Annotated in this window: 35 protein-coding genes and 2 pseudogenes (1 of these 37 running past the window's edge); 29 read left to right on the plus strand and 8 right to left on the minus strand. The window is 62.1% G+C overall.

Annotated features, from left to right (window positions below):
• Positions 1-943 carry the 5' portion of a LysR family transcriptional regulator gene (locus APY03_RS20965; protein ID WP_232324357.1) on the minus strand. 80 nt of this gene lie to the left of the window's left edge, so the window shows 943 of its 1,023 coding nt (coding positions 1-943); it begins with the start codon at positions 941-943; its stop codon lies off the left edge, out of view.
• On the opposite strand from APY03_RS20965, the gene APY03_RS44240 reads away from it, so the two are divergent.
• Genes APY03_RS44240 through APY03_RS20980 form a run of 4 tightly spaced genes read left to right on the plus strand, consistent with a single transcriptional unit; the run spans position 942 to position 3,624 of the window.
• Positions 942-1,235 (plus strand): hypothetical protein, encoded by a 294-nt coding sequence (locus tag APY03_RS44240; protein WP_146039373.1) that lies wholly within the window; start codon positions 942-944, stop codon positions 1,233-1,235. The genes APY03_RS20965 and APY03_RS44240 overlap by 2 nt on opposite strands.
• Complete coding sequence (locus tag APY03_RS40455; RefSeq protein ID WP_232324358.1) at positions 1,232-1,957, plus strand: LLM class flavin-dependent oxidoreductase; 726 nt, start codon at positions 1,232-1,234, stop codon at positions 1,955-1,957. Before APY03_RS44240 ends, APY03_RS40455 begins: the two co-directional genes overlap by 4 nt.
• Before the next feature lie 25 nt (positions 1,958-1,982).
• A complete protein-coding gene (locus APY03_RS20975) occupies positions 1,983-3,086 on the plus strand; it encodes an alkene reductase (protein ID WP_058160783.1) in 1,104 nt (367 codons plus the stop codon).
• Between the two features lie 37 nt (positions 3,087-3,123).
• Positions 3,124-3,624 carry a nuclear transport factor 2 family protein gene (locus APY03_RS20980; RefSeq protein ID WP_003119989.1) on the plus strand — a complete coding sequence of 167 codons (501 nt, stop codon included), beginning with the start codon at positions 3,124-3,126 and terminating at the stop codon, positions 3,622-3,624.
• A gap of 542 nt (positions 3,625-4,166) precedes the next feature.
• Here the strand turns inward: APY03_RS20980 and APY03_RS40460 are convergent.
• Both APY03_RS40460 and APY03_RS20985 read right to left on the minus strand, forming a co-directional pair.
• The gene (locus tag APY03_RS40460) at positions 4,167-4,499 is read right to left on the minus strand and encodes a DUF2790 domain-containing protein (RefSeq protein ID WP_071535186.1); all 333 of its coding nucleotides are present in this window, start codon (positions 4,497-4,499) and stop codon (positions 4,167-4,169) included.
• Between the two features lie 293 nt (positions 4,500-4,792).
• A pseudogene (locus APY03_RS20985) lies at positions 4,793-6,728 on the minus strand (tyrosine-type recombinase/integrase).
• Between the two features lie 80 nt (positions 6,729-6,808).
• Between APY03_RS20985 and APY03_RS20990 the strand changes: the two are divergent.
• Positions 6,809-7,768 carry an IS5 family transposase gene (locus APY03_RS20990; RefSeq protein WP_068679666.1) on the plus strand — a complete coding sequence of 320 codons (960 nt, stop codon included), beginning with the start codon at positions 6,809-6,811 and terminating at the stop codon, positions 7,766-7,768.
• Between the two features lie 473 nt (positions 7,769-8,241).
• On the opposite strand, the gene APY03_RS20995 is transcribed toward APY03_RS20990, so the two are convergent.
• The 3 genes from APY03_RS20995 to APY03_RS21005 are packed head-to-tail and all read right to left on the minus strand — an operon-like array spanning position 8,242 to position 11,863.
• Positions 8,242-10,185, minus strand: coding sequence for an esterase/lipase family protein (locus APY03_RS20995; RefSeq protein ID WP_068679668.1), 1,944 nt, complete (start codon positions 10,183-10,185; stop codon positions 8,242-8,244).
• Positions 10,182-11,216 carry an Lnb N-terminal periplasmic domain-containing protein gene (locus tag APY03_RS21000; RefSeq protein ID WP_068679670.1) on the minus strand — a complete coding sequence of 345 codons (1,035 nt, stop codon included), beginning with the start codon at positions 11,214-11,216 and terminating at the stop codon, positions 10,182-10,184. The genes APY03_RS20995 and APY03_RS21000 overlap by 4 nt, the downstream gene beginning before the upstream one ends.
• 8 nt (positions 11,217-11,224) lie before the next feature.
• A complete protein-coding gene (locus APY03_RS21005; protein WP_068679673.1) occupies positions 11,225-11,863 on the minus strand; it encodes a TetR/AcrR family transcriptional regulator in 639 nt (212 codons plus the stop codon).
• Between the two features lie 451 nt (positions 11,864-12,314).
• Between APY03_RS21005 and APY03_RS21010 the strand changes: the two genes are divergently transcribed.
• The 19 genes from APY03_RS21010 to APY03_RS21100 all read left to right on the plus strand — a co-directional run bounded on the left by APY03_RS21010 (position 12,315) and on the right by APY03_RS21100 (position 38,373).
• Positions 12,315-13,802, plus strand: coding sequence for an efflux transporter outer membrane subunit (locus APY03_RS21010; RefSeq protein ID WP_068679675.1), 1,488 nt, complete (start codon positions 12,315-12,317; stop codon positions 13,800-13,802).
• Positions 13,803-13,816: 14 nt separating this feature from the next.
• Positions 13,817-14,896, plus strand: a complete 1,080-nt coding sequence (locus APY03_RS21015; protein WP_003296523.1) for an HlyD family secretion protein — start codon at positions 13,817-13,819, stop codon at positions 14,894-14,896.
• A gap of 3 nt (positions 14,897-14,899) precedes the next feature.
• Positions 14,900-17,662 (plus strand): ribosome-associated ATPase/putative transporter RbbA, encoded by a 2,763-nt coding sequence (gene rbbA, locus APY03_RS21020; RefSeq protein WP_003296524.1) that lies wholly within the window; start codon positions 14,900-14,902, stop codon positions 17,660-17,662.
• Between the two features lies 1 nt (position 17,663).
• Positions 17,664-18,794: an ABC transporter permease gene (locus APY03_RS21025; RefSeq protein ID WP_003296525.1), complete on the plus strand. Its 1,131-nt coding sequence runs from the start codon at positions 17,664-17,666 to the stop codon at positions 18,792-18,794.
• Positions 18,795-18,841: 47 nt separating this feature from the next.
• Positions 18,842-19,303: a phasin family protein gene (locus APY03_RS21030; RefSeq protein ID WP_068679677.1), complete on the plus strand. Its 462-nt coding sequence runs from the start codon at positions 18,842-18,844 to the stop codon at positions 19,301-19,303.
• Positions 19,293-20,039 (plus strand): acetoacetyl-CoA reductase, encoded by a 747-nt coding sequence (phbB, locus tag APY03_RS21035; RefSeq protein WP_068679679.1) that lies wholly within the window; start codon positions 19,293-19,295, stop codon positions 20,037-20,039. Before APY03_RS21030 ends, phbB begins: the two co-directional genes overlap by 11 nt.
• An 85-nt stretch (positions 20,040-20,124) precedes the next feature.
• Positions 20,125-22,629 (plus strand): DUF3141 domain-containing protein, encoded by a 2,505-nt coding sequence (locus APY03_RS21040; protein ID WP_068679883.1) that lies wholly within the window; start codon positions 20,125-20,127, stop codon positions 22,627-22,629.
• On the plus strand, positions 22,626-24,047 hold the full coding sequence (locus tag APY03_RS21045) for a bifunctional enoyl-CoA hydratase/phosphate acetyltransferase (RefSeq protein WP_068679681.1): 1,422 nt from the start codon (positions 22,626-22,628) through the stop codon (positions 24,045-24,047). The genes APY03_RS21040 and APY03_RS21045 overlap by 4 nt, the downstream gene beginning before the upstream one ends.
• Before the next feature lie 61 nt (positions 24,048-24,108).
• Positions 24,109-24,861, plus strand: a complete 753-nt coding sequence (locus tag APY03_RS21050) for an SDR family NAD(P)-dependent oxidoreductase (protein WP_054667835.1) — start codon at positions 24,109-24,111, stop codon at positions 24,859-24,861.
• Positions 24,862-24,940: 79 nt separating this feature from the next.
• Positions 24,941-26,179 carry an acetate/propionate family kinase gene (locus APY03_RS21055; RefSeq protein WP_054668798.1) on the plus strand — a complete coding sequence of 413 codons (1,239 nt, stop codon included), beginning with the start codon at positions 24,941-24,943 and terminating at the stop codon, positions 26,177-26,179.
• On the plus strand, positions 26,176-27,378 hold the full coding sequence (gene gltS, locus APY03_RS21060; RefSeq protein ID WP_068679683.1) for a sodium/glutamate symporter: 1,203 nt from the start codon (positions 26,176-26,178) through the stop codon (positions 27,376-27,378). The genes APY03_RS21055 and gltS overlap by 4 nt, the downstream gene beginning before the upstream one ends.
• Positions 27,379-27,521: 143 nt before the next feature.
• A complete protein-coding gene (locus APY03_RS21065; protein WP_083944494.1) occupies positions 27,522-29,273 on the plus strand; it encodes a PHA/PHB synthase family protein in 1,752 nt (583 codons plus the stop codon).
• Between the two features lie 87 nt (positions 29,274-29,360).
• Entirely contained in the window at positions 29,361-29,855 is a 495-nt protein-coding gene (locus tag APY03_RS21070; protein WP_003050031.1) for a universal stress protein, read from the plus strand.
• Entirely contained in the window at positions 29,852-30,925 is a 1,074-nt protein-coding gene (locus APY03_RS21075; RefSeq protein WP_068679685.1) for a lipid A deacylase LpxR family protein, read from the plus strand. The genes APY03_RS21070 and APY03_RS21075 overlap by 4 nt, the downstream gene beginning before the upstream one ends.
• A 150-nt stretch (positions 30,926-31,075) precedes the next feature.
• Complete coding sequence (locus APY03_RS21080; protein WP_232081081.1) at positions 31,076-31,852, plus strand: ribose-phosphate pyrophosphokinase; 777 nt, start codon at positions 31,076-31,078, stop codon at positions 31,850-31,852.
• 157 nt (positions 31,853-32,009) lie between these two features.
• The gene (locus APY03_RS21085; protein WP_068679687.1) at positions 32,010-34,388 is read left to right on the plus strand and encodes a xylulose 5-phosphate 3-epimerase; all 2,379 of its coding nucleotides are present in this window, start codon (positions 32,010-32,012) and stop codon (positions 34,386-34,388) included.
• 35 nt (positions 34,389-34,423) lie between these two features.
• Positions 34,424-35,782 (plus strand): MBL fold metallo-hydrolase, encoded by a 1,359-nt coding sequence (locus APY03_RS21090; protein WP_046482875.1) that lies wholly within the window; start codon positions 34,424-34,426, stop codon positions 35,780-35,782.
• Positions 35,779-37,296 carry a thymidine phosphorylase family protein gene (locus tag APY03_RS21095; protein WP_068679689.1) on the plus strand — a complete coding sequence of 506 codons (1,518 nt, stop codon included), beginning with the start codon at positions 35,779-35,781 and terminating at the stop codon, positions 37,294-37,296. Before APY03_RS21090 ends, APY03_RS21095 begins: the two co-directional genes overlap by 4 nt.
• A 186-nt stretch (positions 37,297-37,482) precedes the next feature.
• Positions 37,483-38,373, plus strand: a complete 891-nt coding sequence (locus APY03_RS21100; RefSeq protein WP_012112374.1) for a LysR family transcriptional regulator — start codon at positions 37,483-37,485, stop codon at positions 38,371-38,373.
• A gap of 23 nt (positions 38,374-38,396) precedes the next feature.
• On the opposite strand, the gene APY03_RS21105 is transcribed toward APY03_RS21100, so the two are convergent.
• Positions 38,397-38,690, minus strand: coding sequence for a helix-turn-helix domain-containing protein (locus APY03_RS21105; protein ID WP_012112375.1), 294 nt, complete (start codon positions 38,688-38,690; stop codon positions 38,397-38,399).
• Between APY03_RS21105 and APY03_RS21110 the strand changes: the two genes are divergently transcribed.
• The 5 genes and pseudogenes from APY03_RS21110 to APY03_RS21125 all read left to right on the plus strand — a co-directional run bounded on the left by APY03_RS21110 (position 38,675) and on the right by APY03_RS21125 (position 41,803).
• On the plus strand, positions 38,675-39,463 hold the full coding sequence (locus tag APY03_RS21110; protein ID WP_443082837.1) for a substrate-binding domain-containing protein: 789 nt from the start codon (positions 38,675-38,677) through the stop codon (positions 39,461-39,463). The genes APY03_RS21105 and APY03_RS21110 overlap by 16 nt on opposite strands.
• Before the next feature lie 169 nt (positions 39,464-39,632).
• Positions 39,633-39,800 carry a hypothetical protein gene (locus APY03_RS41675; protein ID WP_232081082.1) on the plus strand — a complete coding sequence of 56 codons (168 nt, stop codon included), beginning with the start codon at positions 39,633-39,635 and terminating at the stop codon, positions 39,798-39,800.
• 65 nt (positions 39,801-39,865) lie between these two features.
• Positions 39,866-40,986: pseudogene (locus APY03_RS21120) on the plus strand (IS3 family transposase).
• Between the two features lie 18 nt (positions 40,987-41,004).
• On the plus strand, positions 41,005-41,196 hold the full coding sequence (locus tag APY03_RS45380; RefSeq protein ID WP_269475622.1) for a Dyp-type peroxidase domain-containing protein: 192 nt from the start codon (positions 41,005-41,007) through the stop codon (positions 41,194-41,196).
• Positions 41,197-41,212: 16 nt separating this feature from the next.
• Positions 41,213-41,803, plus strand: a complete 591-nt coding sequence (locus APY03_RS21125; protein ID WP_269475623.1) for a Dyp-type peroxidase — start codon at positions 41,213-41,215, stop codon at positions 41,801-41,803.
• A gap of 37 nt (positions 41,804-41,840) precedes the next feature.
• Here the strand turns inward: APY03_RS21125 and APY03_RS21130 are convergent.
• Positions 41,841-43,456: tyrosine-type recombinase/integrase (locus APY03_RS21130; RefSeq protein ID WP_232324359.1), on the minus strand; the 1,616-nt coding region annotated here is incomplete at its 5' end.

Raw genomic sequence — 43,456 nt, forward strand, 5'->3', positions numbered from 1 at the left:
AACGCGATTGCGGCCACACTGCATGGATAGGCATCTCACCACCTGCCCAGTCCGGCAGCACGGGGATCAAGCGCCCCTGCCGTATATCTTCGGCCACCAGCCATGTCGGCATCTGCATGATGCCGCAGCCGGCCAGACCCGCCGCCAGCATTGCTTCACCATCACTGAACTCATGGCGCGGATAGATTTCCTGCCGACGTACGCGCTGGTCCGAGACGCGGAGCAACCAAGTGGGTCTCTGCCGTCCCCGAGGACCAGTGATGCAGTCCCGATGCATTAACTCTTCGGGCGTAAGAACTGCTCCATAGCGTTGCAGATAGCTCGGCGCCGCGCAGATAACGAGCCTCTGCGTGCCAAGCCGTTTGGCCACTAAATTTGCTTCGTCGGCCAAGTCACCGATGCGTACGGCCAGGTCGTAACCCGCTTCGACCAGATCAACGGTGCGCTCGGTGAAGGCCACCGATAGGTCGAGGCCATCAAACTTGTTTGCCAAGGCGAGTAGTTCAGGAAGCACATGCCGGCGCCCAAAAGCACCGGGCAATTGCAGGTGCACGCGGCCACGTGGTGCCCGGTCGATCGGCGAGAGCGCTCCCTCGGTTGACTGGAGTGCCTCGATCACCTGATGACAGGTCTCCAAATAGGCCTCACCTTCAGGCGTCAGACTCACTCGCCGGGTCGTGCGATGCAATAACTTCACTCCCAATCGCGCCTCCAGGCGCGCGACGCTCTTGGCGATGCCCGAAGGCGTCATGCCCAGAGCTTGCGCTGCAGCAGTGAAATTGCCGGCTTGAGCTGTCGAGACGAATGCATCAATCCCCGCGAAGCGATCTACCCCAGCAGTCATTAAAGACTCCAATTCCTTAGTAATCGGAATAAGCAGGTGATTATCACATTGCACGGCAAAGATTACAGTTATCTGCATGTGGACGCTAGGAGAACCCATGCGCAGCCTTTTGCGAAAGAATTCGCCCGCAGGATCGTTTAGCTACGCCAGACACCCGATCTTCGAGCAGGTGATGGAGGCGCAGCATTTGACCGTGGGTCTGATCCTTCCCTTGGAGACCCATGCGGGCCCGGCACCGACCATGGCCGATCATTTGGCGATGGCGCAAAGAGCGGACGCGCTGGGCTTCGCGGCGCTGTGGCTGCGCGATGTCCCTTCTACGACCCGCGCTATGGCGACGTCGGGCAGGTCTTCGAGCCAATGGTGTACATGGCCAGCCTGGCCATGGTGACCGAGCGCATCGCCATCGGCACTGCCGGCATCGTGCTGCCACTGCGCGAACCCAAGATTCTCGCAAAGCAAGCGACCTCCATCGACCAGTTGTCGGGAGGGCGATTGCTGATGGGGCTCTCATCTGGCGACCGGGCGGCCGAGTACCCACTGTATGGTGTCGACTACGACAGCCGAGGTGACCGATTTCGCGACGCTTTCGACGTGTTCCAGCAGGTGGCCGAGGCGGACTTCCCGACCTTCGAGTCGCCACGTTTCGGCCGCTCAGGGGGCACGCACGATCTCGTGCCGAAACCGCGCCATGGGGTGCTGCCGACGATTGCGATCGGCCGCGCGCAGCAGACCGAAACCTGGCTGGCCCGGCACATGGATGGGCTGATCGTGCCGGCGCCGCCCGAGGACGGGCTTGAAGCGCTGACGGCCGAATGGCGCGTACAGGTCGCAGGTACATGCGGCGAGGGCGTGAGCAAGCCGCTTGGGATTGCGGGCTTTCTGGACTTGGCGGACAACCCCGCCGCGCCCCTGGAGCGCATCCGCGGTGGCATTCGCAGCGGCATCGATGGGCTGGCGGCCTTTCTGCGGCGCGCGGCCGATGCCGGTGTGGCTCATGTCGCACTCAATCCAAAGATCAGCCGACGGCCCTATGCGGACGTCATGGAAGAACTGGCCGAGGCGCTTGTGCGGCCGGCCAGCAAGGCGTCCCTCGAGTCTGCAGTGCAGTGATCCATTCTTGATGTTGAGGACTTTCATGGAAATGCTTTTTTCAACCTATGACCTGGCCGGCCTGCCGCTTTCCAACCGCATGGTCATGGCACCGATGACGCGCGCGCGCGCGGTCAACGACGTACCGGATGCGGCGACGGTGACCTATTACCGCCAGCGCGCATCGGCCGGCCTGATCGTCAGCGAAGGGGTTCCGGTCTCGCGCGAGGGCATGGGCTACTTGTTCACGCCTGGCTTGTATACGGAGCAGCAGGTCGCGGGCTGGCGGCTGGTGACCAACGCGGTGCACGAGGCCGGCGGCCGCATCTTCGCCCAGCTCTGGCATGTTGGACGCATCTCGCACGTCTCGCTGCAGGAGGCAGGCGCGTCTCCCGTGTCTTCCGTCGCCCGGCGAGCAGAGAATTCGCAGGCTTACGCCTGGATCGTGCAAGGCCTGGCCGGCCAGGTGCCGGCAAGCGCCCCGCGCGCCTTGGCCGAGGATGAGGTGCCGCGGGTCACGCGCGACATCGTGGCTGCCGCCAGGGGCGCGATCACGGCGGGCTTCGACGGCATTGAGCTGCACGCAGCCAACGGCTACCTGTTCGAGCAGTTCATCAATGGCGAGCTGAACACGCGCCTGGATCGCTACGGTGGCTCGATCGCCAACCGGTTGCGCTTTTTGCTCGATACGGTGGACGCCTTGGCCGAGGCGATTGGCGCGCAACGGGTCGGCGTCCGGATTTCGCCGTTCGGCCGCCTGAACGACATGCGGGCCTTCGACGATGAAGCGCAGACATGGTTGACTGCGGCAAACGAGCTAAGCAAACGGAACCTGGCGTATGTCCATCTGAGCGACCAGTGCACCATTGGCGGCAGCCCTGTCGGCGATTTCTTGCAGGCTTTCCGCGACGCTTACCGCGGCACCTTGATCGCCGCCGGCGGATTTGACAAGCCGCGCGCAGAACAGGCACTGCAACGCGGCGTGCTCGATCTCATTGGCTTCGGGGCCCCGTTCATCGCCAATCCCGATCTCGTCGAGCGGCTTGCCAACGACTGGCCGCTGGCCGCGGTCGATCGTTCGACCCTGTACGGCCTGCACGGTGAGCATGGCTACACCGACTATCCCCCGTACGCAGGCGATGCCGCCTGAGCGGGCATCCCGACCTCTTCGCTGGAGGAAACCATCGATGATCGACCTTGACATTCAACGGATGGCAGATCTTGAAGCTATACGCTCGCTGCGCATACGCTACAGCCACTACCTGGACGGCAACCACATGGACGAACTGGCTGCCCTGTTCGCGCCGGACGCCTTGTGCGATGCGGGGCGTGGCCTGTGGCAGGGCCGGGAGCAGATTCGCGCTGGCCTGTCGGCTGCCTTTGAAGCCTACGACCATGACGTCGAAGGCTCGTACCCGTTCCTGCATGCGGTCACTAACCACTGGATCGAGTTCCTCGATGCCGATACCGCGCAGGGACGCTGCTATCTGATCGACCTGGAGACCATGAGCAAGCGCGAGCGCGATCCGTGGCTCTTGCTGGGCTCCTACGCCGATGAATACCGCCGCGTTGATGGCCGCTGGTTCATCACCCGTACGCGGCTGGACATCTTTTGGCCGGAGCGCCAGGCCGGCGGCGGACTGCCGGGCCGGGATCTGATCCTGCCTGAGGCGTACCCAGCAAGTTGACTCATTCACAGTGAGTTCCACGGCTCTGCACTCCGTGTGGGCCGACCGGAGCTTTCCATGAATACCATTTCGTCCTTGGCCGCATCAGGCGTGTAACCGACGCTGTTCTCAGCTGTAGAGCCAGTATTTACGCCAAGGGGGACTGAGTACCGATAGGGCGATTTGAGAGTCAGTCACTCCCGTGGATACACCGCCTCGCCGACGTGGTGCGGCATGAGATTGGAGCCATCTGCACGCAAGCGGAGGTGGTCCTAGCGCGCATCATGCCCGAGCGCCCCTTAGATGACGTCGATCACCCGATATACGGCTCAATGCCAAATCCGCCTTCGCCGCGAACACCACGGCGCTTGGCGGGTTTGCTGGAGCGATTACCGGCCAGGGTGGTCCAATCGTAAGGCAATAGAAGCTCTGGATGCTGGCAGTACAAGCGCCTAAGCACGTCGTCGTTGGTTGAGGCGATGCGCAAACCGTCCACTCCGTGCGATGTCGAGCAATTACGCTGCCTAGGGCAATTTGAATACTGTAAATCGCACCTCGTACAGTCAGTTCTCGTTTCGACAGCTGCTCCCCGAAGTGCGATATTCGAGTATGTTGATTTCTCCTTTCGAGTCCACATAAGACATCTGCGCCGGCATTATTCCGCACTTTCCATATGTGGGTGTAAGGCCGATGACCTTAGCGATATCAAGCGTCATTCCGTAGCGATAATGGACGACGGGAGGCGGATTCTTTCCTGCATTCAAGGCATATGCACGCGTGGAAGCTTCATTTGCTTGCAGCGTTTCACCATAAAGTCGATCCGTCGAGCCGTCAGCAAAGGCGGGAGCAGGAGCGATAATTGCTAGTGCGATGATGTAATGTCTGAATAACTTCATTTTTTAAATCTCCCTCAGTAGGAGATTTAATCCTAGGAATTCAGACATTTCAGTGAGATGACGACCCCATTACATCTCGCTAATTACTGCGGCGCGCTCACTAATACGACCACTACATTCTGGGACGACGTAGGGGCTGACTCAGTCCGGTTGTAGCCGCTCAGAAGCCTGTGGCCTTCAGGATGGCCGCACGCCTCATCGCGCCGCGCCGTATGCGCTGTGGACTGCAAAGGCCCGCATCCTGTAGCTCAATTCCGACGGCCAAAGCATCCATCTTTGGCCTTCGGCCAGCGTCAGGCACTTTCGAGCATTGCCGCATCATTTAGCAACCGTTGAATGCGCTGGCGAGTCTCCTCTGGAATACCTTGCACAGACGAGTCAGGTCCGGGCCTGTTTGGCTGCTGCTGGGTGCCCGCGATGACCCGCACGACCATGCCCAAATTTCCTGGTGTCACGATGTCGATGGCTGCGCGATCACCCAGGTCCGGATGTGGGCGGGTCAGCATCCGGTACAGGTCCCACGGATCCGCATGCGGGCACTGGTTCATGAGCACCTGTGCCAGCTTGTGCTTGAGGGGTACCAGCTGCCAGTCGGGCACGCGTTGCCCGCGGTTGCCCAAGCTGATAGACAGCAGCTTGCCCGCCTTCAGCTCGCGGTTGATCTGGTCCTTGGACTTCCCGGCCAACTTGCCGAACAGCGGGACCGGCAGACTGCTCGGCGATTCGTAGATGGCCAGCATTTCCTCGCGCTCGCGCTGGATGACTGACACCTCCGGCTCTGGCGCATGCGTCGGGGGCGGTGGTACCTGCGACAGTCGCTGGAATGTGATTCCCCCGTCGTTTGGCGTCACGACGATGGGTTCGGCCACCACAGGCGGAACGGATGCCGCAGAAGCAGCAGCGACGATGGTGTTGGGCTTGTCCTCCTCTGCCATGGCCGGCACGCCCTCGATATGGATCGTGAGGTGCGCGCTGGCCGCTTCCACTTGGCCCTGTTCGAGCAGATCGAGACGATCCGCCCAGTCCTGCATCATCCGGCGGCGCGGCTCAACATACTTGGCGTGGTTGTAGGCCGAACTCACCTTGTTCGGGTCCGAGTGCGAAAGCTGCGCGTCCACCCAAATCTTGGGATAGCCGATCTCGTTGAGCGCCGTCGAGATGGTTCCGCGGATGCCGTGACCGGTCAGTTGATCCTCGTAGCCCATTCGTTTCAAGGCCGCGTTGAGGGTGTTCTCGCTGATGCGCTTCTTGAGTTCGCTGCGGTGCGTGAGCAGATGGACCTGAGCCGGCCTCATCACACCCAACAGGTAGCGCACGATCTCGATGGCCTGCACGGACAACGGCACGATGTAGGGCGGAACGTCCTGCGGGCGCTTGCCGGCCTTGCGCATCTCGTCCTGGAGTTGCTTGACGATCTGCGGCGGGATGATCCACAGGCCACGGTCGAGATCGAACTGGTCCGGGGTCGCCAGCCGCAGCTCGCCGGTACGCACGCCGGTCAGGAACAGCAGCCGGATGCCGAGTTGGGTCTGCCAACCACGAGGGTTGTAGAGCCTGAGCTTGTGCAGGAAATCGGGAAGCTCCGGAAGATGCAGGTAGGGGTTGTGGTTCACCGGGGGCTTGGGCTCGGCCACCACGTCCAGGTCGGAGGCCGGATTGGCTTCCAGCCCCTCCACGGATGACGAGGGCATAGCGGAACAACTGCCCCAGCCAGGTGCGGACCTTCTCGGCAGTGGTGAACGCCTTGCGCTCCTCGATCCTCGCCAGGACGCCCAGGAGTTGGGGCCGGCGAATGTCGTAGATCGACATCTGCTTGAGGCTAGGCAGCACGTCCTTGTTGAAGATCCGCAGGATCTGCGACAGCGTGCTGTTCCTGCCCTCCTTGATTTCCTTGCGGCGATGCTCGACCCACGCATCGAAGACGGCCTTGAAGGTGTAGTCGGCCGCAAGCTTGACCGCGTGTCGCTTCTGTTTCCGATCGGTATGGGGGTTGACGCCCTTTGCCAGAAGCGCCCGGGCTTCGTCGCGCAAGGTGCGCGCTTCGCGCAAACCGATCTCGGGGTAGTTCCCCAGGGAGATGCGCTTTTGCTTGCCGAGCCAGTAATAGCGCAAATGCCACGACTTGCCGCCGGTGCGGGCGACCACCAGGCCGAGGCCATCGGTGTCGGGGATGCTGTAGGTTTTCTCGGCGGCCTTGGCTTGCCGCACGGTCAGATCAGAGAGTGTCATCATCAAGCTCCTAAGGAAGGTCTGCACAAATCCGCTGCCGGCGTGTTTGGTGAGCCCCGTGCGCTAAGAAAATCTGAGCCATGAAACAAGCCGACCTGGGCCTGAACCTGACGACCAAGCGCACGCGCAAGCGTGAGTTCCTGGCGGAGATGGAGCGTGTGGTGCCGTGGGCAGCGCTCGTTGCCTTGATCACCCCGTACGCGCCGGAAGGCAGACGCGGTCGCCCGCCCTTTGCCGTGGAGACGATGCTGCGCATCCACTTCATGCAACAGTGGTTCACGCTGAGCGATCCGGCGATGGAAGAGGCATTGCACGACGTGCCGCTGTTCCGCGAATTCGCTGGCTTGAACTGGAACACGCCGCTGCCCGACGAGACGACGATCCTGCGCTTTCGTCGGCTGCTGGAAGAACACAAGCTGGCCCCGCAGATCCTGAAGCTGGTCAATGAACTGCTGGGTGCCAAAGGTCTGCTGCTGCGAGCCGGCACTGTGGTGGACGCCACACTGATCGCCGCGCCCAGTTCGACCAAGAACGCCACGGGCGAGCGCGACCCTGAGATGAAGCAGAGCCAAAAGGGTCAGCAATGGTTCTTTGGCATGAAGGCCCACATTGGCGTGGACGCCGACTCGGGCCTGGTGCACACGGTGCGGGGAACCGCCGGCAGCGTCAACGACGTGGTCGAGGCCAACACGCTGCTGCATGGCGAGGAAACCCAAGCCTGGGGCGACGCCGGCTACCAGGGAGCTGGCAAGCGACCGGATGCCAAGGAAGGCGTGCGCTGGAACATCGCCATGCGCCCGGGCAAGCGCAAGCTGCTGGACAAGACCGACTTGGTCGACGAGTTGACCGACCAGCTCGAACGCATCAAGGCCAGCATCCGGGCCAAGGTCGAGCACCCGTTCCGGGTGATCAAGCGCCAGTTCGGCCACGTCAAGGTGCGCTACCGCGGGCTGGCGAAGAACACCGCGCAGCTGCACACGCTGTTCGCGCTGTCCAACCTGTGGATGGTTCGGCGCACTTTGATGGGTGCGCAGGCATGAGTGCGCCTGCAAAGGGCCAAACTGCCGCAAAGCAGGCCCGAAGGAGCCGAAAAGCCGCCGTGCAAGGGGCCGAAGCGGCGAATTGGCTGGGTGGGGCTGCATCAGCACATCTCAAAGCGCATTGCGCAGAGCTTCCCTAAGTCTTGGACTTAGGCCCGATGCTGCTTGTCATCCCGATCCAACCCCAGCAACAACCCGGAACCGGCACGACCCGCATTCTTTGGCCTTGTTTTTGGCCTCAAAAATGGTGGCTGTCAGTGGACTTCCGTGGCTTTCGCTGGAATGAAAAAAGGAGCCGAAGCTCCTCTTTTCAGCGACTTACAGACCCCAGTGGAAGTCTGTAGATCATAATTTGGAGCGGGGAATAGGAATCGAACCTACGACCTACGCATTACAGAGGAGTGCACTACGCCCATCTGAAAGATAGAAGCTTGCCCAAATCAGCTCGGCTGCGTACAGCAGATGGCAGTTGTCTATGGCTGCATGAAATGCGCTTCCCGCAGAGCAATGTCCTCTCTCAGAATGCGCTGGATTTCCAGCACTGCCGCCGCGCTCTGTTGCACGCTGTGTCCTGAAATGATGATTTTCTCGGATTGCGCCCCGGGAAGATGAGCGCTGCGGTAAGGCACGAGACCATCATCGGAATCAGCGAGGGCCACTTCGGCATTGGCCTGGGCCACGATCGAGTGATAGCGCACCTGGGTAGAGATGGGAAAGTCCGCAGCCGTGCGCACGAATGGATCGTTTTCGTCGAGATTGTCGACGCTATTGGGGATATGCCCCAGGCTTTCATGGCTGCTGGCAGCCGCATCGGGCACCAGCGTGTGGGCGAGTTCTTCGAGCACCGTAATGGGAAAGCGGATAAATCCCGCCATCCAGCGCCCCAGGCGTCCACCCGCGACCGATGTGCCCCGATGAGGCGCCGCGATGAAGATGGCACTGCTGACATTCGGGAAGGGCTCGAAGCGCAACATGGGATCAATGCGCCTGATCTGCTGCGGCGTCAACCGACTGTGATCCGCAGCCAATTGCACCAGCGATTGATCGGTTGACGACACCATCAACCGCGCGATGACCCCGCCCATGCTATGCCCCACCAGCACGAGGTCGGACGACGCCGGCGCTTGGCCGGATGGGTCGAAATGCGTCAGCGTCTCCCCGAGCGCCCTGCGAATCATGGCGTGGTTCAACGCGACTGGCATGTTGGTCGGGTAGTAGACCTGCCAGATCTGGTAATGCTGGCGCAGGGCCTCATCGCCCAGGATTTCGTTGGCGAGTTCCACCCAGGCTTCAGGGCTGCTGGCCAGTCCGTGCAGCATGACGATGATCCGCCTGTTCGGATCGTAGGGCTGCATCAAGTAGACGTGCGGGCGGTCGATGCCACCCTCGCGCCCGAGCAGGCTGCGCAGCGACTGGCGGTTGAAATTGGCACGGGCCAGCCATACGCCATAGCCGGCCGTGAAATTGGCCGCCAGCGGCACACGTTGGCCGCGCAGCATAATGGCCGATTCCACATAGGGGTCATGCACCGTCAGACGGGCTGTACGAGCATGCAGCACACTGTCCAAGTTGTCTCCGTCGGGATGCAGCAGAACCGTCATGGACGGCGCGGGCATCTCGCTCCAGGGCAGCGGTTGCTGATCATGTTTTGCCGCTGGGCGACCACCCCGAGTTGGGACGGCGCTCAGGGACTCGTCCGGAATGACCGCCACAAGCTCGGCGCCAAAGCCGTCGCGCCGGTAGAGGCTACGCAATCCGCGGAAAGACAGGGACGAGGCTGGCAGGAGTTCGGCTGGCACCGCCGTAGTGCCCGGTAAGCGCGCGCCGCGCATATCCAGCTTCAGTTCCCAGCCTGCAATGTTCCAACTGGTCTGGTCGGGCAACTGCGTCGGCATTTGTTGCCGAACTTCGAACATGCCGGTGGCCGCATGCTCGACGGCATAGTTATACCAATCCCGCACTTGGGTCTGGCGATCCTCGAAGGCCCGCTCTCCCGGAGTATGGTCACCAAGGAACAGATAAGCATAGGCATAGCGAATCGTCTCAAGCCAGGCGGCTTGCTGCGCTGAACCGGGCTTCATGGCCTGAGCCTGCGCCAGCCATAGTTCGGACAGTGCAGCCAGGCGTCTATCCGTGGCAACCCCCGTCACGGTAGCCAAGGCCTCCGCGCACTCCGAGGAGATCGGCTTTGCGCATGCCTGCTCATCCAATGCCGCCACCCTGATGGTCTGGACAGTCGCATCGCTGAGCTTGCCACGTGTCAGGATGTCGCCGCGCTTGAGTTCGATGGCCTCCCTGGCAGGTAGCGTATGAACTTCAACCACTGGGCCGAACTCGCGCAGGATCGAGCAGCCCCCCAGCAGCAGCGGAGCAAGAGCGGCGCATGTAATGAGAAGGCAGGCCTGCGGGAACCTCATGGATTCACCTCGTTGGCAGGGATGCCTGGCACGCCTTGTCGAATCGACATCGAGAAGTCATCCTCTGACACATCGGAAGCAAGGGCACGTTCGTTGATATGCCCCAGTGCCTGCAATTCATCGTAACGATAGCCAGGCGTCAATCCATGCATGTCGTAGACGTACCGCGCAAAATATCCAGACAGCAGCAGGCGATAGTCCATTGGCAATGCGGGCGCAATGACCCGGGCCAGCTCGAATACGATGGTCGTGCAGTTACTGGTTAACGTGTTGTAAAAGCGCGGTTTCTGCCGCAGTTCATTGGCCGCGTTCAGAAACTCCAGAAACAACGCGCGGGCACTCGCCTGATTCATCTGCAAGCGATAGAGATAAACATCTTCGCCTCGCGCGTTGCTGCGCGTACGCACAATGTCTCGCTCATCGGCGGCTACCAGGATCTGCTCGAACTGACGGAAGAATCCTCCTACCGCCGAGAAGGACTCATGGCGTTCCTTGCGAATTTCCAGCGAGAACACCACGCGTTCACCGCCATCGAAGCCGAACGACACCAGGGTGTGGGCGATGTGCGGCCCCATCCAGTAGGAAAGCACCAAGTCGGCGCTGCGCAGACGATCCAGGTCGTATGTGCGGCTCTCCCACTGCGGGGTGTAGTCGGTTTCGCTGCGCCACTGGAAGTTGCGCACATTATTCAGGTGAACATGGTTGCCGTCGATCCTGGCCTCCAGCAACTGGGCGACATCGTCAGCCCATACACGCTGGTGTGACGGCTGCAGCGTCCCCCACCACATGAGCAGGGAGGCGGCTGCGATCACAAATGCGAATCCGGCGATGTTGCGATTGCGCCGCCCAAGCAAGCCCGCCCGCGACAAGACAACGGTCACACCCAACGTAGACCACATGGCAATGACGAACCATCGCACCACCGAAGGTCCCGGCATCTGATGCCACAGAGCCAGCGCACCCCACACAGTCAGCAGCAGTACGACAAAGCCGATCGCCAAGCCTGCAAGGGCGCGCAGGACTATGTGCATCACTCCGCTCATTGAGGCTGCAAAAGCTCAAGCAACAGTTGCCGGTGCGCATCCCGTAACTGCACCAGCGAGATGGAAGGACTGCCCTTGGACAGCATCGAGGAACTCAGCCACAGCACTGCGGGCGCGAGCGCCAACGGGAAGAAGTGTTCGGTCAAGACGCCTGGGCGAATGACGCCTCGGCGTATGTTGCGGTGGATGATGGTCTGCGCCCGCTCTTTCAGCCCGAGCGCAACTTCGTTGTGCCAACGCTGCACCAGCTCTGGAGTTCGGGCGCTTTCGGCCAGAAGCAGCCGGTAGATCGACATCGTGGCAGGGGAGCTGAAGGTCGCGTACAGGCGATCCAGGTAGACATCTACCAGCTCTGGCAACGTCAGATCCTCATCCGGGAGCCAGCCCTGGAAATCACAAATCTGCTTCGTCGTACGTTCGAGCAAGGCGTGAAAAATTTCTTCCTTGCTTTTGAAGTGGGCATAGATGCCAGCCTTGGACAAGCCCGCGCATTCCGCCAGGCGCTCCATCGACACTGCGTTGTATGTCCGATCCGCGAATTCGACCAGGGCCGCGTCGAGTATTTCCTCTTTCCTGGCGGCAGAGGACAGGTAGCGGCGCTTGTTGTCTGGCGCGTCATCTTTCTTGGGTGGCATTCAAAGGCTCTGTTCAAAGATCTGAGGGGTGTTCCCATGGGCCTGTCACCGGCTCTACCAAGAATCAGGGCCTTCCTTGAACCCAAGCCGGCAGCTCGAATTGACCTGCGTCAATGACCGACGAGCCCGCTGATTGCGTTTCTTGGATTGTAACGTATAATTGAAAGCAACCGTCCAGTCGTTTGTTTTCAGATTTCACAATGCAGATCAACACAGGGCGCGAGTGAACCCGGCACATCGGGTTACGACACAGGAAGAGCGCCCTATCAACCAGCCGGGGAACACGGGGATGCACATATCAACAAGGAGATGAAGTGGGCTTGACAGCACTTGCAAGCAAGAAAGTAGGGCCTGCGGACACCAGCCACGAACCCCGCATTGCGGGGGTGGCAGCCATTCCCTCCTCTGCGACCAGACCCTCTTCAGCCCGATACCTGTACGGAACGTGACCATGCTCCCAACTTCCCCGTTGTTTCCCGCGTTCAGATTGCGCGCTGCCTCGTTGGCCCTGAGCGCCGTCGTCTTGACCGGCTGCATGTCGCTCGCTCCGGCGCCAGACACCCCGCCATTGCCCGTGCCCGAAGCCTGGCCCGCGCATCTTGGATCAGGCACCGACGGCGCCCACGCGGGAGAGCTTGCCTGGCAGGCGTACTTCACCGACCCCCTGCTGCAACGCCTCATCGAGACTGCGCTGGAAAACAACCGCGACCTGCGCGTGGCCGCGCTGCGCGTCGAGGAAGCCAGCGCCACATTCCGCATTCAGCGCTCGGATCGTTTTCCTGCCATGGGCGTGGGCGCCCAAGGTGGACGCGCGCGGGTCCCTGGCGACCTGAACATGTCGGGCCGATCGCTGGTGGGCGGCGAGTACCGGGCCGAGGTGGGTTTGACCACCTGGGAACTGGATCTGTGGGGTCGGATCCGCAACCTGGAAGACGCCGCCCTGCAAGCTTGGCTGGCTTCCGACGCGGCTCGCCAGGCCGTCCATTTGGCGCTGATCGCCCAGGTGGCAGACGGCTATCTTGGCCTGCGCGAGATCGACGAACGCGTGGCGATCGCACGGCAAACCGTGACCACCCGCGAGGAGTCCTATCGCATTTTCCGGCGCCGCGTCGAAGTCGGCTCGACCTCGAAGCTGGATCTCACACAGGTCCAGACCCTGCTGAACCAAGCTCAGGCGCTGCTGACGCAGCTTGAGCAGGCTCGCACCACGCAACTGCACGCCCTGGCACTGCTGGTAGGCGCTGATCCCGGCCCGCTGCCCGCCAAGGCACCCTTCGATGAAACGACGGTTCTGGCTGAGCTGCGGGCCGGTCTGCCTTCGGAGCTGCTGGTCAGTCGCCCGGACATCATTTCCGCCGAACACCAATTGCGTGCCAGCAATGCCCACATCGGCGCGGCCCGCGCGGCGTTTTTGCCGCGCATTGCGCTGACCGGCAGCTTCGGCACGGCCAGCTCCGACTTGAATGGCTTGTTCGATTCCGGCAGTCGTGCCTGGACCTTCATGCCCACCCTGTCGCTGCCCATCTTCGATGGCGGGCGCCGCCGCGCCAATCTGGAGCTGAGCGAAGTGCGCCGCGACATCGCCGTCGCCGGATACGAAAAAACCATTCAAACAGCCTTCCGCGAGGTGGCCGATGCGCTGAGCGCAAAGCACTGGCTGGCTGAGCAGTTGACGATCCAGAGAGCCAACCTGGAAGCGCAAAGCGAACGCGCACGGCTGGCCCAGTTGCGCTACGACAACGGCTCGGCCGCCTTCCTGGAGGTGCTGGATGCCCAACGCGATCTGCTGGGTGCCCAGCAACAACTGGTACAGGCGCGCCGCGCGCTGCTGTCCAGCCAGGTGGCGCTGTATGCCGCGCTCGGCGGCGGCACCCTCGCCGCAACCGGCGAGGCACAGGGTGCGGCCTCGACCCCCGCTTCCACCCCATCAACCCGTTAAGGCACGCCGAACCCATGACTGTCTCCCCCTCTCTCAAGAAAAAACTCCTGGTCGCTGCCGCTGCAGCGGTTGTTATCGCGCTGGCCTGGTGGGGCTGGACGGAGCTTGCCGACAGCGGACCCGGCGAAGGGTTCGCCAACGGCAATGGCCGCATCGAAGCCACCGAAATCGACATCGCCACCAAGCTGCCCGGACGTATCGAAGACATACTGGTGCGTGAAGGCGATTTCGTCGCGGCGGGCCAGCCACTGGCCAGGATGCAACTGGAGACACTTGAAGCGCAGCGCGACGAGGCTCAGGCCATGCGCCAGCAGGCCGAGCACGGGGTGACCGCAGCGCAGGCGCAAGTGGCACTGCGCGAGGCCGACGTAACTGCCGCCCTGGCCCTGGTCGGCCAGCGCGAGTCGGAGCTCGATGCCGCGCAGCGGCGTCTGGCACGTTCGCAGACCCTGTCCCAGGAGGGCGCCGCCTCGATCCAGGAACTGGACGATGACCGGGCGCGTGTACGGGGCGCACAGGCGACGCTCGAGGCCAGCAAAGCGCAGGCCGCCGCCGCCCGCGCCGCAGTCGAGGCAGCCAAGGCGCAGCTTGTCGGCGCGCAGTCCAGCGTGCACGCCGCCACGGCCAGCATCAATCGCATCGAGGCCGACATCCGCGACAGCGAACTGCGCGCCCCGCGCGACGGACGGGTGCAGGTGCGCGTGGCGCAACCCGGCGAGGTGCTGGGAGCGGGCGGACGCGTCCTGAACCTGATCGACCTGTCGGACGTCTACATCACCTTCTTCCTGCCCGAGACCGTGGCCGGCCGCGTCGGGCTGGGCTCCGAGGTACGCATCATTCTGGATGCCGCGCCGGAGTTTGTGATTCCAGCCACCATTTCCTTCGTCGCCAGCGCGGCGCAGTTCACTCCCAAGACGGTGGAAACCGCCAGCGAGCGGCAGAAACTGATGTTTCGCGTGCGCGCGCAGATTTCGCAGGAGCTGCTGCGTGAACACCTGGACCAGGTCAAGACCGGGCTGCCCGGCGTGGCCTGGGTCAAGCTCGACGCCAATGCCGAATGGCCCCAGACCCTGACCGCTCGCGTGCCGGAGTAAGGTATGAGCCACAGCGCGCAGCTCGCGACCGTTGCCAGTGTCCATCAGGTAAGCCTGCGCTACGGCGACGTCATTGCCCTGGATGGCATCGACCTGGACATTCCCGCCGGGCGGATGGTCGGCCTGATTGGCCCCGACGGCGTCGGCAAATCCAGTCTGCTCTCATTGCTGGCCGGTGTGCGCATCATCCAGGAGGGCACGGTCGAGGTGCTGGATGGCGACATGGCCAGCAAGGCCCATCGCACGCAGGTGTGCCCGCGCATCGCCTACATGCCGCAGGGGCTGGGCAGGAACCTGTACCCGACGCTCTCGGTCGAGGAGAATCTGCAGTTCTTCGCGCGGCTGTTCGGTCATGGCGCCGCGGAACGCCGCCAGCGTATCGACGAACTGACCCAGGCCACCGGCCTGTTCAAATTTCTGGCGCGACCGGCAGGCAAGCTCTCCGGGGGCATGAAACAGAAACTCGGCCTGTGCTGCGCGCTGATTCACGACCCGGATTTCCTGATTCTCGATGAGCCTACGACCGGCGTGGATCCGCTGGCACGCGCGCAGTTCTGGGATCTGATCGAACGTATCCGCGCCGATCGCCCCGGCATGAGCGTGATCGTGGCCACCGCCTACATGGATGAGGCGCAGCGCTTCGACTGGCTGGCCGCCATCGACGACGGCAAGGTCCTCGCCACCGGCACACCGCGGCAATTGCTGGAAAGCACAGGCAGCCCGAACCTGGAAGAGGCATTCATCCGCCTGCTCCCGGAAGAGAAAAAGCGCGGGCACGAAGCAGTGGTCATTCCCCCCTTGCCGGATGGCGGCGCGGACGATATCGCCATCGAGGCCGAGGGGCTGACCATGCGCTTTGGCGACTTCGTCGCCGTCGACAGCGTCTCCTTCCGCATCCGGCGCGGTGAAATCTTCGGCTTCCTCGGCTCCAATGGCTGCGGCAAGTCCACGACCATGAAGATGCTCACCGGCCTGTTGCCGGCGAGCGAGGGGCGGGCCTGGCTGTTCGGCCACGAAGTGGACCCGCATGATCTGGACACCCGCCGCCGCGTCGGCTACATGTCGCAAGCGTTTTCGCTCTACAGCGAAATCACGGTACGCCAGAATCTGGAGTTGCACGCCAAGCTGTTCAGTGTGCCCCCGGAGGACATTCCCGGTCGCGTCGATGAGATGGTGGAGCGCTTCGGGCTGGTGGACGTCATCGACAGCCTGCCGGCCAGTCTGCCTCTGGGCATACGCCAGCGCCTGTCGCTGGCCGTTGCCATGGTGCACAAGCCCGAGCTGCTGATTCTGGACGAACCGACCTCCGGCGTCGATCCGATAGCGCGCGACGCGTTCTGGCGGCTGCTCATCGAGCTGTCGCGGCGCGACCGGGTGACGGTCTTCATTTCCACCCACTTCATGAACGAGGCCGAGCGTTGCGACCGCATGTCGATGATGCATGCAGGCAAGGTGCTCGACAGCGATGTGCCTGCCAGACTGGTCGAGAAGCGCGGCGCCAAAACCCTTGAAGAGGCGTTCATCGGCTACCTCATCGAAGCCGAGGGCGGCACGGCCACCCCACCCAGCCAGCCCGAGGCCGCCCATCACGAGGAGCAGCCATCGGCGGCGCCCGCTGAACACGGTGGGCACCGCTCTGGCGGATTCAGCTTGCAGCGCATGTTCAGCTATCTGTGGCGCGAGACACTGGAACTGCAGCGGGACCCGGTCCGCGCCACCCTGGCGCTGGGCGGTTCGCTGCTGCTGATGTTCGTGATCGGCTTTGGCATCACCATGGACGTCGAGGATTTGAGCTATGCGGTGCTCGATCGCGACCAGACCACGCTTAGCCAGAGCTACACGCTGAACCTGGCCGGATCGCGCTACTTCACCGAGCACGCGCCGATCGTCGACTACGAGGACCTCGACCGGCGCATGCGCAACGGCGAACTGTCGCTGGCCATCGAAATCCCCCCTGGCTTCAGCCGCGATGTATTGCGAGGCCAGAACGTGCAGATCGGCGCCTGGCTCGATGGCGCCATGCCGCAACGCGCGGAAACCGTCCAGGGCTACGTTCAGGGCATGCACCAGCACTGGCTGCTGGTACAGGCCAGCGAGCGTGGCGGCGCCAGCGCAGCCGGCAATGCCAGCGTCGAGACGCGCTTTCGCTACAACCCCGATGTCAAGAGCCTGCCGGCCATGGTGCCGGCGGTGATTCCGCTGTTGCTGCTCATGCTGCCTGCGATGCTGACCGCGCTCGCGGTGGTGCGCGAGAAGGAGACGGGCTCGATCACCAATCTCTACGTGACGCCGGTCACGCGCATCGAGTTCCTGCTTGGCAAGCAACTGCCCTATGTCGGTCTGGCCATGGTGAACTTCCTGCTGATGAGCCTGCTCGCGGTCACCGTCTTCGGTGTGCCGGTCACGGGCAGCTTCTTCACCCTGTCGCTGGCCGCGCTGATCTTCTCCTTCGCCGCGACAGGCATGGGGCTGCTGGCCTCGGCCGTCACGCGCAGCCAGATCGCCGCCATGTTCTTTGCCATGATCGGCACCATCATTCCGGCCACCCAGTTCGCCGGCCTGATCGATCCCGTGTCCTCGCTTGAAGGCTCCAGCAAGTTCATCGGCGAGATCTACCCCGCCACGCACATGATCTCCATCAGCCGTGGCGTGTTCAGCAAAGCGCTCGGCCTGGCCGATCTGGCGGGGCCGTTGTGGTCGATGCTGCTGTCGGTTCCGGTGATTCTCGGTGCGGCCGTTTTGCTACTCAAGAAGCAGGAGCGCTGAGATGAGCGGAAGAAACGTTGCCAACATCTACGACCTCGGTGTCAAGGAGCTGTGGAGCCTTTGGCGTGATCCGATGATGCTCGTACTCATCGTCTATGTGTTCACCGCGTCGGTCTACACCTCGGCCACGTCCATGCCGGAGACGCTGCACAACGCGCCCATCGCCATCGTCGACGAGGATAATTCGGCGCTGTCCCAGCGGATTGCCTCGGCCTTCTACCCGCCGCAGTTCACGCCACCGGCCATGATCGACTATGGGGACGTGGACCCGGGCATGGATGCGGGGCTGTACACCTTCGCCCTGGTCATTCCGCCCAACTTCCAGCGTGACGTGCTGGCGGGGCGATCGCCCGCCGCGCAGCTCAATGTCGACGCCACCCGCATGAGCCAGGCCTTCACCGGCAGTGGCTATATCCAGCAGATCTTCACCGGTGAAGTCAATGAGTTCGTCAAGCGTTACCGCGGCACCGACGCGCCACCCGTGGATCTGGCATTGCGCGCCCGCTTCAACCCCGCGCTCGACAAGGCCTGGTTCGGCTCGGTGGTGCAGATCATCAACCACATCACGCTGTTGTCCATCATCCTGACCGGCGCGGCGCTGATCCGGGAGCGCGAGCACGGCACCATCGAGCACCTGCTGGTGATGCCGGTCACGCCCGCGCAGATCATGCTCTCCAAGGTCTGGTCGATGGCCCTGGTCGTGCTGATCGCCTCCTTCCTGTCCCTCAATCTCATGGTGCGCGGCGTCCTGGGCGTTCCCGTCGAGGGTTCCATTGCGCTGTTCTTCGCTGGCGCGGCGCTCAGTCTGTTCGCCACCACCTCGATGGGCATCTTCATCGCCACCCTGGCGCGCAACATGCCCCAATTCGGCATGTTGATGATGCTCACCATCATGCCGCTGCAGATGCTTTCGGGTGGGTCTACCCCGCGCGAGAGCATGCCCGAGATCGTGCAGAACATCATGCTGATCGCACCCACCACCCATTTCGTGGAGCTGAGCCAGGCCATCCTCTACCGGGGCGCTGGCCTGGAGACGGTATGGCAGCCCTTCCTGGCGCTGGCCCTGATCGGCACGGTGCTGTTTTTCCTGTCGTTAGCACGCTTTCGCAAAACGATCGGCCAGATGGCCTGATCGTTTGACCGCCCGAGTGGGCACTCAACCCAGTAAGGAGTTTGACCATGAGCAATGAAACCATCCCTCCCAACCTGTTCAAGGCGAACCTGGAACTGCAGCTGCGCCTCCAACGCCTGATGCAGGAAAACGGCCAGCAATGGCTGGAGAACGCCGCGCGCGCGGGCAAAGACGGCATTGCCGAGTCCGGCGCGGAAATCGAAAGCCTGCTTAAGGCGGAGAACTGGCAGGAACTGGCCACGCTGCCCGCACAAACCTTCTGGCGTCAGTTTCAGCACCAGATGGGTGGCGCGCAGGCACTAACGCAAGTCGCAATCAAGAATCAGACCACCTTCACCCAAGGCCTGCAGCAAGCCATTCAGGACTGGCAGAAATCGGTCACGCAGGCCGTAGGCCAGGCAGATGCGATATTGCCGTTCCAGGATATTTTCAAGCAATGGGGAGCGGTGTGGGCCAAGGCACAGGACAAGGACGCACCAGCCAAGACAGGTGGTCGCAATGCCGGCTGAGCAACGCACTGCACTGGTCACCGGCGGCAGCGGCGGCCTGGGCGAAGCCATCGCCCGGGCCTTGCACGATGCGGGCCATACCGTGCTCATCGTCCATTCGCCGGGCAATGCCAGCATTGGCGCGTGGCTGAAAACCCAAGCCGGCGAAGGTTACGACTTCGCCGCCTACGGCGCGGATGTGGCCGACCATGCCTCCTGCCAGGAGCTGGCCGGCCTCATTCAAGCAGACGGTCACCACATCGACATTCTGGTCAACAACGCGGGCATCACGCGTGATGCTACGTTCCGCAAGCTGAGCTACGCCGATTGGGATGCGGTCCTGCGGGTCAATCTCGACTCCGTTTTCAACGTCACCCGGCCATTCATCGACGGCATGCTCGAACGCGGCTGGGGCAGGATCGTCAACATCTCCTCGATCAACGGCTCCAAGGGGCAGTTCGGCCAGACCAACTACTCCGCCGCAAAAGCCGGCATGCATGGCTTCACTAAAGCCCTTGCGCAAGAGGTGGCGCGCAAGGGTGTGACAGTCAACACCGTCTCGCCGGGGTATCTGGATACGAAGATGGTGACGAGCATGTCGGAGGAAGTGGTCAAGCAAGTGACTGCCGGTATTCCCGTGGGTCGTCTGGGACGGCCTGAGGAAATCGCCGCACTGGTTGCATTCATCGCCAGTGAGTCTGCGGGGTTCATGACCGGCAGCAACGTGTCGATGAATGGTGGCCAGCACATGTACTGAGTGAGGAAGGGCCGGCAAGACGATGTGCCTGCGGCCCCTTTTCATTCAATTTTTCAGTTTCATCATAGACGGAGTGCCCATCGCCATGAATCAAGACACCACGACATCACCAACGGCCGCTTGGGGGCAGTTGCTGTGGGACCCGTTGCGACTATCGGCGATGGCAAACGAGTATGCAGTGGATGCCTGGCAGCGGTCCATTCTGTATGCCGACGTTCGCCGCCAACGCGGCAACCAGTACCAGGAGCATTTGCAGGAGCAGACGCCGAACGTACTCGACTTCGCCTCTGAGGTCATCATGTCCGGGCTGGACCTTCCGCAGCCGGTCAACTATGGCCTCGTACGTATCCTGCCGCCAGCCGACACGCCGAGCGATCCCCACAAGCGACCGTTCGTGGTGGTCGATCCACGAGCGGGCCACGGCCCAGGCATCGGCGGCTTCAAACCCGATAGCGAGGTCGGCGCGGCCCTCAAGGCTGGCCATCCCTGCTACTTCGTAGGCTTTCTGCCCGATCCCGTTCCCGGCCAGACCGTCGAAGACGTCATGCGCGCCGAAGCGGCCTTCGTGCGCAAGGTCGGCGAGCTGCACCCCGACAGCCGCGGCAAGCCTGCGGTCATCGGCAATTGCCAGGCAGGCTGGCAGATCCTGATGGCAGCCGCCGTCTGGCCCGAACTGTTCGGACCGATCATCGTGGCCGGTGCGCCGCTGTCGTACTGGGCGGGCGACATGCCGATGCGCTACGCGGGCGGTCTGACCGGCGGTAGCTGGTTGACGGCATTGACCAGCGACCTAGGAGCTGGTCGGTTCGATGGTGCCTGGCTGGTTCAGAACTTCGAAAACCTGGACCCGGCCAATACGCTTTGGACCAAACAGTACAACCTGTACGCCAAGGTCGACACGGAGGGCCCCCGCCACCTGCAGTTCGAGAAGTATTGGGGCGGCCACGTCTTCCTGAATGACGTGGAAATGCAGTACATCGTCGATAACCTGTTCATCGGCAACAAACTGAGTACGGCGCAGCTGGTGACGTCTGATGGCGTGCGCATCGACCTGCGCAGTATTCGCTCGCCGATCGTGGTGTTCTGCTCCTATGGGGACAACATCACGCCACCGCCCCAGGCCCTGGGCTGGATCACCGATCTGTACCGCAACGATCTGGACGTGATGGGGCATGACCAGACCATCGTCTACGCCACCCATGACAGCATCGGGCATCTGGGTATCTTCGTCTCCGGCAGCGTCGGGCGTAAAGAGCACCAGGAGTTCGCCGCCAACATCGACGTCATCGACGTGCTGCCGGCCGGTATCCACCGCATGCTGGTCGATGAAAATCCAGACGGGTCGCAGGAAGGCGAGCCGACCGGGAACGCCTACCTGACTCGGATCCAGCGCAGCAACATCGATGAAGTCCGTGAGATCGTCCGTCCCGACCCTGAGAACGATCGCCGGTTCGCCGCCGTTGCGCGGATCTCCGAGGTCAACCTGGCTTGCTACCGCAGCTTCGTGCAGCCATGGATGCGTGCCCTGGTCACGGACCAGGGTGCGAAGTGGCTGGAGCCGCTGCATCCGCTGCGCATGGGCTATGAATTGTGGTCTGACAGGCATCCGCTCGCCGCCGCAGTACATGAGGCTGCGCAACACGTGCGCGACCATCGTCAGCCCGTCTCCGAGGCCAACCCTTTCCTGCAACTGCAGGCGCAGTTTTCCACCGCCGTCGAACAGATGCTGGATCAATTCCGTGATTGCCGCGACCAGATCTACGCACAGGCGTTTGACACGCTGTACAGCCTGCCGCTGGTGCAGGCCATGACTGGACAGAGCCTGCACGACGATGCACCGCCGCGACCCCATCCCAGCGAGACGCCCGAGCATCGCCAGTATCTGGCGCAAGAGTTGACACGGCTCGAAGCGGATATTCACAGCGGCGGGATCACCGAAGCCTCCATACGGGCGCTGTTCTTTGTGCTGGCCGCGCGTGGCGAGGCCGACGGGCGGCACTTCCGGCACGCAGAGGAACTCGCGCGCCCCCATTTGGCAAACGACTTCGACATGCAGGTCTTTCGCCACCTCGTTCGTCGGCAGGCTTTGCTCATGAGGCTCGACGAGGACGCCACGGTGTCCGCCATCCCCGGATTGCTCAACGGCATAGCGCCTGATGACATCCGCCAGGTGGCGGGAATGATCGTGCAAGTGATTGGCAGCGGCGGTGTGCTGTCCGCACAAGAACAAACCAGGCTGGAACAGGTTTCTACCTTGTTCGAGCAGGCCGAGCGCCAAGCGCAGGCGGCTTCGGCGCCCGCCGTGATAAGTCCCGCCACTGATACCTCCGCTACGGTCGTGGACGCGAAGTCGACAACCGCCATGCCACGCTCTGCCAGTGGCACATCCGCTGCGGTCGAGGATGCGAATGCGGCGCCAGCCATGCCGAGCTCCGCCAGTGACACCTCCGCTCCGGCCATAAACACGACCTCCAAGACATCCTCTCCAAAGCCTAAGGCGCCTCAGAAGAAAACTGCTACGCAGAAAACTGTGTCCAAGACGCCAGCCGCCCCGCGGACAAGTCAAACACGGCGAGGGAAAGGCAAATGACGACGTCCTCCGCACCGGTCGATGGCGCCGCCGACGCATTGCAGGTTCTGCGCAACCGCACCTTCGACGAGATCGCCATCGGCGACAGCGCCAGCCTCGAACGCGCGTTTTCGCCGCAAGACATCCACATGTTCGCGCTGCAATCGGGCGATGTGGATCCGGAATCTTCGGTGTCTTCGCCCTCGCGGGACACCACGGAGGCCATTTGTGCAAACGTCCTGATCTCGGCTGTGCTGGGAACACGCCTGCCGGGGCCTGGAACCCAATATGTCAGCCAGAACCTGCGCTTGCTCGGAGCCGTTCGGCCCGGCGACAGGCTGACCGTGCAGATGCAGGTGAGCAGCAAAGACACGGCCACCCATCACGTCACGCTGGACTGCACCTGCACCAGCCAGGAGGGGGTGGCGATTTTCCAAGGCCAGGTAGAGGTCGTAGCGCCCACTGAGCGCATTGAAAGAACGCGCACGGCGTTGCCGGAAATCCATCCGGATGCGCAGGGCCGCACAGGCCTGCAGCACCTGCTGGCGCATGTCGCGCACTTGCAACCGATTCGGGTAGCCGTCGCCCATCCGTGCGATGTCCCCAGCCTGTCCGCTGCGCTCGAAGCGCGCCACGCGGGGTTGATCGAGCCGGTGCTGGTCGGGCCACGAGGGCGGCTCGAAGCAGTCGCCACCGAGGCCGGGCTGGATCTGGCCGACGTCGCCATTGTGGACGTCCCGCACAGCCACGCCGCTGCGCAGCAAGCCGTCGCCTTGGCAGCCGCAGGTGAAGTCGAAGCCCTGATGAAAGGGAGCCTGCACACCGACGAACTGATGTCCGCGCTGGTTTCGGCAGCAGCGGGGTTGCGCACCAAGCGCCGGGTCAGCCATTGCTTCCTGTTGCAGACACCGGCCTATCCGCGCCCGTTCATCGTCACCGATGCGGCGATCAATATCGCCCCGAATCTGGAACAGAAGGCAGACATCATCCGCAACGCCATCGAGCTGGCACAGGTGATCGGCGTGCGCGAACCCAAGGTCGCGATCCTGGCCGCGGTCGAGACGGTCAGCCCGACGATGGCGGCCACGCTGGACGCTGCGGCGCTGTGCAAGATGGCCGATCGCGGCCAGATCACTGGCGGCCTGCTCGACGGGCCGCTGGCCTTCGACAACGCCGTCTCCATCGCCGCTGCGCGTATCAAGGGGATCGTTTCCGAGGTCGCCGGGCAAGCTGACATCCTCGTCGTGCCTGACCTGGAGAGCGGCAACATGCTTGCCAAGCAGTTGATCTTCATGGGCGGCGCAGCCAGCGCCGGGATCGTTCTTGGAGCCAAGGTGCCAGTCATTCTGACCAGCCGCGCCGACTCGCGTGATACACGCATCGCCTCATGCGCGATCGCACTGATGCTGGCCCACCACTATCGGCTGTCACCCCCTTGAGCCGACTTATCGGCAACTTATTAACCCCCTCTTTTTAATCCACCCCTTTGGAGGAAACACCATGCAGTACTCATTCTCTGGCCGCGTAGCCCTGGTCACCGGTGCAGGGTCTGGCATTGGCGAGGCCATTGCCCGGCTGCTTGCAAGCAACGGCCTGAATGTCGTCGTCTCCGATGTCAGCGCCGACAATGCGCAGCGCGTCACCAGCCTCATCAACGCCGAGGGCGGCCACGCCGTGGCCAACGTGGCCGACGTGGCATGCATCGATGAGGTCCAGGCTGCCGTGGCCTGCGCGGTCGATACGTTCGGCGACCTTCATTTTGCCGTCAACAACGCCGGTATCGGTGGCGACCAGAGCCCGGCGGGAGAACTGGACCCTGCCGCCTGGCGCCGGGTGATCGATGTCAACCTGAACGGCGTGTTCTATGGCCTGCGCCATCAGATTCCCGCCATCCTGCGCTCGGGAGGCGGCGCCATCGTCAACGTCTCCTCCATCCTGGGGGTGGTGGGCGACGCAGCGAACCCTGCGTACGTCGCAGCCAAACATGGCGTGACCGGGCTGACCCGCTCGGCAGGACTGGCCTATGCGTCCAAGGGAATCCGGATCAATTCGATTCATCCCGGTTACGTGCGTACGCCCATCCTGGATTTCCTGGATGAATCGGCCCTCCAGAAGGCCGTTGACCTGCATCCGATCGGTCGTCTGGGTACATCGGACGAAATCGCCCATGCCGTGGCGTTTTTGCTGTCGGAAGGAAGCAGCTTCCTTGTGGGCACCCAGCTCATCGCCGATGGCGGCTACACGGCGCGCTGAGTCTGAAGACGATGAGACAGCAGACACCCCCGCACACCTCGGCGAAGTCGCGCGGACGGCGCGCAGAGAGGACGACCTGATGGACGTCACCATGGCCCGCTCCGGGCGCCGCGAACACGGACTGATCCTTGTGCTGAACTGCGGTTCATCCAGCATCAAGTTTGCGGTGTTCGATTCCTCGGCCGCGCCACTGCCGCGTCAGGCATTGTGGAATGGCAAGGTGCAGGGAATCGGCGGCGCCAACCCGGATTTCGGAGAGACCGGAGTTGCGCCGTTCTCGATCGAACTGGACACGGCACATCCGTATCGCGCCGCACTGCGCCTCATCCGCGATCGTGTCAGCCGGCGGCTCGACGGCCGCCACGTAGGTACGGTCGCCCACCGTATCGTCCACGGCGGCAGCAAATACTCCATGCCCGTGCGCCTGGACGCAAATGTCCTGGCCGACCTCAAGGGCTACATTCCTCTGGCCCCGCTGCACCAGCCATTCGCGCTCGAAGCCGTGGAGATCCTGCTGCGGGAGCAGCCAGATCTGCCACAGATGGCTTGCTTCGACACGGCCTTCCACCACACTTTGCCCCAGGTCGAGAAGATCCTGCCGTTGCCCTATGCCGCATGGGAGCGCGGTCTGCGTCGGTACGGGTTTCACGGCCTGTCGTATGAGTACATGGCAGTGGCCTTGCCCGAACGCCATGGCGACGCCGCGTGCGGGCGCACCGTCGTTGCCCACTTGGGCAGTGGCGCCAGTCTGTGCGCCATGCAAGGACTCAAAAGCGTGGCCACCACCATGGGCTTCTCCGCGCTTGACGGCCTGATGATGGGCACCCGCACCGGCGCGCTCGATCCGGGTGCGGTGCTCTACCTGATGGAAGTCGAGAAGCTCTCACTGGAGCAAGTGGGGCGCGTCCTCTATCACGAGTCCGGCCTGCTCGGCGTTTCGGGAATCTCGGCCGAGCCGCGCGTCATTGTCGGGCACGAGAACGATGCAGGCGAAACGGGGGAGCGAGCGCGCTTGGCACTGGCCCTTTACGTGCGACGCATCGTGCGCGAGATCGGGGCCCTGGTCGCCGTGCTGGGCGGTCTGGACATGTTGGTGTTCACGGCGGGTGTCGGTGAACACAATGCGTTCATTCGCGAGCGCATCTGTGCGGCGCTGGGCTTTCTGGGCATTGCCCTGGATACCGACGCCAACGCCCGCCACGCGGCGAAGATTTCCAGCGACCACAGCCAGGTCATCGTGGCGGTCGAGCCCACCAACGAAGAGTGGATAGCCGCCAGCCACGCACTGTCCTGCCTGGACAGGGAGAAGGCGCGATGACGATCGATGCCTTCCATGGATTCACGCTCGCCATCGTGCTGTTGTTCGTGGGCAAGGGCCTGGTTGCGCGTTGGGGCATCTTGCGTCGATACAGCATCCCGGAATCCCTGGTGGGCGGCCTGGCCTGCGCCCTGGTTGTCTTCGCCCTGTACTACGGTGCGGGGATCGTCGTCAGTTTCGATCTCGAAGCGCGTGACGCGCTGCTGCTGTACTTCTTTGCGGCCATTGGCCTGGGTACCGACGCCCGCACGCTGCGCCATGGTGGGCGGCCCTTGCTGATCCTGTCGGGGTTGGCCATCGGGTTCATGGTGCTGCAGAACCTGGCCGGGATGGAGATGGCACGCGCCTTCGGCCTGGATCCGCGCGCCGGGCTGATGGTGGGATCGATTTCCCTGACCGGAGGCGTGGGCACCACCTTGGCCTGGTCCGATCACTTCGTTCAAAACCTCGGCATTGCGCAAGCGCAGGAACTGGGATTGGCAGCGAACATGATCGGCCTGATCGCGGCCTGCACCATCGGCGGCCCGATCGCAAGCCTGCTCATGCGCAGGCATCGGCTTCAAGCCGGAGACAGCGCCCTGGAAATTGGCACGCTGCACAGCAATGAGCAGCATGCCCGCCTGGACTACTACGGCGTGCTGCTGGCATTGCTCTGGCTCAACTTGGCCTTGATGCTGGGATACGGAATCAATGCCTTGGTAGCGCGTACCCCCGTCACGCTGCCCGCCTTTGTGGGCTGCCTGCTGGCCGGGATTCTCCTGCGCATGGTGGCCGACTGGATGAGGCCGAGTGGGGGCGGACGTCTATGGAACTGGCCGAGCATGCAGCCAGGCATTGCCCTGGTCTCCGATATCTCACTGGGCCTGTTTCTGACCATGGCGCTGATGGGACTCAGGCTCTGGGAGCTGCAGCCCGTGCTTGCCTTCATCACGGCGGCGATGCTGGTGCAGATTGCCCTGGTCATCGCATTCGTTTTGCTGATTGTTTTTCGGGCAATGGGCAAGGATTACCAAGCCGCCGTGGTGTGCGCGGGTTTCGGCGGTATTGCGCTGGGATCTACCGCCACTGCCATCGCCAACATGACGGCGGTGACTCGGGAGCATGGTGCGGCACGCGAGGCGTTCATTGTGGTGCCCCTGGTATGTGGGTTCGTCATCGATATTGCGAACGCACTGGTAATCAGCCTGATGGCCGGTTAGGCGAAGCGAAACAGCGGAGCGAGCTGGCAGATGGATACATCGCTGACGCGCTGGCGAGGCGTCGTCGCCCAGGAAATCGCAATCGACTCCCGTTTTCAAGCAAGGGGCTCTTTCTACTTGTGCAGAAATAGAGGTAATACGCTTTGACGAATAAAAAGAACGGCAATATCGACTCAGCCATCAATCCGAAGTTGGATGGGGATGCCCATGTCGCTTGGGCACAGGCTTGGTCGTCTATTTCGCCGGAGACATCGTTGCTCGCGTGGGTGGACTGGGCGAGCCATTTAGCAAACAGTCCTGGCAAGCAAGCCGAGCTTTTGGCGTTTGCAGCCTCCCTGTCCGAGCAATGGATGGCCGTATTGAAGAAGAATCGGGCCAACCCGAACCGGGGAGCCACCGCTCCTGACCGGTCACCTGTCAATGACCGCCGCTTCAACGATCCTGCATGGGATCAATGGCCCTACGACCTTTTCCGCAGTTCATTCGTCAATCAGACCAAATGGTGGGAGCAGGCCACGCAGGGGGTGTGGGGAGTGGATCCGAAACACCAACGCCTGCTGGCGTTTGGCGCCAAACAGTGGCTGGAAATGCTTTCGCCCGCCAACGCTGCGGTTTTCAACCCCGTTGTCCTGAAAAGAACCATCGCAGAGCAAGGCGCCAATCTAGCGCGGGGGACGTCCAACTTTCTCGACGACTTGCGTCGGCAACTATCCGGCCAGCCTCCCGCGGGAACGGAGAACTTCGTCGTTGGGCGCGACGTAGCGGTCACGGAAGGAAAAGTCGTTCTGAGAAATCGACTGATCGAACTGATTCAGTACACGCCCACTACCGAGAAAGTCCATCCCGAACCGATCATGATCATTCCTGCCTGGATCATGAAGTACTACGTACTGGATCTGTCACCGCATAACTCGCTGATACGGTATCTGGTTGCGCAAGGGCATACGGTTTTTTGCATCTCCTGGAGAAATCCGGATGCTGAGGATCGAGATTTGGGCATGGATGAGTACCTGGAGTTCGGCCTGCATGCAGCGCTGGACGCTGTGACTTCCGTTGTCCCCGGGCATGGAGTCCACGCGGCTGGTTATTGCCTGGGCGGAACGCTACTGGCCATTGGTGCTTCAGCCATGGCGCGTGATGGCGATACGCGGCTGGTGTCGGTAAGCCTGCTTGCCGCACAGACGGACTTCAGCGAACCGGGCGAGCTGAGTCTTTTCATCAACGAGAGTCAAGTGGCGCTGTTGGAAGCCAGCATGGCTCAAACCGGTTATTTGACCTCCGACCAGATGAGCGGAGCTTTTCAGCTACTGCGCTCCTACGATCTCATATGGTCTCGCATGATTGACGAATACCTATTGGGCGATCGCCGGCCAATGACCGACCTGATGGCTTGGAATGCCGATGGGACTCGCCTGCCCGCGAAGATGCATTCGCAGTATCTCCGACGCCTTTACCTGAATAACGATCTCAGCGCGGGGCGTTATCCCGTCACGGGTCGCCCCGTTTCAGTGGGAGACATCGCTGTGCCGGTGTTTTGCGTCGGCACTGCCTCGGATCATATTGCGCCTTGGCGCTCGGTTTACAAGCTGCATCTCCTGTCTTCGGCCGAGCTGACTTTCGTGCTGACCACTGGAGGACACAACGGCGGCATCGTGAGCGAGCCCGGCCGAGGTAAGCGCCAATATCAAATCCATACCCGCGCGGCCGGTGATGGATACATGGCGCCGGATGAGTGGCAAGCGACGATGCAGACGCATCCGGATTCCTGGTGGCCCGCATGGTCGGCGTGGCTGCGAGAGCGTTCCGGTGATGTTGTTGCGCCTCCGCTCATAGGTGCTGAATCCAGTGGATACCCCACTGTTTGCGACGCCCCAGGGGAATATGTACGCAACTGAATAAGCGCATACCGCGTCCGCTATTGCGACACGGTATACGCAATATCTGTTCGTCACCCCGTTTTACTCTGATAACTGGAGACATTCATGTACTCAAGAATCCTGGTTCCGCTCGACGGAAGTCCTACTGCCGATTTGGCGCTCCACCACGCTGCGGTGCTGGCACGCCTGAATGGCGCAACCATCGTCTTGCTGCACGTCATCGAGGAGATGAAGCACAGCAACGGCTTCGAGAGGCCGAGGATCTATATTGAAGAAGTGAGGCCGGGCTTCCTGGCGGCCGGGCAGAAGCTGCTGGACGAGGCGGCGCTGCGGCTGAGACAGGGAGGCCTGGTGGTTGAGACCGTCCTTCTGGAAAGTAACGGCGAGCGCGTCTCGGTGCTCATCGCTCAGCAGGCACTGACTACTCAATGCGAGTTGGTGGTGTTGGGTACCCACGGACGCCGGGGCGTGGACAGGCTGCTGATGGGAAGCGATGCAGAGCAGCTCGCTCGCATCGCACCAGTTCCGGTGATGCTGGTGCGCCAGTCCCAATCGGTCATTGTGACTGCAACCCCTGGGCAGGGTGGCACGCCAGCGTGACGAAAGTTCAGTCCGCCGACCCCGCTGAATGGAGGCTGGAAGTCGCAGCCTCCTTGCTGCTGCTATTGCTGAGCGCCCCCGCACAGGCCCAGTCCTGCCACCAGGACAACCCGCTGCGCTCAACGGGAACGCTCAATCTGCGGATCGACAACGACATGTTCGGCGGCATTGGACAAGATCAAGGCTACTCCAATGGATTTCTCGTCAGCTGGGTCTCCCCCAACCTTGTGGACTATCGCGATGACCCTTGCCTACCCCGTCTCGTCCGTGGGCTGAATCGTTTTCTCACAGTGCTGCAACCCGAGGGTTTTGACGAACAGAACATGACCATCGGCTTCGGGCAGATGATGTACACCCCCAGCGACAAAACGCGCAGCGATCTGATCAAAGACGACCGCCCTTTCGCCGGCGCAATGATGTTGAGCTTTGGCTACAACGCGCGGCGCGGCGATACGCTGCGCACCTCACAAATCCGCGTCGGTGTTGTGGGCCCCTCCTCCTTGGCCAGGCAAACCCAGAACTGGTGGCATGACACCATCGGCGTCGACAAATTCAATGGCTGGCGACACCAACTGCGCGACGAGCCTGTGCTGCAGTTGCTGCACGAACGCCGAACGCGAGTCTTCAGGCAAGAAAACGTCAGCGGTTGGGGCTGGGATCTGACCCGCCACTGGGGCGGCAGCTTCGGCAATTTCGCCACCTACGCGAATGTCGGTGGAGAACTGCGCTATGGCCTGCGCCTGCCGGATGATTTAGGCACGGCACCGCTGCGGCCTGCCGGAGAAAACACCGCGCCCGTGCGCACGACCGCTGGCGGCAACTGGAACGCCCACCTCTTCGTGGCGCTAGACGCTCGCTGGGTTCTGCACGACATCACGTTGGACGGCAATACCTTCAAGTCCAGCCATAGCGTGGATAAACGGTCACTCGTGGCGGATGTCGGCTACGGCGTCGCGATTACCCAGGGCAATTGGCGCATCGCGATAGCCCGCTACCACCGCACACGCGAATTCCGGGGACAAAACGAAATCCCGGTCTACGGAACGATCACTGTAGGAAGGAAATTCTGATGCCGGTCGATTCCTTCCTCGACTCCACATGGGCCGTCCTGTTGTTATTCGTCGGCACGGGACTGATTGCTCGTGTGGAGTACTGACGCCGACCAAGCACCCGAGTTCGATAAGTGAACCAGGACAACCAATAAGAAAGGAGACAACCGCATGCAACGGCTCACCCTTGCCCTTCCAGGCAACGAACATTTCGCCGGTCGCCTCGCGCAGGCATATGGCAGCGATGTCGGCCGCATCGAAACGCGCCGATTCCCCGATGGCGAAAGCTATGTCCGATTGCATGGCGAACCTGCTGGCCAGATCGTGGATCTAATTTGCACGCTGACCCATCCAGACCCGCAGTTCCTGCTCCTGGCTTTTGCCGCGGACGCCGTGCGAGAGCTTGGCGCGCGCGAGGTGAACCTGGTTGCACCCTACCTGGCCTACATGCGCCACGACAAGCGATTCCATGACGGCGAAAGCGTGACGTCGCGGACTTTCGCACGCTTGGTCTCATCGACGTTCGACAAGCTGCTCACGGTGGATCCGCATCTGCACCGCTATCCGACACTATCAGCGGTCTACACAATCCCCACCATCACCTTGCATGCCGCGCCACTGCTGGCCGACTGGATCGCGAATCATGTCGAAGAACCCTTGATCGTGGGCCCCGACGAGGAAAGCCAGCAATGGGCCGGCGCCATCGCGTCCCGCATCGGCGTACCGCACGCTGTGCTTCGCAAGACACGCCATGGCGATCGCAGCGTGGACATCGATGTTCCCGACCTGTCGATCTGGCGCGGCAGAACGCCGGTGCTTGTGGACGACATCGCATCCTCGGGCCGCACGCTCGCCGTCGCGGCGCGCAAACTCGCCGAGCAAGGAATGCGCAAGCCGGAGTGCGAGTGGTGCATGCCCTGTTCGCCGAGGATGCCTGGGCCCAATTGACACCGTTGTTTGCCCGAATTACGTCCACCGACGCAGTACCGCATCCGAGCAACCGGATTGGTCTCGCTTCGCTGATTGCCGACGCTCTCTCTAGCGGGAAAACCGATCCGCGAGGCTGATCTTTTTATCGATCCAACTATTTTCAAGGAGACCTGAAATGTCCTCTCAGGCTAACCTCGCAACCGATTGGCGTGCCGGTTACGGGCCCATCGCGCACCGGTCTGAAACCATCGAACGTATGCAGGCCCTCGTGCACCGTCTGGTCGCGCAAAGGCGTATAGCAGACGAAGCCTCGGCCCATGCGCTGCTGGCTGCAGCCGACCGGGTGGCCTGCACGGCCATGAGCGTAGTGGCGCATATGACCTATGCCCGGCGCATCGACCGAAGCGGCTGCCCCCTGGGCTCCGATGATTTCAAACAAACGCCCGAAGGCCACACCGGCGGCTCGCTCAACATGGTGCCAGCCTTCGTGGGTTATCTGTTGGCCAACGCGCTGACCGGGACGACACGCGGCTGGCTCATGGGGCAGGGGCACTGCGTGGCCGCGATCGAGGCGGTGAACGCACTGACCGGCGATGTGTCCGCCGCCCAGCGTGGACGCTACGACCGCAGCGAGGCGGGCCTGTCGCGTTTGATCGGGGACTTCTACTCCTATGCCATCGATAAGCAGGGGCGACCCGCGGTACCGCTGGGTAGCCATGCCGGGCCGAACACGGCCGGCGCGATCTCCGAAGGCGGCTATCTGGGGTTCGCCGGGCTGCAGTATGTGCACACGCCGTTGCCGGGAGAAAGCCTGGTGGCATTCCTCAGTGATGGCGCTTTCGAGGAACAACGTGGCTCGGACTGGGCGCCGCGCTGGTGGCGCGCCGAGGACTGCGGCTTCGCCATCCCGGTCATGATTCTCAACGGACGGCGCATCGAGCAGCGCACCCAGATCGTGCAGGAAGGTGGCGCTGCCTGGCTGGCCGAAGACCTGCGCCACAACGGCTTCGATCCCGTCATCGTCGATGGACGCGATCCAGTGGCGATCGCATGGGCCATTGTTGAAGCCGAAGACACGCTGAGCGCCTTCGCTGCACGCTCGGATCGGCGCTATCCGGTCAAGCTGCCTTACGTGATCGCCGAGACGGAGAAAGGTTTTGGCTTCCCGGGCGCGGCGACCAATGCCGCCCACAACCTGCCGCTGAACGGCAATCCGCGCGAGGATGCGCAGGCACGCGAGGCCTTCAACGCAGGGGCTGCGGCGCTGTTCGTGCCTGAGAGCGAACTGGCAAACGCGTTCACCGTCCTGGCGAATCACGGCCAGAGCCAGCGCTCGCGCGAAAGCGAGCACCCCATGGCCCGACGCCATCCAGCGAGCCCTCATCTGCCGATGCCGGCCTGGGTGCCAACCGAGGTGTCGGGCAGCGCCATGTCCGCACTGGACCGTTGGTTCGTGGAGCTAGTGCAGGCAAATCCACAGTTGCGCATCCGGATCGGCAATCCCGATGAACTGGCCAGCAACAAGATGGGTGCCACGCTGGCGCTGCTCAGGCACCGCGTCAACGTGCCCGAACCCGGCGCCCCGGAATCGACGGATGGCTCGGTGGTCACCGCACTCAATGAAGAAGCCGTTGCGGCCGCCGCCCTCGCCAACAAAGGGGGGCTGAACCTGATCGTCAGCTACGAGGCCTTCGCGGCCAAGATGCTTGGATTGATGCGCCAGGAGATCATCTTCGCGCGTCGGCAGAAGGAACTGGGCCAGCCGCCAGGCTGGATCTCCGTCCCGCTGATCGTCACATCCCACACCTGGGAGAACAGCAAGAACGAGCAGTCACACCAGGACCCGACCATTGGCGAAGCATTGCTGGGGGAGATGTCGGACACCGCACGCGTGTTGTTCCCGGTGGATGCCAACACGGCGTGCGCCGCGCTGCGAGCGGTCTACGCCAGCCGGGGCCAAGTGGCTTGTGTTGTGGTCTCCAAGCGCGACACGCCGAATCACTTCAATGCCGCCGCCGCTCAATCGCTGATCGAGCACGGCGCAGCCCATGTAGCCGGCGATCCGGCTACAGCACAACTGCAGTTCGTGGCGATTGGCGCCTACCAGTTGGAGGAAGCGCTCAAAGCCCACGCCCGCCTGGGGCACCATGGGTTTACGTCGTGCGTCACCATGGCGATCGAGCCCGGCCGTCTGCGCATTCCACGAGACGACCTTGAGGCCGCCTTCGTGCTCGGTGACGAAGCACTGCAAGCGCTCTTCCCGCCTCACCTGCCGCGCGTGTTGATGAGCCATACCCGCCCTGAGCCGATGCTGGGCGTGCTGCGCCGCATTGACAGCGGCCCCTCGAAGACGCGGGCTTTGGGCTACATCAACCGCGGCGGCACACTCGATGTGGCTGGAATGCTGATCGCCAACCGCTGCACCTGGGCGGACGCCATCTATGCGGCTGCGCAAGTGACCGGCTGGAACAGTTCGCAGGTTGCTGCGGCCGCGACCGACGCGCGAATTTCAAGTGGTTCTGACGCGGTCCGCGGCGACCGCGCCGGTTCCTGATTTCACAACCCACCAACAAGAGAGGAGACAACTACATGCTCTCATTGACCAGCCTGGGTGGTGCCGGCACCGTCACCGGCTCCAAGCACCTTATCACCCATGGCAATACCCGCATCCTGATCGACTGCGGACTGTTCCAGGGATTGAAAAACCTGCGCGAACTTAATTGGCAGCGCCTGGCCGTTGAACCCAAGGACATCGATGCGGTCGTACTGACGCATGCGCACCTGGATCATTGTGGGTATCTGCCCCGATTGGTGCTGGACGGGTTCCGCGGGAAGATTTTCTCGACCTCAGCCACGCGAGATGTCGCCGAACTCATCCTGCTCGACAGTGCCTGGTTGCAAGAGAAGGACGCCGAGTTCGCCAATCGAAAAGGATTTTCCAAACACAAGCCAGCCCTTCCGCTGTATCGGGTTCGGGATGCAGAACGTGCGCTCCTGCAGTTCAAACCGGTGCCGCTGCATCAAGAGACGGAATTGCCGGGCAATGCCCGTCTACTGCTGCGCAGCGCTGGTCACATTCTTGGGGCGGCGACGGTTCAGATCGACATTGGCGGCAAGCGTTTGGTGTTCTCCGGCGACCTGGGGCGCTATGACGATGTGGTCATGCCTGATCCTGAACCCGTCACGGCAGCGGACTACATCATCATCGAGTCCACCTATGGCAATCGTCGTCATGACCGTTCCGATGCCGTCGAAGCGCTGGGCGACATCATCGAGCGCACGACTCGCCGCGGAGGCACCGTAGTGATTCCCGCTTTTGCCGTTGGACGCGCGCAGTCGTTGATCTATGACCTATGGCTGTTGCGACAGCGCGGTCGGCTCCGCACCGTGCCCGTCTATCTGGACAGTCCCATGGCCACCAGCGCAACTGCGCTGCTGCACCGCCATGCCGACGACCACAAGCTCGCACAACACGATTTCGAGGCGGCATTCTCAGAAGTCACATACATGCGCGACGTTGAAGAGTCCAAGGCGCTATCGGCGAATCGCTACCCCAAGGTGATTATTTCCGCCAGCGGCATGGCCACCGGTGGCCGCGTGCTGCATCACATAGAAGCGTTTGGCGGCAGTCATCAGAACACGCTGCTGTTCTCTGGATTCCAGGCAGCAGGTACGCGCGGACGCAAGCTGCTTGAGGGCGCTCGCGAAGTCAAAATTCATGGGCGCTGGATGCCGATCAAGGCGGAGGTCGCCGAGCTTGCGATGTTGTCGGCTCATGCCGACAGCGATGAGCTGATGCGATGGCTGCGCAGCTTTACCAAGGCACCGGAAAGAGTGTTCATTGTTCACGGTGAATCCGATGCCTCCGAGGCGCTGCGCGAACGTATCCAGCGCGAACTCAATTGGCACGCATCGGTGTCCATGCAAAACCAGGAATTCGCCCTGTGAGTGCCCGCATCACCCCCCAGACACCCGCCTTGCAAGCATTGCGCATGCGACTGCATGCCCAGCATCAACCCGTCGTCTTGATGCGTACCGATTGCCATGTCTGCCGTGCCGAAGGGCTGGCACCGCGGTCACAGGTACTGATCATTGCCGGCGACCGCACTGTGCAAGCGCTACTGTACCAAATCGACAGCGATCTGCTCAAAACCGGACAGATCGCTCTGTCCGAGGCCGCCTGGGATGCCCTGGACATTCATGAGGGCGATCTTGTGCAGGTTCGGCATCCTCCGCTGCTCGAATCGTTGTCGGCCGTGCGTGCGCGAATTCACGGCCACCGACTGCAAACGACGGAGTTGCAGGCGATCGTCCGTGATGTGGTCGATGGTCGCTATACCGATGTCGCACTTTCGGCCTTCCTGACCGCAACGGCGGTACTGCCTCTGGATATGCAAGAGACCATCCATCTCACCCGTGCGATGGTCGATGTCGGAGATCACCTGCAATGGCAGGCTCCGATTGTTGTGGACAAGCATTGCGTGGGCGGATTACCGGGAAATCGCACCACGCCGTTGGTGGTTGCCATCGCCGCAGCCAATGGATTGGTGATGCCCAAGACCTCATCACGCGCCATCACCTCTCCCGCTGGCACCGCGGACACCATGGAAACGCTGGCTCCTGTAGACCTGGACCTGGATACGCTCAGAAAGGTCGTGGAGAAAGAGGGTGGATGCGTGGCGTGGGGCGGCGCGATGCACCTCAGCCCCGCGGACGACATCTTCGTGCGTATTGAGCGTGAACTGGATATCGACACGCAAGGACAACTGATTGCCTCGGTGTTATCCAAGAAGATTGCAGCAGGGGCGACCCACATCGTGATCGATATTCCGGTTGGGCCAACCGCAAAAGTCCGCAGCCGGGAAACTGCCGAGCATCTTGCGCATCACCTTTCGGAAGTCGCCGCGTCATTTGGCCTTGTATTGCGTTGCCTGTTTACAGACGGGAATCAGCCTGTCGGCAGAGGTATCGGCCCGGCGTTGGAGGCGCGCGACGTGTTGGCCGTATTGCGCAACGAGGCGGATGCGCCGCAAGACCTATGTGACCGCGTGGCGTTGGTCGCGGGCGCGGTGCTTGAGCTTGGCGGTGTCGCCAAAGAAGGGGACGGACTTCGGTTGGCTCACGAGACGATCAGCAGTGGCCGCGCCTGGGAAAAATTTCAGAGAATCTGCGCGGCTCAGGGGGGATTTCGTGAGCCGCCCCAAGCTCTCTATGTCGAACCGCTTTTGGCAACCACTTCAGGCCGAGCAGTACACATCGACAACCGTAAGCTGTCCCGTTTAGCCAAATTAGCCGGAGCGCCTGAGAGTCCAGCCGCAGGGATTCAATTGCAAGTGCGCTTAGGTGACGAGGTAACACGCGGACAATCATTGATTTTTTTGCATGCGCAAACCTCTGGAGAGATGGCCTATGCACTCGCATACGTGCATGACATTGGTGACATCGTAAAGATTGAACCTTAGCGCCGTAGATAAACAGGGCTCTTGAATGCTCAGTCAAACACAGCCCGGCCTCTCGTTTGGAAAAGTTGAACGCCTACATCTCGTGCTCAAAGAGCATATGCAAAAAACATCGCCTAGAAGTTTTCAACCTGCATAGCGTGGAGCAAATAGAAGGAGGTCGTCAGCGTCTGAATAGGAACATTGCTCATGGAACTGCGACACCTGCGTTGCTTTATCGTTTTGGCCGAAGAGCTTCATTTCACACGGGCCGCCGAGCGCCTGCATATCGAGCAACCCCCTTTATCTCGCGCCATCAAAGAGCTTGAAGACGAACTGGGGGTGGTACTTTTCGACCGAAATCGCCGTGGAACCGTTCTGACCGCAGCAGGTGCTGCCTTCTTGCAGGATATTCGACGCCTGCTCACCGTCCTGGAGCAGGCACGAGAAAACGCCAAGGCTGTCGCCTCAGGCTTGCGAGGCAGCTTGCGCATTGCAGTGTCCGATGGTGCGATCGATCCTCGACTGTCAGCATTTCTGGTCCGCTGCCGCGCAGAGGAACCGGAGATAGAGATACGCCTATCCGAGGTGCCGTTGGCCGAGCAGCTACGCGGCTTGCGGTCAGGCGACTTCACGATCGGATTCGCGCACACGGCCGAAGTCGGTGACGACATTGTTGCCGAACCCATCTGGCGGGATCCGTTGGTGATCGCCGTGCCAGCTCGGCACGCGCTGCTCGTCCACAAGAAGGTCCCACTTCATGAACTCCGGGGGCATCCGCTTGTCTTGTGCGACCCTCACGCATGCGAGGGGTACTGCCGCGAATTGGGGCGGCTCTTGCAGGTGCTGGAGCACAAGCTGAACATCGTCGAGGAAGTGTCTTCGCTGGACATGATGCTCACGCTGGTCGGTGCAGGATATGGCGTCGGCTTCATGACGGCGACCAAGATTCCGGTCTGCCAATGGCCGGATGTGGTGATTCGTCCCTTGGCGATGGATTCCGCGGTGATCACCACCTACTTGCTTCGGCCTGAAAGCAACAGTTTGTCGGCTTCGCTGGAGCGGTTTATCGCTCGGTTACGCGACTCGTCCGACGGTTGACGGAGTCCTGCCGGCGGACATCCTCAAGGATCGGTTTCGGCACGCAGATTGCGTTCGGTCGCCGTCATCAGTTCAGCCGCGCTTATCCTGAGCGCCGTAGAAATTCTCAGTATGAGAGGCAGTGTGGGCACGTGCTCACCGCGCTCGATCTTGCCCATGTGCGAGCGCGAGATGACTGCCCGAGACGCGAACTCGTCTTGCGCGACTCCCTGAGCGACGCGGGCAGCGCGCACGGCCTGTCCGAAGGCCAACGCCGACTCGGATTCATACGTTGATGTGCCAGTAGGGCGGCCTGGCTGGATTGTTGATTTCTGCATTAGCAGAAGCGTCAAACAATCTTCCAAAATTAACCACGTTATTTTTAACGACGTTAAACTTCACTCTTAACCACGATGTTGGTTCGCCTTCCTGGCCAGATCGCTTCTTGGGGGTCCTCATGCATGCCACCAGGCAGTTTTCTCATTTCAGGCTTGCTATAGCACCCGGGGTGCCGTCCTCATGCCTCTCCACGCTTCTCGCCCTGCAGCGCACGGAAGAGCCGGACACCCCCATCGCCTTCTTTGAAGCCTCGGGTGACGACCTGGTGATCGGCCTTGAAGAAGGCCGCTATGACGCAGGAATATCGCTTCGGCACGTGAGTGCTCCGTTCCTGAGAAGCCAGCCTTTGTGGATCGATAACATGGCTGTCGCCATGCCATTGCGGTCTTCCTTGCTTGGCCGGGCAACGCTCACGACCGCCGAGGTTCTGGACTACCCCGGGTTTCGCTGGCAAGCAGAGACCTGCCCGCTGCTGGATCAGCGGTTGTCCTCCTTCCCGCCGCTGAGCGAGCAGAGCATGCAGCATGTCACTTCGTTTGAGATTTTGGCGCTATGGGTCGCCGCTGGCTATGGCGTCGGGATCTCTGCGCAATCGCGTATTGAGCGCGCCCATGCCTGGGGCATCACCATGCGGCCGCTTTCTGATGCTCCCTACGAGGTCGTGACACATCTGCAGCGGCCCAGGGAGCGAGCCAGCGCCATTTCTGAGCTGTTCGAGCGCAGGGCGATGCAGGTTGCCAAAGATAGCGCGGCCTACTCGAATACCCGATAGCTCACTCGCGCTGCGTGCTCTCCACTCAGATGCCGATGCCAGGCATCCGTAATCGGCGCGGGAATTCACTGCTTCCTGGTAATTGCAACGGCACGCGCTGTCAATGCGCCAGCATCGCGTTTTCATCTCTGGCAACATGACGAATTAAACCGGCCTTATGGAGATGCCAATGGTTGGAAGTAGTTGGGACCGAGTACCCATCGACTCGCAAAGCATCGATGCGCCACTGTCGCGCGCGGCGGTGTTTCTCACATTGACGGTCGCCGAGGGCCGAGAGTCCCTGCAGGCGGTCGCCGGCGTCCTGGACGGCCTGGACGACCTGATCAAGACGGTGTGACCTGCTCTAGGATTTTCGTACCAGCGTAGTTTTGGGAAAATGGCTTCCAAGGAGAGATGGAAGCGATGAAGAAGTCCCGATATAGCGAAGAGCAGATCGTGCGGATCCTGCGTGAGACGGACAAGGATCCGGTGGCCGAGGTCGCCAAGCGTCATGGCGTCAGCGAGCAGAGCATCTATGGCTGGCGCAAGCGGTATGGCGAGTTCAGCGTTGATGAGGTGCGGCGCCTGAAGGATCTGGAGGCAGAGAACACGCGGCTGCGCAAGATGCTGGTTGACCGCGACCTTGAGCTGGAGGTCATGAAGGAGATCAACAAGCGAAAGTGGTAAGCGTACGAGCTCGGCAGGAACAGGTCCGCCAAGCCTGCTCCATGGGGTTGTCCGAACGCCGGGCTTGTACGCTGCTTGAGGTATCTCGATCGGGGTTTCGCTACGAGCGCACGAAGGCGACAGCCGACGAGCCGGTCTCGCAAAAGATGAAGGAGTTGGCCTTGCAGTATCCACGCTACGGTTACCGACGTATTCGCATCTTCATGGCGCGCGAGGGTTACGCGATGAGTGCGGCCAGAGCCTGGCGGCTGTGGCATGAAGCGGGCTTGCAGATTGCGCGTCGTCGACCGCGCAAACGCGTGGCAGGCAGCCTGCCGCGTCCCTTGCCATCGAATTAGGCCAACCAGGTCTGGTCCTATGACTTCGTGTTCGACGCCTGTGCCAATGGGCAGCAACTAAAGTGTCTGACCATCGTCGATGAGTACACGCGGGAATGCCTGGCCATTGACGTGGCCGGATCCATCCGTACGAATCGGGTGATTGAGGTGCTGAGTCGACTGGTGAGCGAACGCGGCGCACCGCGATATCTGCGCTCCGATCATGGGCCGGAATTTGTATCGAGTGCGCTCCTGAAGTGGAGCCTGGAGCAAGGTATCGAAACCGCGCTGATCGACCCAGGCAAGCCCTGGCAGAACGGTACGACCGAAAGCTTCAATGGCAAGTTGCGCGACGAATGCCTGAGCCTTGAATGGTTCCGTAACCGGATCGAGGCCAGGATTGTGATCGAGGACTGGCGGCGGCATTACAACGAGGTGCGCCCGCACTCCAGTCTGGGGTATCTGACGCCGCTGCAGATGGCGCAGAGCTTGAAGAACTGTTTATCAACCAACGCCATTTCCCAGACGGCGTTGGTATGAAAAAACCGGGCAGGTCAGGTGGGCTTTCTTCGCGATCTCAACGGCCGGCTGTCGTGCATCACCGCCCTGGGATCGGCGCTGTGGGACCGTTTCCAGGCCGGAAGGCGCCCGAAAGAACTGCGTCCCTTCGCACCCATCAAGGGCGCGAAGCACACCGCGCCGGCCACGCCCGGCTCATATCCGGGCCGAGGGCGAGGACCTCTGCTTTGAATTCGAGCGCCTGCTGTTGGACCAATTGGGCAGCAGCGTGACGGTGGCCGACGAGGTGGCGTGCTTTCGCTATTTCGACTCCCGCGATCTCCTTGGCTTCGTCGATGGCACAGCCAATCCAACCGGGCACGAAATCGGCGCATCCACGCTGGTCGGCAGTGAGGATCAGGAATTCGCCGGCGGGAGCTACGTGGTGGTGCAGATGTATCTGCATCAAATGCAGCCGTGGGCTCGGCTTCCCGAGGACCAGCAAGAGCAGATCATCGGCCGGGAGATCGTCAGCAATATCGAATTGCCCGATGCGACGAGCGGCCAGAAGTCGCACAAGACCCTCGCCACGATCGTGGGTGCTGACGGTACCGAGCACGACATCCTGCGCGACAACATGCCCTTTGGCCGCCCCGGCCAAGGCGAATACGGCACCTACTTCATCGGCTACTCCAGGCATCTGTGCGTCACGCAGAAGATGCTGAAGCGCATGTTCCTCGGCGATCCGCCGGGCATGAACGACCGCCTGCTCGATTTCTCGACGGCGCACACTGGTGCCGTGTTCTTTGCGTCCGCCCCGCGCACGCTGAGCGAACTCGTGCAGGCTGTACAAGCGTAGCGCGGGGGCCGCAAGGCGCCCGCAAGGGCTGGTAGCCCTATGCGCCGTCCAGAACCACGGCGCTGTCCACCATTCGGCGAACGCTCTGCCGCACCTCCTCTGGGATAGGCCGCGGTGGGACTGTCTCTGGCGCATTCGCATGGAACTGGCCGCTTGCGATGACCTGGACCACCATGCCCAGATTGCTTGGCGTCACCAAATCGATGGCCGCGCGATCGCCCAGGTCCGGGTGTGGCCGGGTCAGCATGCGGTAAAGCTCCCACGAATCCGCTTGCGGACACTGGCGCATGAGCACCTGGGCCAGCTTGTGCTTGAGCGGCACCAGTTGCCAATCGGGAACTCGCTGGCCCCGGTTGCCCAAGCTGACGGATAGCAGTTTGCCGGCCTTCAACTCGCGGTTGATCTGGTCTTTGGACTTCCCGGCCAACTTGCCGAACAGGGGGACCGGCAGGCTGCTCGGCGATTCATAGATGGCCAGCATTTCCTCGCGCTCGCGCTGGATGGCAGATACTTCCGGTTCTGGCGCATGCGTCGGAGGCGGCGGCACCTGCGACAGCCGCTGGAACGTGATGCTCCCGTCGTTCGGCGTCACGACGATGGGAGCGGTCACCATCGACGGAACGGGTGCCGCAGAGGACGCTGCAACGATGGCGTCGGGCTTGTCCTCCTCTGCCATGGCCGGCACGCCCTCGATGTGAATGGTGAGGTGCGCGCTGGCCGCCTCCACCTGGCCCTGTTCGAGCAGGTCGAGGCGATCCGCCCAGTCCTGCATCATCCGGCGGCGCGGCTCAACGTACTTGGCATGGTTGTAAGCCGAACTCACCTTGTTCGGGTCGGAGTGCGAGAGCTGCGCGTCCACCCAAATCTTGGGGTAGCCGATCTCGTTGAGCGCCGTCGAAATCGTTCCCCGGATGCCGTGGCCGGTCAGTTGGTCCTCGTAGCCCATCCGCTTCAAGGCGGCATTGAGGGTGTTCTCGCTGATGCGCTTCTTGAGTTCGCTGCGGTGCGCCAGCAGGTGGCGCTGGGCCGGCCGTATCACCCCCAGAAGGTAGCTCACGATCTCGATGGCTTGAAGGGACAGCGGTACGATGTAGGGCGGCACATCCTGGGGGCGCTTGCCGGCCTTGCGCATCTCATCCTGAAGCTGCTTGACGATCTGGGGCGGAATGATCCAGAGGCCGCGGTCCAGGTCGAACTGATCCGGGGTCGCCAGCCGCAGCTCGCCGGTTCGCACCCCGGTCAGGAACAGCAGCCGGATGCCGAGCTGGGTCTGCCAGCCACGCGGGTTGTAGAGCCGGAGCTTCTGAAGGAATTCCGGCAGCTCGGGCAAATGCAAGTACGGGTTGTGGTTCACCGGAGGCTTGGGCTCCGCCACCACATCCAGGTCAGAAGCCGGATTGGCCTCCAGCCCCTCGACGATCACGAGGGCATAGCGGAACAACTGGCTCAACCAGGTGCGGACCTTTTCTGCCGTGGTGAAAGCCTTGCGTTCCTCGATTCTTGCCAGGACGCCCAGAAGCTGGGGCCGGCGAATGTCGTAGATCGACATCTTCCCGAGGGCGGGCAGCACGTCCTTGCCGAAAATCCGCAGGATCTGCGAGAGGGTGCTTTGACGGCCTTCCTTGAGTTCCTTGCGCCGATGCTCGACCCAGG

The sequence above is a fragment of the Variovorax sp. WDL1 genome, from assembly GCF_001541225.1.
Lineage (GTDB): Bacteria > Pseudomonadota > Gammaproteobacteria > Burkholderiales > Burkholderiaceae_C > Variovorax.

Coding starts and splice junctions, on each gene's coding strand:
- APY03_RS44240 (WP_146039373.1), top strand. CDS start 942: ATGCGCAGCCTTTTGCGAAAGAATTCGCCCGCAGGATCGTTTAGCTAC.
- APY03_RS20975 (WP_058160783.1), top strand. CDS start 1,983: ATGGAAATGCTTTTTTCAACCTATGACCTGGCCGGCCTGCCGCTTTCC.
- APY03_RS20980 (WP_003119989.1), top strand. CDS start 3,124: ATGATCGACCTTGACATTCAACGGATGGCAGATCTTGAAGCTATACGC.
- APY03_RS40460 (WP_071535186.1), bottom strand. CDS start 4,499: ATGAAGTTATTCAGACATTACATCATCGCACTAGCAATTATCGCTCCT.
- APY03_RS20990 (WP_068679666.1), top strand. CDS start 6,809: ATGAAACAAGCCGACCTGGGCCTGAACCTGACGACCAAGCGCACGCGC.
- APY03_RS20995 (WP_068679668.1), bottom strand. CDS start 10,185: ATGAGGTTCCCGCAGGCCTGCCTTCTCATTACATGCGCCGCTCTTGCT.
- APY03_RS21000 (WP_068679670.1), bottom strand. CDS start 11,216: ATGCACATAGTCCTGCGCGCCCTTGCAGGCTTGGCGATCGGCTTTGTC.
- APY03_RS21005 (WP_068679673.1), bottom strand. CDS start 11,863: ATGCCACCCAAGAAAGATGACGCGCCAGACAACAAGCGCCGCTACCTG.
- APY03_RS21010 (WP_068679675.1), top strand. CDS start 12,315: ATGCTCCCAACTTCCCCGTTGTTTCCCGCGTTCAGATTGCGCGCTGCC.
- APY03_RS21015 (WP_003296523.1), top strand. CDS start 13,817: ATGACTGTCTCCCCCTCTCTCAAGAAAAAACTCCTGGTCGCTGCCGCT.
- rbbA (WP_003296524.1), top strand. CDS start 14,900: ATGAGCCACAGCGCGCAGCTCGCGACCGTTGCCAGTGTCCATCAGGTA.
- APY03_RS21025 (WP_003296525.1), top strand. CDS start 17,664: ATGAGCGGAAGAAACGTTGCCAACATCTACGACCTCGGTGTCAAGGAG.
- APY03_RS21030 (WP_068679677.1), top strand. CDS start 18,842: ATGAGCAATGAAACCATCCCTCCCAACCTGTTCAAGGCGAACCTGGAA.
- phbB (WP_068679679.1), top strand. CDS start 19,293: ATGCCGGCTGAGCAACGCACTGCACTGGTCACCGGCGGCAGCGGCGGC.
- APY03_RS21040 (WP_068679883.1), top strand. CDS start 20,125: ATGAATCAAGACACCACGACATCACCAACGGCCGCTTGGGGGCAGTTG.
- APY03_RS21045 (WP_068679681.1), top strand. CDS start 22,626: ATGACGACGTCCTCCGCACCGGTCGATGGCGCCGCCGACGCATTGCAG.
- APY03_RS21050 (WP_054667835.1), top strand. CDS start 24,109: ATGCAGTACTCATTCTCTGGCCGCGTAGCCCTGGTCACCGGTGCAGGG.
- APY03_RS21055 (WP_054668798.1), top strand. CDS start 24,941: ATGGACGTCACCATGGCCCGCTCCGGGCGCCGCGAACACGGACTGATC.
- gltS (WP_068679683.1), top strand. CDS start 26,176: ATGACGATCGATGCCTTCCATGGATTCACGCTCGCCATCGTGCTGTTG.
- APY03_RS21070 (WP_003050031.1), top strand. CDS start 29,361: ATGTACTCAAGAATCCTGGTTCCGCTCGACGGAAGTCCTACTGCCGAT.
- APY03_RS21080 (WP_232081081.1), top strand. CDS start 31,076: ATGCAACGGCTCACCCTTGCCCTTCCAGGCAACGAACATTTCGCCGGT.
- APY03_RS21085 (WP_068679687.1), top strand. CDS start 32,010: ATGTCCTCTCAGGCTAACCTCGCAACCGATTGGCGTGCCGGTTACGGG.
- APY03_RS21090 (WP_046482875.1), top strand. CDS start 34,424: ATGCTCTCATTGACCAGCCTGGGTGGTGCCGGCACCGTCACCGGCTCC.
- APY03_RS21100 (WP_012112374.1), top strand. CDS start 37,483: ATGGAACTGCGACACCTGCGTTGCTTTATCGTTTTGGCCGAAGAGCTT.
- APY03_RS21105 (WP_012112375.1), bottom strand. CDS start 38,690: ATGCAGAAATCAACAATCCAGCCAGGCCGCCCTACTGGCACATCAACG.
- APY03_RS41675 (WP_232081082.1), top strand. CDS start 39,633: ATGGTTGGAAGTAGTTGGGACCGAGTACCCATCGACTCGCAAAGCATC.